This window comes from Fulvivirga lutimaris (assembly GCF_009711525.1).
Taxonomy (GTDB): Bacteria; Bacteroidota; Bacteroidia; order Cytophagales; family Cyclobacteriaceae; genus Fulvivirga; species Fulvivirga lutimaris.
Window position 1 is genome coordinate 1 of sequence record NZ_SMLV01000420.1, and the last position, 42730, is coordinate 42730.

The window sequence follows — 42730 nt, forward strand, 5'->3', positions numbered from 1 at the left end:
AAAGTGCTTTGAGAGGGTAAAAAAACAAAAACCCCTTGATAATCAAGAGGTTTTTGGAGGTGGTGCTGAGTGGGCTCGAACCACCGACTCACGGATTTTCAGTCCGATGCTCTACCAACTGAGCTACAGCACCGTTAAAAGTGGATGCAAACTTATAGAATTTTGTATTTGGTGCAAATATTTTTGTTAAAATTATAGATAATAAATATCTCAACTATGCAATTTGTACAACAAGCGATTTTTTTGATAGTAGTGGGAGCGGCAGCTTTCATTTTATCTAAAAGGATATCCAGGATAAGGCAAAACATACTTCTGGGTAAGGATGTAGACCTTTCTGATAACAAATCCGACAGATTAAATAACATGTTGCTCGTGGCCTTTGGTCAGAAAAAGATGTTCAAAAGACCTATTCCGGCAATATTGCATTTATTTATTTATGTTGGCTTTTTAGTGATCAACCTTGAGGTGTTGGAGTTTGTACTTGATGGTATTTTAGGAACACACCGACTGTTTGCTCCTTACCTGGGTGCATTTTACAACGTACTGATGAACATTTTTGAGTTTTTGTCAGTGGCAGTTCTGTTATCTTGTGTTGCCTTCCTGATCAGAAGAAATGTATTAAAAGTCAAACGTTTTCATAGCCCGGAAATGAAGAAATGGCCCACTTTGGATGCCAATCTGATTTTGGTGATTGAGATTGTTTTGATGATTGCCATTCTGAAAATGAATGCGGCTGATCAAATTTTACAAACCAGAATGCCTGAGAAATTTCATGCTACTGGCTCATTGTTTTTCAGCTCCATGCTAATTCCAATTTTTGAAAACTTTAGCACAGGATTCCTGGTTTTTGTTGAGCGTGCTGCCTGGTGGTTTCACATTGTGGGCATCTTAGGTTTTGCTATTTATATTACCTATTCTAAGCATTTGCACATTGCACTGGCATTCCCAAATACTTATTACGGAGACTTGAACCCTAAAGGGCAAATGAATAATATGGATGCTGTAACCAATGAGGTTAATATGATGTTGGGCATTCCTACTGAGGCGAGCAATGAACCGCCAGCGGAGGTAGGCCGCTTTGGCGCTAAGGATGTAAATGACCTGACCTGGAAAAATATTTTAAATGCCTATTCATGTACCGAGTGTGGTAGGTGTACTTCTGAGTGCCCGGCTAACCAGACCGGCAAGATGCTATCACCGCGAAAAGTGATGATGGATGTGCGTGACAGAGCGGAGGAAGTGGGTAACAGCCTGGCGAAAGGTGGAAAAGGATTAGAAGATGGCAAGTCTTTATTGGGTGATTACATCACCAAAGAAGAGATTAATGCTTGTACAAGTTGTAACGCTTGTGTGGAGGCCTGCCCGGTAAATATCAATCCGCTGGAAATAATATTAGAAATGCGAAGGTTTGTGGCTATGGAGGAATCTGGTTCACCGGCCTCTTGGAATTCAATGTTCCAAAATATAGAAACCAATTTTGCCCCATGGAAATTTCCTCCAACGGACAGGTTTAACTGGGCAAATGACTTAAAATCAGAAAAGAAAGAAGGTTGAGATGTTAGTATTAATTTAATCTCAAAAACGGAAATTGTCTTAATACTAACTACTAACTACTAACTACTAACAATAATGAGCGATACTACATATAAAGTACCAACAATGGCCGAGATGGCCAGTTCAGGAGAAAGCCCGGAGATTTTATTTTGGGTAGGATGTGCCGGTTCTTTTGATGACAGATATAAAAATGTGACCAAAGCATTTGTCAAAATATTAAACAAGGTAGGAATATCATTTGCCGTACTCGGGCCTGAGGAAACCTGCACGGGTGACCCGGCAAGAAGAGCAGGTAATGAGTTTTTATTCCAGATGCAGGCGGTGGCTAATATTCAGGTGATGAATGGCTATAATGTTAAAAAGGTGGTGACCGCTTGTCCGCATTGCTTTAATACCATTAAAAATGAATACCCTGCATTAGGAGGTAAATATGAGGTAATCCACCACTCTAATTTCTTGCAACAGCTTATCAATGACGGTAAAGTAGGTATGAAAGGTGGAGGAGAGTTTAAAGGAAGAAAAATTACCTATCATGACTCATGCTATCTGGGTAGGGCGAACAATATTTATGAGGCTCCTAGAGAAGTGCTTCAGGCGCTGGATGCTGAATTGGTAGAAATGAAGCGTTGCAAAACCAAAGGTTTCTGCTGTGGAGCGGGTGGTGCACAAATGTTTAAAGATGCTGAGAAAGGAAATAAAGAAGTGAACATCGACCGTACTGAAGAGGCCTTAGAAACTGGAGCAGATACCATTGCGGTGGGTTGCCCTTTCTGCCTGACCATGATGAGCGATGGCGTTAAAAACAAAGAGAAAGAAGGCTCTGTGCAGGTTAAAGACCTTGCTGAGCTGATTGCCGAGTCAGAAGGACTATAATCGAAGTTTAACAACTCGATAACAATATTTAAGAATTCGTTAACAAAGCTGGCGAAGTGATGTGAGTAGGTTTGAAAAAAACCTACAACTATGAAACATTACTTCGCCATTTTATTTATCTCCATTATCTGTACTGCTGGCTATGCCCAAAAGGGATATCAGCTCACCACCAAAGGCAGGCCAAATCTGGTTGGGCCTATTGGTGTCAAGAGTCTTCAAAAATCTCCTTATAAGGAGTGGTTCAAACCTAATTACGATTCAAGTGCTCTTGATAAAGTGCAACTCACAGAAATAAAATCGCTTTTAGAAGATGTCGATTCTATTCAGGTATTCTTTGGAACCTGGTGTGGCGATAGTCGCAGAGAAGTACCTAAGTTTTTAAGAATTTTAGATGATGCAAAATTCAAGAAGCATACCATTATAGGTGTGAGTAACACCTTTGAAGATTATAAGCAAAGTCCTTTCGGTGAAGAGGCAGGAATGAACATTCACCGAGTACCAACTTTTGTTTTTTATAAGGGGGACAAAGAAACTGGTCGTATTGTAGAGTCACCTATTAAATCGTTGGAAGAAGATATAATAGCTGTGCTGGCTGGTGATGACTACGATCCTAATTATAGAGTGGTTGCCCAGCTGAATACGCTTTTTCAGGAAAGGGAAGTGAGCGTATTAAATGACGAAATTGATTCGCTAGTGGAGGCCTATACCCCTATGGTGATGAACATGTATGAGCTCAATACTTATGCATTAAAACTACTTACCTCATTTCAAATACCTCAGGCGCAGTTGGTGTATAAAATCAACTGCAGAATTTTTAAGGAAGAATACTATCCTTTCTATAGCATGGGGAGATATTACCTGATGCTTGGTGATCATGAATCGGCCAGGCTGGCAACACTTGAAGGGCTACGGATCGAGCCTGAAAATGATTATTTAAAATCACTGCTGGCGGAGGTTTCTAAATAGCGGTTTTGTTGAATGTACTTGTGAATAATTGGGCCGAAGTGGGTATTATTGGTATGTGAGATACCTGTTTCTACTATTTGTGACGCTCCTTTCAATTAAAGCCTTCGCTCAAACAGAAGAGGTGGAATTTTCCTGTTTGGGTAAAAAATACTCAATGCAGTTGGCCAATATTGAATCTGATACTAGTATTTGGGGGTTCCACGGATACTATAGAAACATCCGATTTGAAGACTTAAAAGGGGTCTTAAGTATAAATTGTCAGACTGACACTGAACCTAATTATTTTGAAGGAGAGGATTACATTCATTTATACGATAGTGCTAATGTTAAGATTGGAGTAGCCAGAGAGGATTCATCTTATCAATGGAAGGAAATGTTAATTTCTGATTATTTAGTGGTCAATTATATATGTAAAGAAGAGGGAGTTTCTCTACTGGACCAATCTTTATTATCTATTAAAAAGATTGAATAGCTAAATCAAAGGTATGATTTCAAGAATAACGCTTACTCTTCAATTAATTTCTTTTTGGCTTTATGAAAACTATACCAATGGACTGAGTGAATGTGGTGATGGTGAACGGGATGTGCTATACTGTAATGATCTTATGTCTTCAGGCGGAGAAGATAGTATAATGGTCACAGCAGCTTGGATATTTTACGTTTTGCCATGGATTGTTAGCTGGTTCAAATCGAGAAGACTATTGATTGGTACACTTATTTTCGCGATAGTGGCGCAATATTTTTTCTTTCTAATGGTTCAGGTCTGTGACCCAATATCCACATTGTTCTGTACATTCAATGTACCGTTGTTTTTAATAATCATCTTACCCATCGCATTGCTAATTTTCCTGACGTCAAAGCCTGGAAAGCAAGTTATTTAAGTCATATTTATAATCTAAGTAACCCTTTTTGAAACATATCGTATATTTTATACATTTATTAATTAAATAGATGTATAGATTAATATGACACAACTGGGCAACCTTGAGGAGATGATACTTTTGTTGGTTTTAAAATTCAATGAAAGTGAGGCTTATGCAGTATCTATAGCGGAAGAGTATGAAAATGTAATGAACAAAACCATTTCTATTCCTGCTGTACATACCGTTCTCAAAAGACTGGAAAGCAAAAAATTCATTGATTCAAAACTTGGTGAAGCCACACAACTAAGAGGCGGAAAAAAGAAGCGATTGTATAAGGTCACGCAACCGGGTTATGAAGTGCTTCGCGAAATCCAGCACAATAGGGCGAGTCTGTGGCAGGAAGTTCCTAAACTAAACTTTGATTAGGCTATGGAACGGCAACCTCCCAAATGGATATTGTCTCTGCTTAATTCCTTCTGCCACGCAGACCATCTGGATGAGGTCCGTGGTGATCTCGAAGAAGTCTATCGGTTGAGGGTGTCAACTATGCCTATTTATAGAGCCAATTGGCTTTTGTTCAAAGAGGTCATTTTCTCCTTCAAGTCTTATGTCATCAGCGGTGACAAAAACAGTTATCCATCCAATAACCAAACCATCATGCTAAGAAATTATCTAACCATTGCCTATAGAAATTTGATGAAGAACAAGTTTTATAGTGCGCTTAATATCTTCGGCCTTACCCTTGGGTTAACTTGTTCATTGCTGATTTTCAGTTATGTTGCCAATGAGTTAAGCTTTGATAAATTTCATAATAATGCTGAAAACACCTATCGTGTTATTGAAAGAGTGACTGGTGAGGATGGTGTAGTTCAGGAACATTCTGCTTCCGTACCATGGCCTGTTGGTCCTACTTTGCAAAGCGATCACCCGGATGCTATAGTCACCAGAATGTATAAGGCATGGCAAAAAGAGCCCTTGATGAGTGATGTGGACAAGACTAAGAAATTCTATGAAAAGGAAATCTTCTTTGTAGACACCTCGTTTTTCAAGACTTTTTCATTTGAGGTCATTACTGGAGATAAGTTAACAGCCCTAAAACAACCACAATCAGTAGTCACTACTGAAAGTACTGCTAATCGTTATTTTGGTAGCACCGATGTAATTGGCAAAACACTCATTTTGGAGAACAGCCTTGAGTTAACCGTTACCGGTGTGTCCAAAGATGTGGTACCTAATTCACATTTTCATTATGACTTTTTGATTCCGTTATTAAACCTCGAAGACATTTTTAAAGCCACAGGAAATAACTGGGGCTGGCAGGGTTGGTATTGGAATCCGGTGCATACCTATGTTACCCTACCGGACAGGTACGCGGTTAATGATTTTGAAGATTATATGAAGACCGTGGTTCAGGATCATTTTCCTAAGCAGATTGTGGATTTAAGTGAGCTTTATCTGCAGCCACTTAATGATATTCATACCACAACCGATTTATATCAGGAGTTAGAGCCATCCATTAGCAAAGAGTCTATTTATATAGCAGCGGTAATAGCCGGCTTTATATTATTAATAGCTGCCATCAATTTTATCAACTTATCCACAGCCAGCGCTATAAGAAGATCTAAAGAAGTAGCGATGAGAAAGGTGCTTGGCTCTACTAGAAAGAATCTCGTAATGCAATTTTTCGGTGAGTCGGTTTTAATGAGCTTCTTTAGTCTAATACTGGCTGCTGTAGCCATGTATTTTATATTTCCAACCTTTGAGTATTTGCTTGATGCTTTTATAAATATAGAGCAAATTTTGACCATACCCGTAATTACAGCAGTACTGCTAGGCACGTTTATTTTAGGTATAATTTCGGGTATTTACCCAGCGTTTATATTATCTGGCTTTAAACCTGCTGATGTGCTTAAAACATCAAAATCCACAGGAAATAAAAGCATCAACCTGTTCAGAAAATCATTGGTGGTATTTCAGTTTATGATATCAATTATCTTATTGGTAAGTGCCTTTGTTATTTATCAACAATATCATTTTTTGACTTCAAAGGAACTGGGCTTTAGCAAAGAAGAGATTGTTTTAATTCCTATTAGAGGAACAACAATTATAGAAAATCCTGAAAGTTTTAAAACTGAACTTATCGGGCATCCGGAGGTTATTGCGGCCAGCGCCATTTCGGATATATTGGGTCAGGATGTGCCTTCCCGACCTTTCGGTATCACTGGGTATGATGACCCGCAAAACATTCCAGGACTCTTCACGGACCATGATTTTGCCAAAACTTTTGGTGTAAACCTCATAGGCGGTAGAGATTTCGATAAAACCAATGAGGCTGATCATCAGAACCTGCTGATAAACGAGGCCATGGTGGATTTCCTTAAAGATAAAAATTGGGAAGGCCAACTTGTGGGTTGGGGCCGCGGAAAAAAACAGATTATTGGTATGGTGGAGGATTTTAATTATATGAGCCTTAAAACTGACATTAAGCCACTATTTATTGGTTTTTCTAACAGCTTCATAAGTTATGTTGCTGTAAGAGTCAACGAGGGCAGTGTGTATAACACTTTAGAAAAACTCGAGGCCAGTTGGAAAAAATTCGAGCCAGAAAAGCCATTTGTTCCCTTGTTCTTAGATCAAAAACTCAATGAACAATATCAGTCAGAGCGAAAGACAGGGGAGCTTATTGGCTACTTCTCAGGCCTTGCTATTCTTATCGCCTTTCTCGGTCTTGTAGGCCTGGTGACTTACAGGGTAAACTCAAGAGTTCATGAGATCGGTATTAGAAAAGTGTTGGGTGCCACGGCAGCTAATATTCTCAACCTGCTAAGCGTTGAGTTTATATTATTGGTTTTGATAGCCAATCTTCTGGCCTGGCCACTTGCGTGGTATGCTATGACCAGCTGGCTGGAAAATTTCACCTATAAAATAGCACTGGAGTGGTGGCATTTTGGAGCTGCTGGAATGGTAGCCGTTCTTATTGCGGCAGTCACAGTTTTTACCCGTTCTTACAAGGTCATCCAAACTAATCCGGTGGAGACTATAAGGGAAAATTGATAATAAGTTTAAAGTTTTAAGAAAGCTCCAACACCAAAATTAGGAGCGGCAAGTAGGTTTTGTCCGCTGCTGGCAAATGCTGCAGAAGCTACTAGACCAAAATTCTCCTTAAAAATGTAGCTTACCTCGGGGCCAAAGGAGACATATTCAACATTGTTACCAAAAACGCCACTACCTGCTCCACCATCAGAATCACCATTATTGGTCGACTGCGTAATGAACAACTTCATAGCCAAATTCCAATGACTTGAAGGTTGATAGCCTATCTCTCCAGTAGCTCGAACTTCATCAGAAAAGCCTTTGGTTCGGTTATTATAACCCAAACCCACAGAGGCATATAAAGGAGTTGGGTAAAAAGAGTGACTGGCATCAATCATCAGCATTTGATTAAACTCACCATCACCAGTTTGTAAAATTCTCGGTTCTCCTGCATCAGTAGTGCCTTCTGCAGTTTTACCTAAAGGCAAACCAAATAAAAGTGTAGCCGAGACAGCAATTTTTTTACCAGGAGTTAATCCATATTTAATTCCTATATCTGTATCACCAAAAGAGTTGATAGCATCTCCGGGTTCTAGATTTCCTGACTGTCTGCGCTCCACTTCATTTAGGGTGCTGCGTACAAAAAAGGGCGTATATAACATTCCTGTTAGTCTATCCGTGATGCCATATTCACCATAAAAACTTGTGGTATATAAACTGATAGTTGTAATGCCTATAACCTCCCCCTGAAGATTATAAAAGTTATCAGCAATGATGAAATTCTGTCCTAGTTTGAAATAGCCCTTGCCCTTTTGCTGTGGCCAGCCACCACCAGCTTGTAAAGTCTGAGCTAAAAAAAGAATGAGTACAAGTGTGAATATCTTCTTCATAGTTTATTCTTGAAAGTCACCAATTCCGAACGTGATGGCTGCTGGTTTACATAAAATAATAACATATCTGTAGGTGGTGAGATCGACATCTGAGTCTAGCGCAGTTACATTAAATGTATGTGCACCATTTTCTTTTATCTCACCCAAATCAAGTCCTTTGGCCTTGGTATCTCCTCCAGAAGTGAAGTTTGATAAATATATGAAAGTGCCTAATGCAAATGAGGTCTTAAAATCTTCAGCTAAGTACAGCGTAACGGTACCGTCTGCTGCTTTTGAGAGCGTGGCCGTTCCTTCCGCAGTATATCCACTTTCGCCACTGAACATTGTAATTTTAGCTTGCCCGCCAACATTAACAATGAAAGGGTCACTTTTTATGCCTTCGACTGTGGCAGTTACATTTACAACACCTTGTGATTTTCCCGTTAACAGGCCAGACTGATTAATGGAGGCAATGCTGTTATCATTAACCGACCAACTTACTGGCAATCCCATAAGCTCATTTTCTAAAATGTTAAGAGGTGTTGCTATAAGTTGAATTGAGGCTCCAATATCAACTTGAGTAGCCTCGGCTTCCACAATTACGGTTGCAACGTCATCTACTGTACCGGTTACTGTAATTAATACAGGTTCACTTTCGGCCTCATCAAATTTGGCGATGAGTGATGTCTGGCCCATACTTTTTGCAGTTACTACACCAGATGAACTAACGCTGGCGATTTCTGTATCCTCAATAAACCAGTCTGGTGATATAGTTTCCTCAATACCATATTCATTGAAGTAGGTAACGGTAAATACCTTGTCATCACCCAGCATAATGGCCTGAGTTGACTCATTGATCGTAATCACTTGAGGCACTATTGGGTCATCGACCACATCTGTGCCGATGCAGCCGGTAAAAACTATTGATAATATTAGTAACGTTTTTTTCATTTTTGGTTTAATCGAAGTACCGATTTGTAGGGTTTACCCAAACTAACGGAAAAGGTAATAGGTAATGTTGCTTCAAAAAGGTCGCTCTGATGACTTTTGCTTCTTTAGCTTTTAAGAACTTATCGTAACCAGTTTCAGTTTTATTCATAAATTTGACTGCTATGACTACACCTTTTGATTTAATGCCAGATAATGCAAGAGTCTGGGTATACCAATCTCAAAGAGCATTAACCGCTGCTGAACAAGAAACTATTACGAAAAATACTAATGCATTTTTGGAGCAGTGGGCAGCACACGGCAAAGAGCTAAAAACATCTTTCGAAATCCGTGATGACAGGTTTTTAATTGTTGCAGTAGATGAGTCTTTTAATCATGCTACAGGCTGTTCTATTGATGCTTCGGTAGCTTTTATGAAAGCCATAGATGCAGAATATCAATTAGACCTTTTTGACCGAACAAAAATTGCATTTATATTTAATGGACAGATAGTTATAGAATCACTCAGTACCTTAAAAGCAAAAGTTGAAAATGGTGAAATTCCTTCTTCTGCAGTGTTAGTTAATAACTCGGTTAGCTCTAAAAAGGAGCTTGATGAAGATTGGAAACAGCCAGTTTTAAAAAGTTGGGCGAGTAGATATTTTAAAACGCTACAACAGAACTAATTTTTTTGTCGTTATCAATTCAGAACGGTAAATCGATAATAGAATGAAATTTAATGGTATGAGCCATATGCGTAAATTTTTAATCATTGCCATTACCGTATTTGTGTCGGCATGTAGTGTTAACAAAAAGGCAAACAAAGAATTCTCTTTGGGTAGGTTTCAGAATACAATAGACATGTATTCAAAGGTTCTTGAAAAAAACCCTGATGATCCAGAAGCTAACTTCTTTGTGGCGGAATCTTATCGCCAGTCGAATCGAATGTTTGAGGCAGCACCCTATTATGAAAGGGCAATGCTTAATGGTATGGAGAATGATTCCATCCAATTGTTCTATGCCTTTGCACTAAAATCCAGAGGGCAGTATGATCAGGCCAGAGGTGAGTTGAATGAATACCTTAAGAAGGTAACAGACGAAACTTTTGTGGCAAGGGCCAATGAAGAGTTTGACAATTTGAACAACCTCGATGAAATAAGAGCCAAGAAGAATTTTTTCAGGGTTAAGAATTTAACTGCGGTTAATACTAAAGCAGCCGAATATTCTCCAATTTATAATGATGGAGAATTATTTTTTACCTCTTCACGAGGAGATAATAAAATTTATCTGGCAACAGGTACCCCATTTACCAATATTTATAAAGCTCAGACTAAAGGAGCCAGAGTTGATAGCACTTCAATTGAATCTATCAGTGACCTGATCAATAACAGCAATGTCAATGAAGGTTCATTAACCTTTAGTCCGGACGGTAAAACCATGGTTTTTGCCAGAGGCAATTCGGGTAAAAGAAAAGGAACGGCTGATGTAAACTTATACATGTCTGTATTAAGAAATGGGCAGTGGTTGGAGCCGCGTATGTTAAACATTAATAATCCTGGCTATTGGGACTCATCACCTGCGTTTAGTAGAGATGGGCGTACCTTATATTTTGCATCAAACAGGCCGGGTGGTTATGGTGGTGTTGATATTTATAGTGCCAGAAGAAACTCGAGAGGTAGATTTTTCAAAGTAACAAACCTTGGACCTGAAGTAAATACCACCGGAAATGAGATGTTCCCATATATCTCTGATGATGGGCATATGTACTTCTCTAGCGATGGGCATCCTGGGTTTGGCGGGTTAGACCTTTTTGTTGCCAGAAGGCGTAATGGACAAATTGAAATTGAAAATCTTGCAGAGCCTATAAACTCAAATGCCGATGATTTTGGAATGTTCTTGTTTAAAGCAGACAGAGGTTTCTTTACATCGAACAGAGACGGAGGGGAAGGAGATGATGACATTTATACCTTTGTTAATGAAGATCCAGATCTCAAAATTGTGAATTATTACCTTGAAGGGGTAACGATGACCCACAATAACAAAGATGAGTTGGAAATATTACCCGGTGTAGAAGTCAAATTACTTGACTTTGAGGGTAAAGAAATTGATGAGACTACCACCGAGGAAGATGGCAAATTTCTTTTCAGAGTTTATGAACATGAGCGTTATAATTTGGTAGGTACAAAAAGAGGAGGAAAGCAGAAGTATCTGATCACAAGACAGCCATTTACTACAATAGGAAAGTCAGCTGATAGAGACACCTTGACACAGCTAGTTACAGATGTGAAGTTTGATACCTTGATGGTGCTTGAGAAGCTTGAAATTGATAAAATCTTCGTAATGGAGAATATTTATTATGATCTTGACCGCTATGAAATTAGGGATGATGCAGCGCTTGAGCTTGATAAGTTGGTAACAATTCTTAAAGACAATCCAGAAATAAAAATTGAGTTGAGCTCACATACTGATGATCGCCAGACGGATCAATATAACTTGAAGCTTTCAGAGCGTAGGGCGCAATCGGCTGTAGACTATATCGCATCACAAGGCATTAACAAGGCCCGGCTTGTAGCTCGCGGTTATGGAGAGTCTAAGCTGATTATACCTAATGCCACTACAGAGGAAGAACATCAGGTTAACAGAAGAACCGAATTTAAGATTCTTGATATTGGAAGAAGTATCAATGCGGAGGACTTCGATGAAGATGCCTATTTTGATGATGAAGACGACTCAGGAAATTAATGAAGAGGGCTTTTTAGCCCTCTTTTTTTATCCACGCTTCTGATTCAAAGCTGTAAGTGCAAACCATATTAGATAAGAAATCAAAAAGATAACAATACCATACTCCGTTGATATCAATGAAACTTTCAACCCTCCTGCTAGAAGTGCAGGTGATACATCCCCAATTTCTTCAATGGCTAGAAACATCCCGTGCAAACCCATTAATTGAGTTAGAATACCTAGCATCAAGCCAAAAAGGCCAACGCTTTTAATGGTTTTCAGCTTTCTTCGTATGTCATCAACGCTGGGCTCACCTTTTTGGATAGCCAGAAAATACATAGTGCTTATAGCAAGGTTCACAAAAAGAACTAGTGTTAACATACCCATAAATAGTGGATCGCCAGCATAAAATAAATCAATCATAGTAGTATAAATTTAGTTAAAGATCTTGAGACAAATGTAGTGGTCTGATGAGGCTAGAGGCAATGTCAAAAACAGTGCTAAACAGGTAATTCATCGACTTTTATGCCTTTATTCGCTCAAAAGACAGATATTAGCAGCAGTGAAACCTTCTTTACATATCACATTTTGGATAGTCGTGCATGTTATGCTGACGCTGATATTTGGTCGGCAGTTTGATGATTTCAGCACCTCCTTTTACTTTGTTTCCATGCTGCTGCCTGTGGTAGTGGGTACTTGCTACTTTTTCAACCTGTACCTTGTTCCAAAGTTCCTGTTGACAAAACGGTATTTTAAGTTTTCTCTTTATACTTTTTATATGGTAATAGTCTCTATTTATCTGGAGCTGGTAGTGATGATCTTGTCTTTTATTTATCTGGCGGAGTATTCCTATAAAAATATGGGGCCATATATGACAGATGCCTTTTCGTTGGCCACAGTTTTATATTTTGTGGTGCTGTTATTTTCTTTCATTTCATTTGTGAAGCGCTCCATGTCTGATGAACAGAAGATCACCAGCCTTGCGGAGGAAAAGGAAAAATATGAAACAGGGAGTTTTATTGTAAGATCTAATAGAAAGCAAGTGAGTATAAATTTCGATGATGTTTTATTCATCGAAAGCCTGGGCGACTATGTTAAGGTTAACTTGGTAGATAATACTTCTGTTATTACTAAAGAAAAAATTAGCAGCCTTGAGGAGCGACTTCCCGATTTATATTTAAGAATACACCGCTCATTTCTGGTGAATAAAGACAAAATTTCAAATTTCAATAAAGAGGAAATTGAAATAGAAAGTCACACTATCCCGATTAGCCGTACCTATAAAAAGGCAACCTGGGATAACCTAGCCAAAGCGGACTGAAGTCATAGTAATAGAACCCGCCACGGCTTTATCATTAAAAAAGGAAGCTTCGTCATCCTTACTTTGCAAACCTAGAGTATAGATCAAAGGATAGTAATGATCAGGAGTTGGTATGGCCAAACGAGCAGCCTCATGAAGCGAATCATAATTGATTAAAGATGAATGGTCCCCATCAGCAATTTTGTTTTTGAATACTTGATTGAGATCATTAGCCCAGTCAAAACCATAGCTCTCTGTATCATTCATTTTTGAGAAATCCATGATTCTTAAATTATGAACCATGTTACCACTCCCCATTATAAGTACCCCATGCTCCCTTAGTTTGCTAAGTTCTGCTGCCAATTCATAATGGTATTTTGCCGATTTATTATAATCAATACTCAACTGAAGTACCGGTACATCTGCATTAGGATACATGTGCCTTACAATAGACCAGGTGCCATGATCTAACCCCCAATCATTATCCAGCACAACATCAGTTTTCTCTATTAAGGATTTGGTTGCTGCTGCTAGCAAGCTATCTCCGGGCGCGGGATAATCTACATCAAACAAGTCTTTAGGAAAGCCTCCAAAATCGTGGATGGTCCTTGGAAAATCCATGGCAGTAATGTGCGTGCCATGGGTAAGCCAATGTGCCGAAATACATAATACCGCCTTTGGTGTAGGTATTTCCTGAGCGAGTTTAGACCAATACTGGCTAAACTCATTGTCTAATATGCCATTCATTGGCGACCCGTGCCCAACAAATAAGACGGGCATCTTATAACTAGTTTTGGGGAAATTATTAATGAGATTTTTAAGTGGGTTGAGGCTTTCCATTTCTAATTCAATGTTGCAACATTAATTAAACGGATGTTTGCAATTTTTAGTTTCTTCTGACTTTGAAAAACCAGACAGTTTTCAAGATAACCATTTATATAAAATTCACAGTTACTTAAGATGGTTGATTATCAAAAGGTAAATATTTCAACTAAATTAGACTGAAATCAATTTAATCATCATGAATCGATCCATCAGACCTCTTTTAGTTTGTCTATTGTTTTTCCCGCTGCTGCTTGTAGCGCAAGACTTCTCAGCATTTAAGTTTAGAAACCTTGGGCCACTTCGTGGAGGCCGTGTTACAGCTGTTGCTGGCACCAGAGTAGAGCCAGGCACATTCTATTTGGGTGCCACTGGGGGTGGTGTTTGGAAATCAGTAGACTATGGTACCACCTGGGAGAATGTTTCTGATGGGTTTTTTGATACACCTTCTATCGGATCAATTTCGGTTGATCAAAAGGATCCTAACATCGTTTATGTGGGCACAGGTACCGATGGACTGAGAAGCAATGTGATTGAGGGTAAAGGAATGTATAAGTCCATAGATGCAGGTAAAACCTGGAAGCATATTGGGCTTGAAAAAGTAGGTCAAATAGGAGCTGTTGAAATACACCCGGATAACCATAATATTGTTTATGTAGCTGCCATTGGTAATCCTTTTGTAGCTAACTCTGAACGAGGAGTTTACAAAACCACAGATGGTGGAGAGACCTGGAATAAGGTGTTTTATGTTTCTGATAAAGTAGGTGCAAGAGATATCGTGTTGCTACCAGGCAATCCTGAGATTGTTTATGCTACAGCATGGAAAGCTCAAAGAACACCATGGACCATTATCAGTGGAGGCTCGCAGGAAGAGGGTGGCATTTATAAATCTATGGATGGAGGAAAGAACTGGAAGAAACTAACTAAAGGACTGCCTACCGGTCTGATTGGTAAAATTGACCTGGCGGTGCCTGATGTTGATTCAAAAATATTGTATGCCCTTGTAGAAGCTCCTGATGATTTGGGTGGGGTTTATAAATCTGAAGATCAGGGAGCATCATTTAAGTTAATGTCTAATGAAGGAGGCCTGCGTACCCGTCCTTTTTACTATACCAACATAGAAGTTGATCCTACCAATCCAGATAAACTTTATGTAATGGCCACTGGCTATTATACCTCTGATGATGGTGGTAAAAGTTGGAAAAGAAAGTCAGTGCCTCATGGAGATAACCATGACATGTGGATAAATCCTGACAACTCAGATTTATTTATTCAAAGTAATGATGGCGGAGCCAATGTGACCCATAATGATGGCAAATCCTGGTCAACACAGTACAACCAGCCAACCTCTGAAATTTATCAGGTGGAGGTTGATGACCAGTATCCTTACTGGTTATATGGTGGCATGCAAGACAATTACACTACCGTTGCCGTTCCAAGTAATCCTCCTGGTTCTATTCAAGCTTCAGATGTGGGTTGGATTATGAATACAGGAGGTTGTGAAACCGGACCTGCAGTACCAAAGCCTGGCAACCATAATATTGTTTATACTAATTGTAAAGGCCGCTTTGGAGTTTTCAATAAGATTACCGGAACAGAAAAGGCCTATTATGTTGGCGCAGCCAATCTGTATGGTCATGATCCTAAGGATTTAACCTATAGATTTCAAAGAGTATCACCAGTTCATGTTTCTCCGCATAATCCTGATGTGGTCTATCATACTTCTCAATATGTGCACAGAACTAAGGATGATGGAAAAACCTGGGAAACTATTTCACCGGACTTAACGGCATTTGAAAAAGACAAGCAAGTAATATCAGGTAGCCCAATTACAAGAGATATTACAGGCGAAGAATATTACAGTACCATTTATGCTATCAGAGAATCATCTGCAAAGCAAGGGGTAATCTGGACTGGTGCCAATGACGGCCCTGTGTATGTAACTACCGATGATGGTGCTAACTGGAAAAATGTTACGCCAAAAATGCCATCAGGAGGAAGAGTAGATGCCGTTGAGCCTTCTCCTCATAACCCTGCTAAAGCATACATTGCTGTTTTGAGATATCAGCTTGGTGACAGAAAACCTTATATCTACAGAACTACCGATTATGGTAAGAGCTGGACTTTGCTAACAGATGGCACTAATGGAATGGATGCTGACACTCCTACCCGAGTGATTCGTGAGCATCCTGATAAAGAGGGACTGTTATTTGCTGGAACTGATGATGGTTTATTTGTTTCTTTTGATGACGGAAAGAAATGGCATTCTTTTCAGCAGAATTTGCCCATCACTCCAATCACAGACATTAAAATTCATCAGGGTGATTTAGTAATGTCTACCATGGGAAGAGGCTTCTGGATTGGCGATAACATCAATACTTTACTTAAGTATAATGGCTCTGGCAGTGAGGCGGCACTTTTTATTCCTGAAAAGACCATTAGAAATAGAGAAACCTATATGCGCATTGATGGAGATGCTACCCCACAATTTACTGAGCCGGGAGTTTATGTAGATTACTACCTTCCGGAAAAGGCGAAAGGAGCATTAAAACTAGAGTTTATAGATGCCAAAGGCACAGTTGTTAATACTTATTATAGTGACACAACGGGCACCAAAATGACGCCAATCAAGGAAGAGAATATGCAGCTGAACAGCACTACTTATATTGTGGATAAGTCGCTCAATAATAAAAAGGGCATCAATAGATTTAAGTGGGACATGTCTGCTACGGGACCTTGGGATTCACGTGACAATAGAAAATATAAAAACGGGCCACTAGTGGTTCCGGGCAAGTTTACAGCAAAACTTTATGTTGGTGATAAAGTATTGGAGCAGGCTTTTGAGTTGCTTCCAGACCCTAGATTGGCAGCTGCTAATACTTCTGTGACGGATATTCAGGCGCAGTATGAGTTTAGCAATAAGGTAATAGCACTGCTTTCTGAAGCTCGAATGGTGGAAGATAAAATTAATAAAGAGCTGAAGAAGATAAAGGCTAAGGAGAAAATGGAAGATGCTGATAAGGCAAGAAAAGAGGTGCTTGAAGGATATTTAAAAGAAATTCGTGAGCTGGACATCACTTATCCACAGCCAATGATGATTGATCAAATGGAGTATTTGTATTATATGACTACCGGTGCTGACCAGATGATGGGTAAAGATGCCTATGATCAACTAGAAAAGCTGACCAAGCAGTTTGAGGCTTTTAAATCGAAGGCTGAGATTAAGTAATCATTTTGCTCAACACTTGGTGAGTAAGGCTGTTAAGTGCATAGTAAATTGAAATACTATGCACTTAACAAAATCTCAAATAGAAGGTACGTCCAGGGTCAAACGCCTTAACATTATTAACAGCGTAACTGGAATAAAACCAGCCAACCTCATTGGTACAATTTCAAAAGAAGGTCAGCCTAATTTGGCGGTTTTTAACTCTGTATTTCATCTGGGTAGCGACCCGGCTTTGATGGCTTTTATCTGTAGGCCTTCTAGGGAAGTGCCAAGGCATACCCTTGAGAATATTCTAGAGAATAATTACTACACCATTAATGCCATACCTACTGATTTGGCGGAAAGGGCACATTATACTTCTGCTAAGTTTGACAGAGATGTCAACGAGTTTGAGCGTTGTAAGATTGATGCGATGTATGTCGATAATTTCTTGCCCCCCTTTGTTGCCAGTAGTCCTATAAAAATAGGGATGAAATTTGAAGAACAGATTCCTATGAAAATTAATGGAACAATCATGATCATAGGTTCTATTGAGCATCTGATTATAGATGACCATCTAATCTCTGAACAAGGCTATATCAATTTAGCTGAAGCTAATATTGCCGGTATTGGGGGTCTCAACAATTATTATTCACTGGCGCATGTTGGCACATATCCATACGCCAGAGTTAATGAAACCCCAAATTTTGAATAACTACTCCTTAGTAAATCTGATATTAGAATCATCTGTGCGGATAGTGAATTTGGCATTACCTCCTGCCAATTCTAAAACAGTCTCTTCTTCTTTTTCTCTTATAAATTCAAAACCGCTGCCAGCAGATACTCTGGTATCATCATGGCGAATATCAAATCTACCTCCCCCTCCTAATATCACAATGTAAAGGCCTGCATCATCACCACGAATATAATAGTCACCTTCATCTTCAAGAGTTGTGGCCAGCTTAATATCACCGTCATTCACTGTGGCATCTATCCTGGTAAAGGCGGCATTATCAATTTCTAAATCACCATCATCCATTCTTACTGATAATCTTCCTGCGGCTTTGTCCATTCTGATATCTCCATCGTCCAGATTGAATGAGAAGTCTCTACCATTACAGTTTTTAAAATCTGCATCTCCATCATCAAGATCCAGCATTATATCCCCATCTATGTTGCTGATGAAATAGTCATCATCATCTCCGTCAAGATCAAGGTTCACGCCTCTTGGTGCCTCAATATCTATTTTATAAGTCTCGCTCATGTAGCCAACAAAGGAAACATGGCTACCTGATGAGCGCTCGATAATTTCAAGATTTCCGCCTCGTTCTTCCACCTCAACAGAAAATTCTTGGTTGCCAACGGTCCAGCCTTTGGTCTTTATATTTCTCATCACTTTAACGCGTACATCAGTTCTGTCTGAACCGGTTATGGTTATATCGGCATCACTTGTTTTCAGAACAATAGTTCCTGACAAGTTCATAGCGTAAGATTTATCAAGGTTAAACTCATCATCCTGAGCAGACAGCTGTGTGACAGTCAATAGAGTAACGGCTAGCAGTAAAATTTTTTTCATGATTGATTGTTGTTTGAGTCTGTTAATTAGACATCAGATTGTACTAAAAGGTTGCGTTCAAAAATACAGTCATGGACATAAAATGAAAATGAATGTTTAGAATGCTTTTAGCGTTTGATAGAAAAAATAAAAAAGCGCTACTTTACGTTGCATAAATACATGGTTAAAAAACTGCTCTACATATCGCTATTAGCCTCAATGCCCAATATTCTATGGGCACAGGAAGATGTTGACCCTAACAGCACTGATGAGCGATTTACAATAAGCTCGCCTGTTACCATTGACCTTGATGAAAGGGAAGATTATTTGGAGGATGTGGAGGTTAAAAAGAAGAAACGTAAAAGGAAGGTGTTTTATGGTATAAAAACGCGCAAGGCCTATACCCGCGAAGGTTACGGTGAGCGCGTAACTTATGAACTTTTCTATACTTTAAAAGAGCCAATAGAATTGGATACTTATGTTAGAGATATCTACTGGTATGACTACCGCAGAAAGGAAATAAGAGTTGGCGGTAAGATAGATCAGAAGTATGGTGCCATTCTTCATGGGCCATATACTAAGAAGCGTGGCGATCAGGTGATACAGGAAGGAATATTCTACAAAGGCATGAAACATGGCCGCTGGATGGAATATGATAAGGAAGACCTTCTTGTAGATAAAGAAAAGTACTATAAAGGCTGGCCGAAAGAATCACAAGTGAGGTACTATGACCGCGAGCATGAGCACATGCGAGAGATTATACCTATTGAGTATGGCGAAAAGGAAGGCAACTATTATTACTTTTTTGACAATGGCCGTGTTGGTGTGGCTGGCGAGTATAACTGGGACCACCGCGTGGGCGACTGGGTAGAGTATTACCCTTCAGGCCGCAGAAAGAAAATCATCCGCTATTCAAAAGATGCCTTTGATGATGAATTCAAGCCCTTTATCTGGAAAGAATGGAATGAGAAGGGTAAGCTCGTTTATGAGAAGAGGTAGTTTGACTTAATGGAGAAGACAAGGACCAAAATTGTTTGGAGAGTTATAAACCCAATTTTGGTTGGTTGTACTGCAAATTTTCTTATCAATTTTGTTTTTAACCCTCAAAATCCAGCGTCTTCTTTAAAGGAGTATCTGACGGCCATCATTTTTTCCGCTTTCATCACAGAGTTAAACCATTTTATTGACTTAAGATTAAGCCTGAAGTATAATTGGATTGTTTATCCACTCAAGCGGTTTCTCTTTAATCTGCTTTTTCTAGTACTCGCTTTGCTGTTTGTTATAAATATTATTGGCTTAGGCTATATGTGGATTATTGAAAATGATTATTTCAATTGGCATCAATTACTTATTATAAACCTTATAACGTTTTTTATTTCATTGGTATTTACCATAATTAATTGGACATCATTTTTCTTTAAAAACTGGAGAGCATCGGAAATAGTACTTTCTGAATCGCAGACGAAGCTAAATTCTTTAATTACCAAAGTAGAAAAAGCAGATGAAATCATTCATCTCCAAAAGGGGAATTCAAAATACGCAGTAAGAGTTGCAGATGTACGAGAAGCAAGAAGCGAGCACGGTGTAGTAAAAGTATATAGGCAAGATCACGAACATTTCATCTATGACGGATCTTTATCAGAACTGTCAGGATTACTTCCAGATGATTGGTTTTTCAGTATTGGCAGAAATCGTATTGTCCACAGAGAAAGTATAATAAGGATAACCTCGTCTACTTATGGTAAAATTCTAATAAGCATAGTGGGTAGCAAAGAGGAAATTACGGTTAGCAGGTTGAAGGCTTCAAAATTTAGAAAGTGGTATTATAGCAGTTAACCCATAAATTTATAGCATCTCATCACCTTTTTGCATATTCCAATAGGCCTTTGATTATTGACTTGATTCTTTTGTCTAAAACTCAAAAAGATAATGGTCAAATCAAATTTACAACACAATAGAATTTATTCATTCGACACCTTAAGAGCTGTGATGATGCTTTTAGGAATAGTATTGCATTCTTCAGAATCATATATCCAAGGAGAAAGTGATATCTGGCCTAGAGACCCATATTCAACAGACGTTCTCCTGAATTATATCAATTCTTTAATTCACATTTTTAGGATGCCGATTTTCTTTGTAATGGCGGGCTATTTTGGGTCTATGCTTTTTTACAAAAGGGGACCATTAGAAATGTTAAGAAACAGGATACAAAGAATAGCACTTCCCTTTGCTGCCTTTTTAATTCTTCTTCATCCCATAATAATATTCTCGTTAAGGTACACATCGCATTCATTCGGACTTACTTTATCTGAAATAGATACAGACTTTACTTGGTTTCCGCAAATCACATATCACTTATGGTTTCTTTATTATCTCATATTAATAACAGCCACTGTTTTCTTATTAGCTAAGGCAATTCAAAGAACCAAGGTTTCTAAAGGTATTTCTAAAATCTTTCCGTGGAGTCTTCATAGAAGATTTTTGTTTCTATTTACCTTAACTGTTTTGATCTTTCTCATCATGGTACTCAGGTGGGATTATAGTGTGCCTACTCCCCTTGGTTTTGTGCCCGACTTAGGTGATACCCTTTTTCTAATGCTATTTTATGTGTTTGGCTGGCTTTTGTATAGCACAAAAATATCAATTGATACCATCACTCGTTTTGATTACTTGTTTACTATTTCAGCGTTCTTAATGTTCTGTGCTATGAATGTCTGGACTGAATACATTGATGATATTCCCAGAGGCATTATATATGCTATCATAACCTGGTTATTCGTATTTGGCATAACAGGCCTTTTTGTTAGGCTATTTAAAACCTATTCTCCTACAGCGCGATACATATCAGATGCTTCGTACTGGGTGTATTTAGTCCACCTACCACTTACCATTTTTTTACCGGCATTATTGGTTGATTGGCAATTGCCAGCAATTGTAAAATTCTTAATTGTTTTAATGGGTACTTCAGCTGTATGTTTAGTGAGCTATCACTACCTGGTCAGATCCACATTCATAGGAAAATTCTTGAATGGCAGAAAATATTAATCTTGGATAGAAGGCTAAACGAACGTTAATAAAAAGCATCCTCAAAATGTTCAATAGTAAAGTCGCCTTTTGATTTAACAATGGAGATGACATCAAAACGTACATCGCCTTTCCAGTCGGTTTCCTGTATATATTGCTCAGCGCCTTCCATCACCTTAGTGGCCTTCTTATCATCAACTGCAATTTCAGGTTCTCCAAAGGCGGTATAGCTTTTGGTTTTTACTTCCACAAATACCAAAAGATTATCATTGGTGCAGATAATATCTATTTCTGAACGTCTATGTCTAAAGTTCATGCAAAGAATCTTAAAGCCTTTGCTTACCAAATATTCGGCAGCGGCCATTTCTCCCTCTAAACCAATTTTAGCTTTTGTGTTCATAGAATTATCTACCTTTGAAGCTTGTTAATAAAAGGTACGCTTTTCTGCGTTAAGAAGAAAGCGCTAATCATTAATAGAAATACATCACGCTACAGGTGAACCACATTCTTAATAAAAAAGTAAAATTTATAAACTTAGGCCTTATCGATTATCAGCAGGCGTGGGATTATCAAACCGAGATTTTTGATGACATTGTTAAGCTGAAAATTGAGAATAGAAAGGAGGATTTGCCAGATCAAAAAGCCACAAGCAACTATCTCCTTTTTTGTGAGCACCCGCATGTGTACACCCTTGGTAAAAGTGGTAGTGAAGATAACCTGTTGCTTGATGAAGCGGGCTTAGCAGAAAAGGAAGCTCGCTTTTATAAGATCAACAGGGGTGGTGACATCACCTATCACGGTCCTGGCCAGATTGTAGGTTACCCAATTCTTGATTTGGATAATTTCTTTACAGATATTCATAAATACCTGCGCCTACTCGAGGAGGCTGTAATTCTGACATTAGCGCATTATAGTATTGAGGCAGGTCGTATTGATGGTCTTACAGGAGTGTGGTTGGATTATGAAAAGCAGGAGAACCCAAGAAAGATTTGCGCCCTGGGCGTGAAATCGAGCCGCTGGGTCACCATGCATGGCTTTGCCTTTAATGTGAATGCTAACCTGGACTACTTCAATAACATCATTCCCTGTGGCATTGATGATAAGGCTGTGACTTCTCTAAATAAGGAGTTGGGTCGTGATTTGGATATTGAGGAAGTGGAGCAAATTCTTAAGAAAAATATAGCTAACCTTTTTGAAATGGAGCTTGTATGAAAAAAGATATTAAAAAACCTGAAGTTAAAAATGTAACGGTGGCCATTGCCAAAAAGACCAATAAGCTAAATGTAGATGAATGGTCAGTCTACCTCATCAATCAAAATAACTTTAAAATAGAAAACACGTTAGTAGCTTCAACGGGCTATGGCGAAACAGCTAATGAAGTACAAAAGACATCAACTTTAAGACATTCGCTGCAGACTGTAGAAGCGCATAGCGCAACATTAATTGAGCCTATCAACGAAGATATTTTTCACTTAAACAACGAATACTGGGTAAGCTATTATGTAGGTGATACCTTGTATGACAAGAAATTCATTTTTCTTCCTGATTCAATAAAAGACGAAAATTTAACTTACATTAAAGAGTTAGATACCAAAGGCATATTGCATTCGTGATTCGCGATATTAAAAACATTCTTTTCCTGGACATTGAAACAGTAGGTCAAACTACTGATTATCAAGGCCTTGATGAGCGGCTTAAGAAACAGTGGGCCAGGAAGGCATCATTTTTAAAAAAGGAAGAGGATATTTCAGATGAACAGCTGTTCTTAGACAGGGCAGGTATTTATGCTGAGTTTGGAAAGGTGGTAGTCATAGGTCTTGGCTACTTTCATATAGAAGGAGAAGAAGTTCAGTTAAGAACTAAAGCCCTGTCTGGTGATGATGAAAAGGAACTCTTGTTAGAATTTAAGCACTTGCTGAGCAAAATGGCTCCTGATGTAAGGCTATGTGCACATAATGGCAAAGAGTTCGATTTTCCCTATTTAAGCAGAAGAATGCTGATTAATGGCATAGCATTGCCAACGGCACTTAATCTTTCAGGGAAAAAACCATGGGAGGTCAATCATCTTGACACCATGGACATGTGGAAATTTGGGGATTGGAAGAACTACACTTCTTTGGATCTTTTGGCAACCATTTTTGGCATTGAGTCCAGCAAAACGGATATGGATGGCAGTATGGTTAACACAGTTTACCACGAACAAAAGGACCTAAATAAAATAGCGAAGTATTGCCTTCAGGATGTAGTAGTTACAGCCAAGTTGTACACAAAACTACAGAGCATTGATCTCCCTGAGATTAAGGTAATTGAAACCTGAAAGCACTAACGCTTAACCAATTAATAATTTTTCACAGAGCACTACCCGCCAAAATAGTTGCATCTTTACAACATCTTATAGATAAAAAATAAATGAGCAAAAAACGAAATAAAACGAAGTCAGGTAAAGCTGACGATATAAAGCAAAAGCTCGCTCACAAAATAGTTAACCTACTTAATTCAAATTTTAATAGAGCCTATACGGTAAGTCAAATCACTAAAAAACTTGGCTTCCGCAGGAAGGATTATAATAGAGAAATACCATTTGTTGTCAACTTGCTTGAAAAGGAAGGCAAGATTGCGCAGCTAAGCAATGGAAGTTATAAAGGTAATCACGAACCTGATTTTGTGGTCGGTAAAGTTGACCATGTAAATCAGCGGTTTGCCTATGTTATCACTCCCGATGAAGAAGAGGATATTTACGTAGCGGCAAAGGACCTAAAGTCTGCCATGGATGGCGATACTGTTAGAGTAGGAATTAAAGACAAAAAACATGGTAAGCACCGCGAGGGTTTTGTACTTGAAGTTGAGCAGCATGGCAAAGACCAGATTGTTGGAAGAATAGAATTCTCACCAAGGTTTGCCTTTGTTATCGCTGATAATAGGAAAATCCACCAGGATATTTTTGTAAGCCTGACGGATACCAATGGCGCAAAGCACAATGATAAAGTTATTGTCAAAATCACGCAGTGGCCATCAAACGATAAAAGCCCTGAAGGCGAAGTAATCAGGGTGCTGGGTAAAGCGGGAGAGAACAATGCCGAGATACATTCTATCATGGCAGAATTTGACCTTCCTTTTGAGTTTCCTAAACATATCGAGGAAGAAGCTGAAGCCATTAGCGATAAGATTTCTAAAAAGGAGATTGAAGCCCGAAAGGACTTTCGGGATGTATTAACATTCACCATTGACCCGGCTGATGCCAAGGACTTTGATGATGCTATATCTTACAAGCCATTAGACAATGGCAATATTGAGGTAGGTGTTCACATTGCCGATGTTACGCATTATGTACAGCCCGGCACTGCCTTAGAGAAAGAAGCCTATGAAAGGGCGACTTCTGTTTATTTAGTGGACAGAACAGTACCTATGCTTCCTGAAAAGCTTTCCAATGGACTTTGTTCGTTAAGGCCTAATGAAGACAAGCTGACTTTTGCTGCAGTATTCGAGATGGATGAAAATGGTGGAGTGATTAATGAATGGTTTGGAAGAACTGTGATTCACTCGGACAGAAGATTTACTTACGAAGATGCCCAGGAAGGCATTGAAACCGGTGTGGGCGATTATGGTAAAGAGTTACAAACACTGAATATTTTAGCCAAGAAACTTCGGGAACGAAGATTCGGTCAGGGCGCTGTAAACTTTGAAACCACAGAAGTAAAATTCAAACTTGCTGAAGATGGTAAACCTCTAGGGGTTTTTCCAAAAGTGAGAAAGGATGCCCATAAGCTTATTGAAGAGTTTATGTTGATGGCTAATCGTCAGGTGGCGAGGTTTGTTTACAATAAGAAAAAGGGCGAGGATAAGCTGATCTTTGTTTACAGAACACACGATTATCCAGATCCTGAAAAGATAGATACATTCGCCACTTTTGCAAGAAGGTTTGGCCATGAAATGCAAACAGAAGAGCAGGCCATTTCTAAGTCATTGAATAAACTGATGACCAATATTGAAGGCAAACCTGAAGAAAATGTTTTGATGCAATTGGCGATTAGGTCAATGGCAAAGGCTAAATATACCACAGAGGCCATGGGTCACTTTGGGTTGGCATTTGATCATTATTCACACTTCACTTCCCCTATCAGAAGATATCCAGATATGATGGTACACCGACTGCTCCAAAGGTATTTGGATGGCAGCAAGTCAGTCAAAAAAGAAGACTATGAAGAGAAATGTGTGCACTCTTCTGAGCGAGAGAAAAGAGCCTCTGAAGCCGAAAGAGCTTCTATCAAGTACAAGCAGGTAGAGTTTATGTCCTTAGTAGAAGACAAGGTGTTTGATGGTATTATTTCAGGTGTTACCGAGTGGGGTATTTTTATTGAAATAGTAGAAACCAAGTGCGAAGGCATGGTGAGAATGGTTGACCTGAAAGACGACTATTATGAATTTGATGAGAAGAACTACCGTGTGATAGGCCGAAAAAACAAGAAAATGTACGAGCTTGGCGGTAAGGTTTTGGTAGCCGTAAAAAATACCGATATAGACAGAAGAACAATTGACCTTGAATTTGTTGATGAGAAGGACAAATTCTTTTACGAGTAGCGATTGATTACATGCAAAATAAGATAGCAAAGCTTCACGCTCTGATTGAGGAGCAGATTAAAAAACAGGAATATGGGCAGTCTCCAAAAGAGCTTTATGAACCCATAAGATATATCATGTCACTGGGCGGCAAAAGACTGCGCCCAACACTGGTTTTATTGAGCTACAGTTTGTTCGAAATTGACCCTGAGGAGGTGATAGATCAGGCACTGGCAGTAGAGGTTTTCCACAATTTCACTCTGATGCATGATGACATCATGGATGAAGCGCCATTGCGCAGAGGTAAAAAAACTGTACACGAAAAATGGAATGGCAACACCGCCATTTTATCTGGTGATGTCATGCTGGTAAAGGCTTATGATATGCTTTTGTCCACACGAAAAAAGCAGCTTAAACATGTGCTCAGGATATTTAACAAATGTGCCGCTGAGGTCTGTGAGGGACAGCAAATGGACATGATTTTTGAGACCAAGAGCAAAGTTACTGAGGCCGAATATATTGAAATGATTCGTCTAAAAACGGCCGTTTTGATTGGCATGAGCCTGGAGCTGGGTGCAATATTGGCAGAAACTAAATCTTCAACACAGGAATATTTGCGAGAGTTTGGTGAGAACATAGGCATTGGCTTTCAGCTAAAAGATGATTTATTGGATGTGTATGGCGATAAGAAAAAGTTTGGCAAACAGGTAGGCGGAGATATCATCTCTAACAAGAAGACCTTCTTGCTAATTGAAGCGCTTGAGCGTGCTAATACTAAGCAGAAAGCAGAGTTGAACAAATGGCTAAAAGCAACAGACTTTGACCCTGAAGAGAAGGTAAAAGCAGTAACTGCCATTTATGATGAAATTGGTATCAAAGAACTGACCGAGGTCAAGATGAATGAGTACTTTGATAAAGGATTTAGTGCGTTCAAAAAAGTGGATGCCTCCCTTTCAGGAAAGGCAATGCTAAAGGAATTTGCTGAGGCCTTAATTGATAGGGTGAATTAGAAAGATAAACAGTCATCACTTCTCCCGATAGTTATTGGGAGAAGCGATCTGATTTATAAATTTTAAATTGAAACTGGCTCAAGTGTAAACTTGTGCCTTTCTTTTTTTTAAGAAGGCTCAAAGGTCAATGTTAAAAATGTTGATAATAGTCCAGGCGGACGTTTGAATTAATGTAAACCAATACATTTTGAATAGCAAAATCTAATGTGAACCTCTGATTCAAAGAATAGCACATAAATGTAATTGTATTCATTACGGCTAATTACTTCAATTTCTTGCTTATTATCAATGGTTAGTGACAGTGCATGGAGGTCGTTTTTACTTACTTCTAAATCGGCTATTGATTTAAAGGATGGGCCTAAATCTTGATTTAGCAATTCACCAATATTTCTATTTTCGAGCCTGATATTATAGTTATTGATTTCAGAAACAATAATTATCTGGATCGTTTCTTTGAAAGATAATTGTTCTTTTAGTCGAGAGTAAAATATGGCGCTATCAATACCAAAGGTGTTGTATGACTGGGATTTATACTCCTCCTCATAGTCACTAAGCTCAAAAGTGACTTTTAAGTTTTCATAACTAACATCCTTAGGAGAAGTGCACGTGCTTATAAAGGCAAGTAATAATGTTAGCTTGATAAAATTCATTGTTTTTATTATGACATAGTTCTACTTTAATGAAAGTAATCTAAAATGCCTTAAAAAAGAAAAAGCCCTTCCGATGATCCGGAAGAGCCTTTTCACTTTTAAAACTCAAAACCTATTTGAATTTTATCTCTAAGGTTGTTGTCTCCAATGGGTTATAAGGAGCTAAGCTTTGTATTCTTTCTGCCATAGGATTCCAATCCGCCCCAGGGGAAAGTTCAGATCTTATAAAACCATCTTTGTCGAAAAATCCGGGAGGGTTAGTGTTCACTAAGTAGGCATCTAGCAGTGCATCCGTGATGTTAGGGAACACTGCTTTAATTCGTGCTGTAAATACGTTTCTAACGGAGTAGTCTTCTAATAATACTTTACGACCACTCTCATCCAAATTACTTGGCGGTAAACCAACTTCAGCTACCCCTAAATTCAAGGCGTCATTTCCAGAGGCTACAAATGCCCAGTTAAAACCAACATTCGCTTCATCAAGTAGTCTTGCCCTTGGGTGGTTAGAGTTTCCATACACATCTACAAAGTCGCCTTTTCTTCCCACAAACATTCTTAAGTTTTTCATTGAAAACTCATCGGCATTAGGCCTGTCAAAGGCCAATCCCGCTATGCTTACCTCCATAGTGGCATCATATACATCATTACCTCCGGCATTATAATCGATTCTATAGATGGCATTCGCACCATTTTCTGTATCGTTTCTATTGATGTTATAAGGCTTTAAAATTGATATCCCCTTTAAAGAAGGCGTGTTATTCCAAAAGACCTGCATGGCCATGCCGCCATCTGCTTCGCCCTCAGAGTCAGCATCTATAACAGTAAGCATGTACTCCCACGTAGTGCCTTCAAACTCTTCATTTTGAGTAACGGTTAATGTTTTGCTTCGGCCATCATCGTCACTGGTATAGGTAATGACTTGCAGGCTTTCAATATCATATGTTTTTATGGCAGTAATAATGTCTTCAGTGATTTCTTTTGAAGCCTCGCCAATAAAAATGAATAACCTTAGATGTCTGTAAATGGCATCGCCAGAAAGTTCTTCTTCAGTACGGCCATTTATTCTGCCACCACCGAGTGTTGTAGGGTTGCTGATAGAGGATGGAATATCCACACCAAATGATTCTGGAAGGAATTCCTGCTGCGCAACTATTTCAGGGTTCTCATCGCACGAGGTAAGGCCAATTGAAAGTATTAGCACCAGTGCCGCTACCAGTAATAATCGAAAATCTGATTTTAACTTTTTCATCATCTTAATTTTAAATTCTTGATCTCTTTTTCATTGGAAAGGATAGTTTTTTCGTCCTTTCAATAGTAGAACACATCAAATGAGATATACCCTTACTCTGGGTAAAACATTTTTTTATTCTATTTAAGTAGCATCTGTAACCGCAACTTTAAAAAGATATGATTTAACACCCCAATAATCACCTAAAGTGATATTTTCAAATTTGAGAATAGAAGAAATTCCCTCTTTCGGGGCGCGTATCTTATCTCAGCACCGTAGTATCCTTAACTACCGTAGTAACAGCAAAAAAGCCAATGGCACCTTCACTTAAATTGGTAGGCACCTGATCTCTTTGTATATCAAAAACGCCTCCACGCCATTCGGTTTCAGACAATAACGACCTTAAGAAATCCTGATAAGGGCCACTCACCGAATACCTTTTTCGAATCACCGTACTTTGTGGAGGGAAATAAATGTCTTCTTTTTCAGGGGCGTAAATTTTCTGAACATCAATATTTTTAAGGTCATAGTAGACTAGTTTGGCCTGGCAGTCTTCAGGTTGTGTGGTACAAGAGCTCGTTGCACTCCAATCAACATTGTAATTTATATAATTGGGATTAACACCCGAGTCTTCAAACTGCAGTTCAAATTTTGTTTGTCCATCAACCTCAATCGCATTGTATTTTAGAGGAGGTAACAACTGACCTGGCGGAGTAGCATCAAAAGCACGATATTCATTTCCTTTATAACGTATTATCAGCGCATATACCTTACCGAAAACTGCACGCAATGAGTCAGTGAAGTATTCTCCAGACCCTCTGGGACTTTCCCGGAGCAAGGTAATATTCTGATCGCTATCGGCTATGACTACAATCGCTCCTGTGGCAGGCCTTTCGGGCTCATTTTGTGAGGCATAAGGGTGCGTAAGTTTTACTTTTTGCCTGATACGCTCATTGGTCAATACTCCTTCAACTACGAGCAGATTGGTTCTTTCAAAGTCAATAGTTTCATCCAGCACTTCCTCACAACTGGAGCCCAGCATCAATAACAGCAGCATTATGATATAGAAGTTTTTATTCATAATATCCTGAAGTTGTAGGTTAGCGATGGGGTAAACCTGAAAAGGTAGTACTGTGATGTAACCCTATTATCTTCCAGCAAATTAGAAGGTATTTTAAACTCGTTTTCGCCAACCTCAGTCTTATTATAATTAATAAACAGGGTGTTCTTTCTACCATAAAGGTTGTAAAATGATAAGCTCAGGTCATGATGAAACTTAGTGTTTTCGGGTTTGTTGAGGGTAAAGGTGGCTGAAAAGTCCAGCCGGTGATAGCCCGGAAGACGGGCATTATTTTTCTTACCATATACTGGTGTTTCCTGATCGTTAAACTTGTAAAATCCAATAGGAGCTGAGTAGGGCGAGCCAGTATAATAAATCCAATTCGCCCCAAGCTTTATGCGCTCAGTAAGATCATAACCAAGTACGAGATTAACCTCATGAGGTCTGTCATAGAATGAATTAAAGGCCTCACCATTATCTATTTCATCAAAAGTTCTAGTGGCTCTTGAATACGTATAGCCAGCCCAACCTCTTAGCCTACCCAATTCTTTTTTAAGGGTAAATTCAGTGCCATAGGCTTCTGCATCACCAAAAAGAAGTTCGTTTTCAAGGAGCGGATTGAGCAGCGTTTCAGCATGAGGTTGGTAATCGATTTGGTTAAACATTTTCTTTGCATAGACCTCAGTACTAAATGCTAACCCACTTTTTGGCCAGCTGTGTTGATAACCCAATGCTACCTGGTTAGCAATTTGCGGTTTTATATTGATGCTGCTGGGCAGCCATACCTCAAGTGAGGTAAAAGGGCTGATTGAATTGGTGATGAGATGAAGGTTTTGCACGGTTCGGGCGTAACTCAACTTTATAGCCGATTGATCATTGATAAAATAGCTGATACCCAATCTTGGTTCTGCATTGCCATATTGATTATAGTCTTCACCTGCTTCGTAAAACAGGGTATCAGTTACGTTCTTGTTTTCATCAAACTGAAATTCAAATGAAGCACCCTGATTAGTCCATGAGGTAAGTCTTAAGCCATATTTCAGCCCCCAATGCTCACCTAGTTTCACCTCCTGCTGACCATAAATCACACTTTCAAAGGCATTTTTTATAGAAACCAGCGGAGGCTGCACATCAGGGTCATCCGTGGTAAGATTACCAGGGTTGAAGTTATGTCCATTGATGGCTAGCCCGAAAGTGACCACATTATCGGGGTTAACAAAATAGGTAAAATCGCCTTTGATATTGAGGTTGGCAATATGAGATTTCCACTTGGTGTTGTTTTCAACATCTGTGTGAAGAAAGTAGTCATACGAGCTGGCAGCAATTGTAGTGTTAAGAAAGAGCCTGTCATTTACAATATGATTCCACCTAAACGTTCCGGCCAGGTTGGCCCACTCTATACCACTATTGTCTACGAAGTAATTATCTCGGCCAGAGTAAGCAGAAAAGTAAATTTGATCTCTGTTAGAAAGTTTAAAATTGAGCTTTGTTGTTAAGTCATAAAAGTACAATTGCTTTAAATCCTGATTCTCATTTTCAAAAATCCATTTGATACGCGAGAGTCTTCCTGATACTAAAAATGAACTTTGCTCTTTTCTTATAGGCCCTTCTATCCCTAGTTTGGTGCTGATCAGCCCAACGTTTCCCCATACTTGAGTGTGCTTGTCATTCCCCTTTTTAGTGCGAATGTCTACCACAGAAGAAAGCCTACCGCCCATTGAAGCAGGCATATCACCGGTATATATATCTATACTATTGACAGCATCGGGAATGATGGTGGAAAAAACGCCCAACATATGACTCGAGTTGAAAATTGGGGCATCATCAAGCATGATCAAATTCTGATCTCTATTGCCACCCCGCACATAAAAGAAAGTAGACCCATCCGAATGGGCTTTAATGCCCGGCATAAATTCCATAGATTTTACCACATCCATCTCACCAAATAACGCAGGCATTTCGCTAACCGCCTCGGGGCGTAATATAGATTTGCTGAGCTGAATTTCTCCAATTTCCGGGTTGGGACCTGAAGAGATAACTACTTCCTCAAGCATAGGAATGGTCTCTACCAGTTCTATTACTTCTTCAGAAGAACCTTGACTGTAGGTTTTAATAACTTCACTGTAACCGATAAATGAAATTTTGACCTCATGTTCCTGATCAGGTACAGTGAGAGAAAAGAAGCCATATACATTACTTGATGTGCCGATATTTAATGCAGGTATAGATACAGTAGCGCCAATGAGGGCCTCACCGTTCTTGTTGTCTTTGATGTACCCGCTTATAGTGTAGGTCGAAGCCTTTTTGTCATTGGCTTTTCTTTTCGGCTTTATTATGATCTGCTGCTCAATGAAAGAAAACTCGATGGAGAACTTGTCTTCAAGGTCCTTAAGAATCTCTTCAAGCGATTTTTTAGCTTGATAAGTTACCTTTTCCTTAAGAGGCAGCCTATTTGGGTTGTATGAAAATGAAACTTTGCACTTTTCCTGAATTAACTCAAAAAGGGCTTTCAGGGTGATGTTTTCTACCTCAATCTCTAAAACCTGCTGTTGAGCATGGGCCTCAAAAGAGTGTAATGCTGCAGCCAGCACTATAAAAACCACGAAAAGTTGTTTGATCAATCTTTCCATGAAAATGTCCTTTAGCATCCGGCATTAGTAATGTTTATCTGATCTTCATCTCGCACCACTTCAAGCTCTAACGTAGACTCAAGAACATTTAAAACAGCATCTAATGTCTGGTGATCGAAGGTCACACTTACTTTACAGTTAGTGCCTACCCCTTCTACCATGTTGAGCTTAATATTATAAACGTGATTTAATGTTGAAACCACTTCAGCCAAATCAGTATTTTCAAATGTAATCGTCTTTGTTTTCCAGGCCATGAAGTTTATGTCATCATTTGAGCTGCTGGTGAGTTCATTTCTGCTATGTAAAAGCACTCCTTTATCTCCGGGGCTAAGTTTTACTGATGCTTTAGTTTCTAAGGCGGTCATAGAAACAAGGCCAGTGGCTACAGTAACTTCTGTCTTGTCACTATCAATGGCATTGATATTAAAAGATGTCCCTAGTACCTGAACTCTGGTTTCTTCAGTATCTATAATGAACGGCTTTTTCTTGTTAGGAGTAATTTCAAAAAAGGCCTCACCTGTTAATTTCACTTTTCTATCTGTAGCCCCAAAATCCTTATTATAAGCCAGTGTTGAATTCTTGTTTAGCGTTATGGTTGAGTTGTCAGGCAGTGTAAACACCTCAGCCGAATCAGCAGTTTGGTAAATGGTTTCGTCATTCCTTAAAAGACTGAAATATAAAATGGCACCTGAAACTAAAAGTATCAGGAAGGTGGCGGCAATTTTGTACCAAACACTTCCTGAAGAAGAACCCATTTCAACGGTTTTGGTTTGGCCTTCCACCTTACTTTTAAACTTGCTCCATTCGGCATTGACATCAATGTCCAATGCTTCCTCTGAGCTGTGGTTTTTCGTTAAAGCAACTACTTTCTTGCTTTTCTCAAAGGTCTCCTGATTTGCAGGGTCTTCTTTAAGCCAGCTTGTAAGTTGCTCCTCCTCGGCAGCTGTAGTTTCACCTGCCAGAGACTTAGCTATTAGTTGTTCAATATCGTTTTGTTCTTCTTTCAATTTTATCTGCTTACTTAGATAACACTCAAGTCATTGTTTACCCTTATTTAAAAAGTAGAAATATTAATATTGTTAAATACTCTGCCAGATGCTCCCTCAATAATTTCAGAGCCTTTGACATTTGAGCTTCCACAGTTTTAACAGAAATTTTAAGCCTGTCGGCTATTTCGGCATACTTTAGCTCCTCTACTCTACTTAATTCAAACACCTCGCGACATTTTTTTGGAAGAATGTTCAGCGCATATTCAATGTCTTTGGCCAATTCCTTTGTTTCAATGCTGCTGTCTTCTGTGGAGTGGGCATTATCATTAACCTCAGACAAGGCTACCATTTTCTTATTATCTCTGATGTGATTGAGACATTTGTTACGAACTGCAGTATATAAATAGCTCTTGTAGTTTGTATCTGGTTCCAATGCTTTTTCCTTTTCCCATAGGCGAACAAATACATCATGCACAATACCTTTGGCATCATCCAGATCGTGAACGTATTTAATGGCAAACCCCGTAAGAGGCTTAAAATGCTCCTTAAATAAGGTTTCGAATAACGGAAGGTCGGACTTGTTCAAATTAGGGGCGACTTTGAACTAAATATACGCTATAGTATGGTAATGTAAAAAGTGATAAAACAATTATAGGCTGTTTAAATCTATAATAGAAGAAGATTGAAAATTTATGTAATCTTGGTGCCATGAATCTGGTAGCCTTTCTGTCTTTTATTTTCATCACTACTTATACTCCCGGGCCAAACAATATAATGTGTGCTTCTTTTGGGATGCACCTGGGTTATAAACAGACGTTTAAGTTTTTGATAGGTATAGTATCAGGATTTTTTACGGTGCTTTGGATTTGTGTTCTGCTTTCATCGGTGATTCTAGAAGTAGCACCATTTATCAATACCTACCTGAAATATATAGGCGCTGCTTACATCTTATGGCTGGCCTATCATACCTTAAAAGCAAGTTATACTTCTTCATCGGAAATTAAGGAACTGGCCACCTTTAGCAGGGGGTTTTTGCTGCAGCTGGTTAATCCAAAAGGTATATTTTACGGAATGACGGTTTTTACAACTTTTCTCTACGAGCCTGACAAAGCTGTACTCTCACATGCCCCGTGGATATTTGTTTTGGCAGTGGTCTGTTTTAGCTCAGTTTCTGTGTGGACGCTTTTTGGAAATTTTATTCAGAGGTACATGCAAAATGAAACCCTGAAAAAGGTGATCAACGTTATCCTTTCTTTAGCTCTTGTTTATACAGCACTGCAGATCTTAGAGCTGTTCTAATTATCTCCTTCTATAAAAATATAGGACCGCTTCAATCTCGCGAGGCTCTTCACTTAGTGTGAAAAACCCTGAACCATCTTTTTTCCAGGCAATGGACTCACCTTGTGGCTCAATAACATAAGGCACAAAAGTCGGCTCAGTCATGAGCAGGTCGGCTATTGATTGGCCGTTTCTTTTCCAGTAATAAATACCATCGTAAGTTTTGGTCAAAATTTCCTGTCCATCAGGGGTGATGTCAGCGGCCACAGTATTGAAGTATGGCATTTCTCCTAACTTTTCTAAAGTGACTGTTTTTGATAATGATTGTGGATAAGCCGCTTTATAAATACCAATGTTTTGCTCTCTTTTTGAAAGTATATAAATGTCTTTGGTTTGAGGGTCAACAAAAAGACTTTCAGCATCTCGTTTACCGTCAGGGTAGACAAAGGTGATTACTTCTATATTAGAAATTTCTCTGCTGTCATCGGATAGCTTGGGTTCTTCAAATCGGTAAATGTACTTGAGCTCATGAACGGCATTATTATCCCCCATTTCTGCAATGTATATATAGTTTTTACCAGCTTTCGGTCCTGGACCAGTGTAGATGTCTTCCCAGTCGCGATTATTTACACCTTTTAATTTGAATTCGGCTTTAAAATGTCCGTACTCATCAAGAAGAAAAATTCTTGCCTTGTCACCACTGTCATTGTGTGTCCACAGCATGTTTGGGTTATTTATTCCGGTAGCAAGCCCAGAAGCCTCATTGATTTGATTATTTTCAATTGGACCTCTTGATTCTGCGGAGTAAAATGGACCTTGGGCAAAGGTGCGGGCTGACAATAACATGAAGCCAGCTAATGCTAATGTTCTTGCTGATTGGATGAAGGAAATATTCATAAGAAAAAATTGAAGCCCGAACTTAGCATAAAAATAAATTAAAGAAAAGAGGCGAGAAATCATTTTCTCACCTCTTTATGTCTCTAATTATCAGAGGGTTGCTCAAGACCCTGAAAAATGTCGTTCCAGGAATACAGTTGGAATGTTTTGTCATCAGACATGGCAACAAATAACCCATTAGGAAAATTGGAGCCAAGTGGGATGGCGGTTACATCACTACCATCACTTTCATTGGTAGAAGTGTTGACTGAACCTAAAAGCATATGCTCATGCTGGTTGGTAGCCGAGCCCTCTCTGGGGTAAACGTTGAATCGGTTGGCTTGCTGATCAGAAACCAGGATATAACCTTTGCCGCCATCCATTTTGTAAATGGAAATGCCTTCATTATCATCTTTGAAATCACCAGAACCAAATAATGCTAGCTCAACCCCTGTACTGTCAGGATGAGCATAATACTTATGTATGCCCGTACCTTCATCTGAATAATAAACATAGCCCAACTCGTTATCAACAGCTATGGATTCAATCTCTTTGATACCACTAAAAGCACCAAACTTTCTAACCAACTGAGTTTTTACCATTCCTGAGCTATCTGCTATCAGGCTGTATTGCCATAAATAGGTGCTATCAGTTGGCCCTGACTTTCGACCTACAATAGCAGAGATTTCATTTGTTGAAGGGTCAGTGTAAAGCGCAATGCCCATAGGATCTCTTAATGAGTCACCCTCAAAGACTTCGATACCGCCATTATCCAAAGGTTTCATATCTGGCAAGCTGAAAATTCTGATGCTGTTAGTATAACGTTCGGTACAAACTGCTATATCGAGCATCTTATCACCGGCTGTTAGACCATAAGCGATATCCACATTGTTGGGTCGCTTAATGCCTAATACAGTTTTATCCTGTAAGATATGGCCCTTCAGATCGTAGACATAAAGTCTACCAACACCTTCATCACCACCTTTATCGGTGCCGATGATCAGGCTCTTGGAAGGATCGTTTTTGTTGATCCAAATGGCCGGATCGTCAGTATCATGTGCCGCTGGTTCAGTAACTACTAATGGTTTAATGTTCGAAGGAATATCAGCTACGGTGGTTTGCTCCGTTGATTTTTGATTACAGCCAGCGGCTGCCAGTATTATTGATAGAATTACTATTTTTTGATGCATATTATGTACTTGTAATTAGAAAATGAAGCTTGCCAAGTGTAGTTCTGATAAAAACAAACACTTCGGCAAGCCAACATATTTTAAATCAGATTTACTTCTTAAATAGGTCAAACTTAGCTCCAATATTAAAACGAGCATTGTAATATTCACTTTGCATCGTTCTTGACTGGATGCCCTGATAATATCTCAAGGGCTGATTTGTTAAGTTATTACCTTCTAAGAACACTCTGAATTTAGGAGTGATAGCATACGAAGCGTTGATGTCAAGAAATGTTTGCTCATCATAAAATCTATCCTCAAAAGAATCTCCACCGATTTCATCTATGTAATCACTAGCATAGTTAACAGATACTCTAACTACCAACTTTTCTGTTTCATAGCTCAAAGAGGCATTGAACATATTGTTGGCAGTTCCCGGCAATGCCAGGTCATCATCTTCCCTGTCTTCAATACCTTCGGTCGAAGACTCAGTTCTTGTATAGTTTAGGTACAAGCCAAGGCCTTTCCAAATTTGCTTTTGGAAAGATGCTTCAAACCCATAAACACTGGCAGTTCCGCCATTTCTAGGGAATGAATATTCAAGGTCAGTTCCGAATTGTGGGTCAGCATAATTTTGAACAGTCTGCCCATAGATGAAGTTATCCACATCCTTATAAAATAAGCCTGCCGATACAAGACCTACTGTAGAGAAATATTTCTCAGCCATTAAATCGAAATTCATAGCTGTTGTAGCTTCTAAATCAGGATTACCTCTTGCCAATTCCTGATCCCCAGGGCTGAATTCAGCGTAGGGAACTAGGTCAAAATAGTTAGGTCTGGCAATGGTATTTGTCCAGGCCATTCTTAAAATGAACTCAGGGTTGACATCATATTTTAAATGAACTCCAGGCAAGAAGTTAGCATAGTAACTTGTTCTTGTTTCTTTAGTAAAGGTCTCTTCATCAAGGTCTAGAATATTGCCGGTGTATTCAATATCAGTATACTCATATCTCACACCAACAATAGCAGAGAATTTAGGTGTGAACTGATGGTCAGCCATTACATAACCCGCATAGATATTTTCCTTAGCCTCATAGTTGCCAGGTAAATATTCGTCAAGAACATCTTCTTTTTCGAAGATTGAAGTGTTTGCTAAATCGAGTCCACCAAGATAGTCAGGAGTAGCAAAATATCCTATCTGATATTGTGATCCTGCTAAGTAGTCAGGATTGCTTCGATCACTGTTAGGAACACTTGAAAGTGTAGTTATCAAATTGCCATCTATAGGGCTATATTCAAAGAAGCTATTTTCTCTATTTTTGTCCTTGGACCTGAAACGGCCACCAAACTTAAAGATGCCATTTTCGCTGTACTGATATTGGAAATCAAGCTTTCCGTTCAAGTCAATGTCTTCAGTATAGCCGTACTGTTCGGTAATCTCATTCAATTCTAAGTTGAAATTGTCTTGTCTGTTAGTAAGGTAAGCTAAGGGCTCTTCAGGGTTTCTCACGTCCATCAAGATTCTTTGACCTCCATCTCTGAAGCTCATGTAGCGCTCGTTTGGTCTTTCTTCCGAAGCCTTGGCATACGTTACGCTCCATGTAGATTTTAGTTTGTTGAAAACATGTTTACCACCTAGTGTTACATTGTACACTCTTTGGTCTTCCAATCTGGAGGCCTTTACTCTATCACTATCTAGTCCACCTTTGGTTTGGTATTCTACACGTCCATCAGTTATATCATATGTGCCGTTTTCAAACTTCGTAAATGCACCATCATCAAAGGCATCCTCTAGTTTGCTCACACGCATTCTGAATCTGTTTTCCCAATCATCTCTCCAGTTATACATTGAAGATAAGTATAGGCTGTGGTTAGAATTAAAATCATAATCAAGAGCAAGTGAAGTGCTTCGTCTTACACGTTGTACCTGATACTCTCTGATATCAAATTCATCAATTACAGCTCCTTCATCTGTGTCAATCCAAACGGCCTCCACATTGTTTGATCCAAAATCATGGTTGTTGTAAGAGCCAGATAAGATCACACCTAATTTATCATTTAAAAACCTGTCGCCCACTGTAAATGAACCAGTGTAAATTGGCTTCTCAGACAAAAGGTTAACTCCTGATGCCAGTGTTCCTGAGAATCTGAAATTTTCCGGAGCTCTTCTGGTCACGAGGTTTACTGATCCGCCAATGGCATCAGCATCCATGTTTGGTAAAACTGCCTTGTTTACCTCTACAGTCTGGATCATATCAGAAGGAATCAAATCCATTTGTATTCTTCTATTATCACCTTCTGCTGAAGGCAGACGCTCACCATTAAGGGTAACAGCATTAAGCTGTGGTGCCATACCTCTTATAATAATGTCTCTGGCTTCACCCTGATCATATTGCATAGTAATACCAGGAATTCTTTTCATAGCATCACCAATGTTAGCATCAGGAAATCTTCCCATTTGGTCGGAGGCTACAATGTTGGTAATGTTAGAGTTGGTTTTTTGCTGATTCAAAGCTTTCGCCTGTCCTTTTAAACGATCGCCAATTACCACAACTTCATCGCCAAGCATGGTGCTTACTTCCATACTAAAATCCAAAGAAGTTCCAGAAGTAACTTCTACATCTTGTTCTATAGTGGCATAGCCAATAAAGCTAATCTTGATTTGATGCGAACCTGTGGGTACATTAAGAATGGTAAAACTACCTTGACTGTCAGTAATCGCCCCTCGATCAATATCCGTGAGCAATACCAATGCACCAGGCATGGCCAGTCCGTTTTCGTCAGTTACTTTTCCACTGACCGATGCAGATTGTGCAAACAATGCTCCGGTACAGAGTAAAAATAATAAGGTTGATAGTAATTTTTTTGTCATAGTTGTGAATGGTTAGATTTAGCCAGCTAAGCTAGTAATCCACTGTTATGACAACTTAAGAGAAACATTAAGTCAAAAATATGATTCGGCAGCTGATGTTAAAGAGGTGTTAAATCCCAGCGGAAATCAGGAGCGTTGAGTTTAGAAAACTGATATCTAGTGAAGTAAAAATCTATTTTGATTGGCCACTTTCGGTGAAAGTGATTTTGTTAACAAGATGTTAATTCTCAGAGGATGACGTAAATATTTACTACTTTCAATGAGCGGTTGAAGAATTGTTGATGAAAAGAAAATCGATTTTAGCACTGGTCATAATGGCTGCCATAAGCATTTTAGGCATTGTGGCCATTCAGGTGTATTGGTTTAACAAGGCTTTTGATACAGAAGAAGATTTATTTAACCGTGATGTAAACACGGCCTTATTCAACGTGGCCAACCAATTTTTTGAGATCAATGAGGCTGCCGTTCCTACTGTTAATCCTATCAAACAGCTCAGTACTAATTATTATGTGGTGATGATCAATAATGAGATCGATGCCAATTTACTTGAGTATTTGCTGAAAACTGAGTTTGAGAAAAGAAGTATTGCTTTTGATTTTGAATATGGCATTTACGACTGTACCAACGACAAAATGGTGTATGGCAACTATGTTTCTTTTGATCAAGAGAAAAGCCATGCCTCTGGCTCAGGTCTGCCCAAATGGGAAAATCAGAGCTATTATTTCGGAGTTCAGTTTCCTAATAAAGCATCCATTATTACCAACCGGATGGGCATCTGGATTTTCTCTTCTTCAGTTCTTTTGCTGGTAGTCATTTTCTTCTCCTATGCCATGTTTGTGATATTGAAACAGCGTAGGCTGTCTGAAATCCAGAATGACTTTATTAACAATATGACCCATGAATTCAAAACACCAATATCTACCATAGCCTTAAGTGTTGATGTATTAAGCGATCCAAAGATTACACAACAACCTGAGCGCTACCTTAACTATACTACTATTATTAAGAATGAAAATCAGCGACTTAAAAATCAGGTGGAACGCGTGTTGCAAATGGCGGGGATGGACAATGATGAGATCGCCCTTAAAAAGGAGTTAACCAATATCCATGAAGTGATAACGGAGGTAGTAGAAAGCATATCGGCTGGTGTTGAGCAGGACAAGGATATTCAGTTAAACCTCGATGCTGCAAATGCAAGCTGTGACATCGATAAACTACATATATCAAATGTGCTTTTTAATCTTCTTGATAATGCGATTAAATATTGCAGCAAAAAACCTGAGATTAAAATAGAAACGTATAATCAAAAGCAGCACCTAATCATAAGAATTAAGGACAACGGCATTGGAATTGGTGCAGAAGATAAAAAGCGAATATTCGAAAAGTTTTTTAGAGTATCAACAGGCAACCTTCATGATGTTAAAGGCTTTGGTTTGGGTTTAAGCTATGTGATGCAGGTAATTAAGGCGCATAAAGGTAAAATTGAATTGGAAAGTAAAGAAGGGGAAGGCAGTACTTTTACAATTACATTATTAAATGGCAAAGGGTAAAATTTTAATGGTTGAGGACGATGCGTCTTTGGCCTTTGTGATCAAGGACAATTTGTGTTTACATAAATATGAGGTGGAACATTGTGACAATGGTCAAGATGCGCTTGAGGCATTCGCGAAAGAGTCATTTGATCTTTGTCTGCTAGATGTTATGCTTCCTAAAATGGATGGCTTTGCTCTGGCTGAAAATATCAGGTCGAATAATAATAAAGTACCAATACTGTTTCTCACAGCCAAGGCCATGCAGGAAGACAGGCTCGAAGGTTTTAAAAGAGGTGGTGACGATTATATCACCAAACCCTTTAGTATGGAGGAACTGGTGTTTAGAATTGAAGTGTTCTTAAGAAGAACAGGCAAGCAGGATAGCATTCAGCAAGAATACCAGATAGGCGAATACACCTTTAATTATGAGGACCTGAGTCTTAGTCATAATTCTGAAAAGAAACACCTCACCCAAAAGGAAGCCCAGATTTTAAAATTTCTTTGCAACAATAAGAACAGGGTGGTGAAGCGTGAGGAAATATTAATTGAAGTCTGGGGTGAGGATGACTACTTTTTAGGAAGGAGCCTGGATGTATTCATTTCAAAGCTCCGTAAGTATTTATCTAAAGATGAGCGGGTTAATATCTTCAACAGACATGGTGTAGGCTTCGAGTTTATCATTGAGGATCAATAATTCTGAAATTTAATTTCTAAATTACATTCAACTTAAAATATTGAATCATTTAATAACAATCTAATGAAATTAGAAAAACTGACTCCAAATTTGATGGTTGAAGATGTTCAACAAACCATCAACTACTACCATGGTGTTTTGGCCTTTGAAAAAATCGATACTGTACCTGAAAATGGAGAGGATTTAGTATGGGCACGCATGAAAAAGGGTGAAGTTGAAATTATGTTTCAGGAAGAGGACAGTCTTAAGTCTGATATTCCTGAGATAAGACATGAGAAAATTGGAGGAGGCACTACCCTTTTTATACAAATGACAGGCATTCAGGAATATTATGATTATCTATATTCTTCTGCCGATGTAGTAGTTCAGATGAAAGAGACCTTCTATGGTATGAAAGAATTTACCATTAGAGATATCAATGGCTATTATTTGACTTTCGCAGAGCCCATCTAAGAACTTAAAATGCTAAAAAT

Annotated in this window: 40 protein-coding genes and 1 tRNA gene; 24 read left to right on the forward strand and 17 right to left on the reverse strand. The window is 38.9% G+C overall.

The genetic code is table 11. The features are described from left to right. Positions 1-60: 60 nt before the first annotated feature. A tRNA-Phe gene (locus E1140_RS16720) sits at positions 61-133 on the reverse strand. Between the two features lie 83 nt (positions 134-216). Between E1140_RS16720 and E1140_RS16725 the strand changes: the two genes are divergently transcribed. The 7 genes from E1140_RS16725 to E1140_RS16755 all read left to right on the forward strand — a co-directional run bounded on the left by E1140_RS16725 (position 217) and on the right by E1140_RS16755 (position 7310). Continuing rightward, the gene (locus E1140_RS16725) at positions 217-1554 is read left to right on the forward strand and encodes a 4Fe-4S dicluster domain-containing protein (RefSeq protein WP_155186533.1); all 1338 of its coding nucleotides are present in this window, start codon (positions 217-219) and stop codon (positions 1552-1554) included. A gap of 75 nt (positions 1555-1629) precedes the next feature. Continuing rightward, positions 1630-2427 (forward strand): (Fe-S)-binding protein, encoded by a 798-nt coding sequence (locus E1140_RS16730; protein ID WP_185153643.1) that lies wholly within the window; start codon positions 1630-1632, stop codon positions 2425-2427. A 90-nt stretch (positions 2428-2517) separates the two neighbouring features. After that, the gene (locus E1140_RS16735; RefSeq protein ID WP_155186536.1) at positions 2518-3393 is read left to right on the forward strand and encodes a thioredoxin family protein; all 876 of its coding nucleotides are present in this window, start codon (positions 2518-2520) and stop codon (positions 3391-3393) included. Positions 3394-3514: 121 nt separating this feature from the next. Beyond that, the gene (locus E1140_RS16740) at positions 3515-3865 is read left to right on the forward strand and encodes a hypothetical protein (RefSeq protein WP_155186539.1); all 351 of its coding nucleotides are present in this window, start codon (positions 3515-3517) and stop codon (positions 3863-3865) included. Positions 3866-3878: 13 nt separating this feature from the next. Continuing rightward, positions 3879-4274 carry a hypothetical protein gene (locus E1140_RS16745; protein ID WP_155186542.1) on the forward strand — a complete coding sequence of 132 codons (396 nt, stop codon included), beginning with the start codon at positions 3879-3881 and terminating at the stop codon, positions 4272-4274. Positions 4275-4358: 84 nt separating this feature from the next. Next, on the forward strand, positions 4359-4682 hold the full coding sequence (locus E1140_RS16750) for a helix-turn-helix transcriptional regulator (protein WP_155186545.1): 324 nt from the start codon (positions 4359-4361) through the stop codon (positions 4680-4682). Between the two features lie 3 nt (positions 4683-4685). Beyond that, on the forward strand, positions 4686-7310 hold the full coding sequence (locus tag E1140_RS16755; RefSeq protein WP_155186548.1) for an FtsX-like permease family protein: 2625 nt from the start codon (positions 4686-4688) through the stop codon (positions 7308-7310). Positions 7311-7318: 8 nt separating this feature from the next. On the opposite strand, the gene E1140_RS16760 is transcribed toward E1140_RS16755, so the two are convergent. From E1140_RS16760 to E1140_RS16770, 3 genes are read right to left on the reverse strand one after another with little or no spacing between them, the layout of a single operon-like run. Further along, a complete protein-coding gene (locus E1140_RS16760; RefSeq protein ID WP_155186552.1) occupies positions 7319-8179 on the reverse strand; it encodes a transporter in 861 nt (286 codons plus the stop codon). 3 nt (positions 8180-8182) lie between these two features. Next, positions 8183-9109, reverse strand: coding sequence for an Ig-like domain-containing protein (locus tag E1140_RS16765; RefSeq protein WP_155186555.1), 927 nt, complete (start codon positions 9107-9109; stop codon positions 8183-8185). Between the two features lie 7 nt (positions 9110-9116). After that, a complete protein-coding gene (locus tag E1140_RS16770) occupies positions 9117-9257 on the reverse strand; it encodes a hypothetical protein (protein ID WP_155186558.1) in 141 nt (46 codons plus the stop codon). Positions 9258-9270: 13 nt separating this feature from the next. Between E1140_RS16770 and E1140_RS16775 the strand changes: the two genes are divergently transcribed. Both E1140_RS16775 and E1140_RS16780 read left to right on the forward strand, forming a co-directional pair. Further along, positions 9271-9771 (forward strand): hypothetical protein, encoded by a 501-nt coding sequence (locus E1140_RS16775; protein WP_155186562.1) that lies wholly within the window; start codon positions 9271-9273, stop codon positions 9769-9771. A 67-nt stretch (positions 9772-9838) separates the two neighbouring features. Next, positions 9839-11827, forward strand: a complete 1989-nt coding sequence (locus E1140_RS16780) for a CHU_0125 family OmpA-like outer membrane integrity protein (protein WP_155186566.1) — start codon at positions 9839-9841, stop codon at positions 11825-11827. Between the two features lie 27 nt (positions 11828-11854). Here the strand turns inward: E1140_RS16780 and E1140_RS16785 are convergent, their stop codons facing one another. Continuing rightward, positions 11855-12229 (reverse strand): MotA/TolQ/ExbB proton channel family protein, encoded by a 375-nt coding sequence (locus tag E1140_RS16785; protein WP_155186568.1) that lies wholly within the window; start codon positions 12227-12229, stop codon positions 11855-11857. Between the two features lie 139 nt (positions 12230-12368). Here E1140_RS16785 and E1140_RS22050 point away from each other — a divergent pair, with 139 nt between their 5' ends. After that, a complete protein-coding gene (locus tag E1140_RS22050) occupies positions 12369-13127 on the forward strand; it encodes a LytTR family transcriptional regulator DNA-binding domain-containing protein (RefSeq protein ID WP_155186570.1) in 759 nt (252 codons plus the stop codon). Here the strand turns inward: E1140_RS22050 and ygiD are convergent. Beyond that, positions 13110-13946, reverse strand: coding sequence for a 4,5-DOPA-extradiol-dioxygenase (gene ygiD / locus E1140_RS16795; protein ID WP_155186573.1), 837 nt, complete (start codon positions 13944-13946; stop codon positions 13110-13112). The two genes, E1140_RS22050 and ygiD, sit on opposite strands and share 18 nt — an antisense overlap. A 181-nt stretch (positions 13947-14127) precedes the next feature. On the opposite strand from ygiD, the gene E1140_RS16800 reads away from it, so the two are divergent. Next, a complete protein-coding gene (locus tag E1140_RS16800; RefSeq protein ID WP_155186576.1) occupies positions 14128-17157 on the forward strand; it encodes a WD40/YVTN/BNR-like repeat-containing protein in 3030 nt (1009 codons plus the stop codon). A 58-nt stretch (positions 17158-17215) separates the two neighbouring features. After that, positions 17216-17848 carry a flavin reductase family protein gene (locus E1140_RS16805; RefSeq protein WP_155186579.1) on the forward strand — a complete coding sequence of 211 codons (633 nt, stop codon included), beginning with the start codon at positions 17216-17218 and terminating at the stop codon, positions 17846-17848. Here the strand turns inward: E1140_RS16805 and E1140_RS16810 are convergent, their stop codons facing one another. Beyond that, positions 17849-18709 carry a DUF4097 family beta strand repeat-containing protein gene (locus E1140_RS16810; protein WP_155186582.1) on the reverse strand — a complete coding sequence of 287 codons (861 nt, stop codon included), beginning with the start codon at positions 18707-18709 and terminating at the stop codon, positions 17849-17851. 159 nt (positions 18710-18868) lie between these two features. On the opposite strand from E1140_RS16810, the gene E1140_RS16815 reads away from it, so the two are divergent. The 3 genes from E1140_RS16815 to E1140_RS16825 all read left to right on the forward strand — a co-directional run bounded on the left by E1140_RS16815 (position 18869) and on the right by E1140_RS16825 (position 21733). Continuing rightward, positions 18869-19687, forward strand: a complete 819-nt coding sequence (locus tag E1140_RS16815; RefSeq protein WP_246202992.1) for a toxin-antitoxin system YwqK family antitoxin — start codon at positions 18869-18871, stop codon at positions 19685-19687. Between the two features lie 9 nt (positions 19688-19696). Then, complete coding sequence (locus tag E1140_RS16820; protein ID WP_155186585.1) at positions 19697-20524, forward strand: LytTR family DNA-binding domain-containing protein; 828 nt, start codon at positions 19697-19699, stop codon at positions 20522-20524. A gap of 93 nt (positions 20525-20617) precedes the next feature. After that, positions 20618-21733 carry an acyltransferase family protein gene (locus E1140_RS16825; RefSeq protein ID WP_155186588.1) on the forward strand — a complete coding sequence of 372 codons (1116 nt, stop codon included), beginning with the start codon at positions 20618-20620 and terminating at the stop codon, positions 21731-21733. 25 nt (positions 21734-21758) lie between these two features. Here E1140_RS16825 and E1140_RS16830 read toward each other — a convergent pair whose 3' ends face one another. Then, complete coding sequence (locus tag E1140_RS16830) at positions 21759-22112, reverse strand: YraN family protein (protein ID WP_155186591.1); 354 nt, start codon at positions 22110-22112, stop codon at positions 21759-21761. A gap of 95 nt (positions 22113-22207) precedes the next feature. Here E1140_RS16830 and lipB point away from each other — a divergent pair, with 95 nt between their 5' ends. From lipB to E1140_RS16855, 5 genes are all read left to right on the forward strand, one after another. Continuing rightward, positions 22208-22924, forward strand: a complete 717-nt coding sequence (lipB, locus tag E1140_RS16835; protein ID WP_185153645.1) for a lipoyl(octanoyl) transferase LipB — start codon at positions 22208-22210, stop codon at positions 22922-22924. After that, the gene (locus tag E1140_RS16840) at positions 22921-23325 is read left to right on the forward strand and encodes a hypothetical protein (protein WP_155186594.1); all 405 of its coding nucleotides are present in this window, start codon (positions 22921-22923) and stop codon (positions 23323-23325) included. The genes lipB and E1140_RS16840 overlap by 4 nt, the downstream gene beginning before the upstream one ends. Continuing rightward, the gene (locus E1140_RS16845) at positions 23322-24029 is read left to right on the forward strand and encodes a 3'-5' exonuclease (protein WP_343034264.1); all 708 of its coding nucleotides are present in this window, start codon (positions 23322-23324) and stop codon (positions 24027-24029) included. Before E1140_RS16840 ends, E1140_RS16845 begins: the two co-directional genes overlap by 4 nt. 92 nt (positions 24030-24121) lie before the next feature. Beyond that, entirely contained in the window at positions 24122-26290 is a 2169-nt protein-coding gene (rnr, locus tag E1140_RS16850; protein ID WP_155186598.1) for a ribonuclease R, read from the forward strand. An 11-nt stretch (positions 26291-26301) separates the two neighbouring features. Further along, positions 26302-27279: a polyprenyl synthetase family protein gene (locus E1140_RS16855; protein ID WP_155186601.1), complete on the forward strand. Its 978-nt coding sequence runs from the start codon at positions 26302-26304 to the stop codon at positions 27277-27279. 167 nt (positions 27280-27446) lie between these two features. Here E1140_RS16855 and E1140_RS16860 read toward each other — a convergent pair whose 3' ends face one another. The 6 genes from E1140_RS16860 to E1140_RS16885 form a co-directional block, all read right to left on the reverse strand. Next, entirely contained in the window at positions 27447-27929 is a 483-nt protein-coding gene (locus E1140_RS16860) for a hypothetical protein (RefSeq protein WP_155186604.1), read from the reverse strand. 112 nt (positions 27930-28041) lie between these two features. Then, positions 28042-29178 carry a hypothetical protein gene (locus E1140_RS16865; protein WP_155186607.1) on the reverse strand — a complete coding sequence of 379 codons (1137 nt, stop codon included), beginning with the start codon at positions 29176-29178 and terminating at the stop codon, positions 28042-28044. A 241-nt stretch (positions 29179-29419) separates the two neighbouring features. Further along, positions 29420-30238, reverse strand: coding sequence for a DUF4249 family protein (locus E1140_RS16870; RefSeq protein ID WP_155186610.1), 819 nt, complete (start codon positions 30236-30238; stop codon positions 29420-29422). Further along, positions 30235-32847, reverse strand: a complete 2613-nt coding sequence (locus E1140_RS16875; RefSeq protein ID WP_185153646.1) for a TonB-dependent receptor — start codon at positions 32845-32847, stop codon at positions 30235-30237. The genes E1140_RS16870 and E1140_RS16875 overlap by 4 nt, the downstream gene beginning before the upstream one ends. Before the next feature lie 11 nt (positions 32848-32858). Beyond that, positions 32859-33854 carry a FecR family protein gene (locus E1140_RS16880; protein ID WP_155186616.1) on the reverse strand — a complete coding sequence of 332 codons (996 nt, stop codon included), beginning with the start codon at positions 33852-33854 and terminating at the stop codon, positions 32859-32861. A 43-nt stretch (positions 33855-33897) separates the two neighbouring features. Further along, positions 33898-34422, reverse strand: a complete 525-nt coding sequence (locus tag E1140_RS16885) for an RNA polymerase sigma-70 factor (protein ID WP_155186619.1) — start codon at positions 34420-34422, stop codon at positions 33898-33900. A 122-nt stretch (positions 34423-34544) separates the two neighbouring features. On the opposite strand from E1140_RS16885, the gene E1140_RS16890 reads away from it, so the two are divergent. Then, entirely contained in the window at positions 34545-35135 is a 591-nt protein-coding gene (locus tag E1140_RS16890; RefSeq protein WP_155186622.1) for a LysE family translocator, read from the forward strand. Here the strand turns inward: E1140_RS16890 and E1140_RS16895 are convergent, their stop codons facing one another. From E1140_RS16895 to E1140_RS16905, 3 genes are all read right to left on the reverse strand, one after another. Then, entirely contained in the window at positions 35136-36011 is an 876-nt protein-coding gene (locus E1140_RS16895) for an MBL fold metallo-hydrolase (protein WP_155186625.1), read from the reverse strand. 83 nt (positions 36012-36094) lie between these two features. Continuing rightward, positions 36095-37180 carry a phytase gene (locus E1140_RS16900; RefSeq protein ID WP_155186627.1) on the reverse strand — a complete coding sequence of 362 codons (1086 nt, stop codon included), beginning with the start codon at positions 37178-37180 and terminating at the stop codon, positions 36095-36097. Positions 37181-37271: 91 nt separating this feature from the next. After that, positions 37272-40031: a TonB-dependent receptor gene (locus E1140_RS16905; protein WP_155186630.1), complete on the reverse strand. Its 2760-nt coding sequence runs from the start codon at positions 40029-40031 to the stop codon at positions 37272-37274. Between the two features lie 281 nt (positions 40032-40312). Between E1140_RS16905 and E1140_RS16910 the strand changes: the two genes are divergently transcribed. The 3 genes from E1140_RS16910 to E1140_RS16920 all read left to right on the forward strand — a co-directional run bounded on the left by E1140_RS16910 (position 40313) and on the right by E1140_RS16920 (position 42710). Then, positions 40313-41581: a sensor histidine kinase gene (locus E1140_RS16910; RefSeq protein ID WP_155186633.1), complete on the forward strand. Its 1269-nt coding sequence runs from the start codon at positions 40313-40315 to the stop codon at positions 41579-41581. Next, positions 41568-42257: a response regulator transcription factor gene (locus E1140_RS16915; RefSeq protein WP_155186636.1), complete on the forward strand. Its 690-nt coding sequence runs from the start codon at positions 41568-41570 to the stop codon at positions 42255-42257. The genes E1140_RS16910 and E1140_RS16915 overlap by 14 nt, the downstream gene beginning before the upstream one ends. Positions 42258-42320: 63 nt before the next feature. After that, positions 42321-42710 (forward strand): VOC family protein, encoded by a 390-nt coding sequence (locus E1140_RS16920; RefSeq protein ID WP_155186639.1) that lies wholly within the window; start codon positions 42321-42323, stop codon positions 42708-42710. The last annotated feature ends 20 nt before the right edge of the window (positions 42711-42730 follow it).

What these genes read in the sequence shown, in the direction of transcription:
- E1140_RS16725 (WP_155186533.1), top strand. Translation starts at nt 217, where the DNA reads ATGCAATTTGTACAACAAGCGATTTTTTTGATAGTAGTGGGAGCGGCA.
- E1140_RS16730 (WP_185153643.1), top strand. Translation starts at nt 1,630, where the DNA reads ATGAGCGATACTACATATAAAGTACCAACAATGGCCGAGATGGCCAGT.
- E1140_RS16735 (WP_155186536.1), top strand. Translation starts at nt 2,518, where the DNA reads ATGAAACATTACTTCGCCATTTTATTTATCTCCATTATCTGTACTGCT.
- E1140_RS16745 (WP_155186542.1), top strand. Translation starts at nt 3,879, where the DNA reads ATGATTTCAAGAATAACGCTTACTCTTCAATTAATTTCTTTTTGGCTT.
- E1140_RS16750 (WP_155186545.1), top strand. Translation starts at nt 4,359, where the DNA reads ATGACACAACTGGGCAACCTTGAGGAGATGATACTTTTGTTGGTTTTA.
- E1140_RS16755 (WP_155186548.1), top strand. Translation starts at nt 4,686, where the DNA reads ATGGAACGGCAACCTCCCAAATGGATATTGTCTCTGCTTAATTCCTTC.
- E1140_RS16760 (WP_155186552.1), bottom strand. Translation starts at nt 8,179, where the DNA reads ATGAAGAAGATATTCACACTTGTACTCATTCTTTTTTTAGCTCAGACT.
- E1140_RS16765 (WP_155186555.1), bottom strand. Translation starts at nt 9,109, where the DNA reads ATGAAAAAAACGTTACTAATATTATCAATAGTTTTTACCGGCTGCATC.
- E1140_RS16770 (WP_155186558.1), bottom strand. Translation starts at nt 9,257, where the DNA reads ATGAATAAAACTGAAACTGGTTACGATAAGTTCTTAAAAGCTAAAGAA.
- E1140_RS16775 (WP_155186562.1), top strand. Translation starts at nt 9,271, where the DNA reads ATGACTACACCTTTTGATTTAATGCCAGATAATGCAAGAGTCTGGGTA.
- E1140_RS16780 (WP_155186566.1), top strand. Translation starts at nt 9,839, where the DNA reads ATGCGTAAATTTTTAATCATTGCCATTACCGTATTTGTGTCGGCATGT.
- E1140_RS16785 (WP_155186568.1), bottom strand. Translation starts at nt 12,229, where the DNA reads ATGATTGATTTATTTTATGCTGGCGATCCACTATTTATGGGTATGTTA.
- ygiD (WP_155186573.1), bottom strand. Translation starts at nt 13,946, where the DNA reads ATGGAAAGCCTCAACCCACTTAAAAATCTCATTAATAATTTCCCCAAA.
- E1140_RS16800 (WP_155186576.1), top strand. Translation starts at nt 14,128, where the DNA reads ATGAATCGATCCATCAGACCTCTTTTAGTTTGTCTATTGTTTTTCCCG.
- E1140_RS16805 (WP_155186579.1), top strand. Translation starts at nt 17,216, where the DNA reads ATGCACTTAACAAAATCTCAAATAGAAGGTACGTCCAGGGTCAAACGC.
- E1140_RS16810 (WP_155186582.1), bottom strand. Translation starts at nt 18,709, where the DNA reads ATGAAAAAAATTTTACTGCTAGCCGTTACTCTATTGACTGTCACACAG.
- E1140_RS16815 (WP_246202992.1), top strand. Translation starts at nt 18,869, where the DNA reads ATGGTTAAAAAACTGCTCTACATATCGCTATTAGCCTCAATGCCCAAT.
- E1140_RS16820 (WP_155186585.1), top strand. Translation starts at nt 19,697, where the DNA reads ATGGAGAAGACAAGGACCAAAATTGTTTGGAGAGTTATAAACCCAATT.
- E1140_RS16825 (WP_155186588.1), top strand. Translation starts at nt 20,618, where the DNA reads ATGGTCAAATCAAATTTACAACACAATAGAATTTATTCATTCGACACC.
- E1140_RS16830 (WP_155186591.1), bottom strand. Translation starts at nt 22,112, where the DNA reads ATGAACACAAAAGCTAAAATTGGTTTAGAGGGAGAAATGGCCGCTGCC.
- E1140_RS16840 (WP_155186594.1), top strand. Translation starts at nt 22,921, where the DNA reads ATGAAAAAAGATATTAAAAAACCTGAAGTTAAAAATGTAACGGTGGCC.
- rnr (WP_155186598.1), top strand. Translation starts at nt 24,122, where the DNA reads ATGAGCAAAAAACGAAATAAAACGAAGTCAGGTAAAGCTGACGATATA.
- E1140_RS16855 (WP_155186601.1), top strand. Translation starts at nt 26,302, where the DNA reads ATGCAAAATAAGATAGCAAAGCTTCACGCTCTGATTGAGGAGCAGATT.
- E1140_RS16860 (WP_155186604.1), bottom strand. Translation starts at nt 27,929, where the DNA reads ATGAATTTTATCAAGCTAACATTATTACTTGCCTTTATAAGCACGTGC.
- E1140_RS16865 (WP_155186607.1), bottom strand. Translation starts at nt 29,178, where the DNA reads ATGAAAAAGTTAAAATCAGATTTTCGATTATTACTGGTAGCGGCACTG.
- E1140_RS16870 (WP_155186610.1), bottom strand. Translation starts at nt 30,238, where the DNA reads ATGAATAAAAACTTCTATATCATAATGCTGCTGTTATTGATGCTGGGC.
- E1140_RS16875 (WP_185153646.1), bottom strand. Translation starts at nt 32,847, where the DNA reads ATGGAAAGATTGATCAAACAACTTTTCGTGGTTTTTATAGTGCTGGCT.
- E1140_RS16890 (WP_155186622.1), top strand. Translation starts at nt 34,545, where the DNA reads ATGAATCTGGTAGCCTTTCTGTCTTTTATTTTCATCACTACTTATACT.
- E1140_RS16895 (WP_155186625.1), bottom strand. Translation starts at nt 36,011, where the DNA reads ATGAATATTTCCTTCATCCAATCAGCAAGAACATTAGCATTAGCTGGC.
- E1140_RS16900 (WP_155186627.1), bottom strand. Translation starts at nt 37,180, where the DNA reads ATGCATCAAAAAATAGTAATTCTATCAATAATACTGGCAGCCGCTGGC.
- E1140_RS16905 (WP_155186630.1), bottom strand. Translation starts at nt 40,031, where the DNA reads ATGACAAAAAAATTACTATCAACCTTATTATTTTTACTCTGTACCGGA.
- E1140_RS16910 (WP_155186633.1), top strand. Translation starts at nt 40,313, where the DNA reads ATGAAAAGAAAATCGATTTTAGCACTGGTCATAATGGCTGCCATAAGC.
- E1140_RS16915 (WP_155186636.1), top strand. Translation starts at nt 41,568, where the DNA reads ATGGCAAAGGGTAAAATTTTAATGGTTGAGGACGATGCGTCTTTGGCC.
- E1140_RS16920 (WP_155186639.1), top strand. Translation starts at nt 42,321, where the DNA reads ATGAAATTAGAAAAACTGACTCCAAATTTGATGGTTGAAGATGTTCAA.